56 protein-coding genes, 2 tRNA genes and 2 pseudogenes (1 of these 60 only partly in view) are annotated in these 57,671 nt (G+C 38.6%); 33 read left to right on the forward strand and 27 right to left on the reverse strand.

Annotation, left to right across the window (positions count from 1 at the left end; all coding sequences use genetic code 11):
* Positions 1 to 89: 89 nt before the first annotated feature.
* From RBH95_RS00245 to RBH95_RS00255, 3 genes and pseudogenes are all read right to left on the reverse strand, one after another.
* A complete protein-coding gene (locus RBH95_RS00245; protein WP_307900740.1) occupies positions 90 to 539 on the reverse strand; it encodes a hypothetical protein in 450 nt (149 codons plus the stop codon).
* Between the two features lie 145 nt (positions 540 to 684).
* Positions 685 to 1,062 (reverse strand): hypothetical protein, encoded by a 378-nt coding sequence (locus tag RBH95_RS00250; protein WP_307900741.1) that lies wholly within the window; start codon positions 1,060 to 1,062, stop codon positions 685 to 687.
* 676 nt (positions 1,063 to 1,738) lie between these two features.
* Positions 1,739 to 1,873 (reverse strand): annotated as a pseudogene (locus RBH95_RS00255) (recombinase); the annotation flags it as partial.
* Positions 1,874 to 2,084: 211 nt separating this feature from the next.
* Between RBH95_RS00255 and RBH95_RS00260 the strand changes: the two are divergent.
* The 4 genes from RBH95_RS00260 to RBH95_RS00275 all read left to right on the forward strand — a co-directional run bounded on the left by RBH95_RS00260 (position 2,085) and on the right by RBH95_RS00275 (position 4,064).
* Positions 2,085 to 2,360 (forward strand): hypothetical protein, encoded by a 276-nt coding sequence (locus tag RBH95_RS00260; RefSeq protein WP_307900742.1) that lies wholly within the window; start codon positions 2,085 to 2,087, stop codon positions 2,358 to 2,360.
* Positions 2,361 to 2,582: 222 nt separating this feature from the next.
* A complete protein-coding gene (locus RBH95_RS00265) occupies positions 2,583 to 3,194 on the forward strand; it encodes a hypothetical protein (RefSeq protein ID WP_307900743.1) in 612 nt (203 codons plus the stop codon).
* Positions 3,195 to 3,286: 92 nt separating this feature from the next.
* Positions 3,287 to 3,790, forward strand: coding sequence for a primase alpha helix C-terminal domain-containing protein (locus RBH95_RS00270; RefSeq protein ID WP_307900744.1), 504 nt, complete (start codon positions 3,287 to 3,289; stop codon positions 3,788 to 3,790).
* Between the two features lies 1 nt (position 3,791).
* Complete coding sequence (locus RBH95_RS00275) at positions 3,792 to 4,064, forward strand: helix-turn-helix domain-containing protein (RefSeq protein WP_307900745.1); 273 nt, start codon at positions 3,792 to 3,794, stop codon at positions 4,062 to 4,064.
* Positions 4,065 to 4,278: 214 nt separating this feature from the next.
* Here RBH95_RS00275 and RBH95_RS00280 read toward each other — a convergent pair.
* The 6 genes from RBH95_RS00280 to RBH95_RS00305 form a co-directional block, all read right to left on the reverse strand.
* Positions 4,279 to 4,355, reverse strand: a tRNA-Pro gene (locus tag RBH95_RS00280).
* 175 nt (positions 4,356 to 4,530) lie between these two features.
* Positions 4,531 to 5,301 (reverse strand): oxygenase MpaB family protein, encoded by a 771-nt coding sequence (locus RBH95_RS00285; RefSeq protein ID WP_307900746.1) that lies wholly within the window; start codon positions 5,299 to 5,301, stop codon positions 4,531 to 4,533.
* 193 nt (positions 5,302 to 5,494) lie between these two features.
* Positions 5,495 to 5,890 carry a DUF1398 domain-containing protein gene (locus RBH95_RS00290; protein WP_307900747.1) on the reverse strand — a complete coding sequence of 132 codons (396 nt, stop codon included), beginning with the start codon at positions 5,888 to 5,890 and terminating at the stop codon, positions 5,495 to 5,497.
* Between the two features lie 216 nt (positions 5,891 to 6,106).
* A tRNA-Asn gene (locus RBH95_RS00295) sits at positions 6,107 to 6,180 on the reverse strand.
* A 73-nt stretch (positions 6,181 to 6,253) separates the two neighbouring features.
* The gene (gene rseP, locus RBH95_RS00300; RefSeq protein WP_307900748.1) at positions 6,254 to 7,594 is read right to left on the reverse strand and encodes an RIP metalloprotease RseP; all 1,341 of its coding nucleotides are present in this window, start codon (positions 7,592 to 7,594) and stop codon (positions 6,254 to 6,256) included.
* Positions 7,595 to 7,665: 71 nt separating this feature from the next.
* Positions 7,666 to 9,603: a M1 family aminopeptidase gene (locus RBH95_RS00305; RefSeq protein ID WP_307900749.1), complete on the reverse strand. Its 1,938-nt coding sequence runs from the start codon at positions 9,601 to 9,603 to the stop codon at positions 7,666 to 7,668.
* Positions 9,604 to 9,757: 154 nt separating this feature from the next.
* Between RBH95_RS00305 and RBH95_RS00310 the strand changes: the two genes are divergently transcribed.
* The 9 genes from RBH95_RS00310 to RBH95_RS00350 all read left to right on the forward strand — a co-directional run bounded on the left by RBH95_RS00310 (position 9,758) and on the right by RBH95_RS00350 (position 18,493).
* Complete coding sequence (locus tag RBH95_RS00310; RefSeq protein WP_307902270.1) at positions 9,758 to 10,429, forward strand: SCO family protein; 672 nt, start codon at positions 9,758 to 9,760, stop codon at positions 10,427 to 10,429.
* A 73-nt stretch (positions 10,430 to 10,502) separates the two neighbouring features.
* Positions 10,503 to 10,736 (forward strand): FeoA family protein, encoded by a 234-nt coding sequence (locus RBH95_RS00315; protein ID WP_053990010.1) that lies wholly within the window; start codon positions 10,503 to 10,505, stop codon positions 10,734 to 10,736.
* Positions 10,729 to 12,828, forward strand: a complete 2,100-nt coding sequence (gene feoB / locus RBH95_RS00320; protein ID WP_307900750.1) for a ferrous iron transport protein B — start codon at positions 10,729 to 10,731, stop codon at positions 12,826 to 12,828. Before RBH95_RS00315 ends, feoB (RBH95_RS00320) begins: the two co-directional genes overlap by 8 nt.
* A 30-nt stretch (positions 12,829 to 12,858) precedes the next feature.
* Positions 12,859 to 12,993, forward strand: coding sequence for a FeoB-associated Cys-rich membrane protein (locus RBH95_RS00325; RefSeq protein ID WP_307900751.1), 135 nt, complete (start codon positions 12,859 to 12,861; stop codon positions 12,991 to 12,993).
* Between the two features lie 482 nt (positions 12,994 to 13,475).
* On the forward strand, positions 13,476 to 13,685 hold the full coding sequence (locus tag RBH95_RS00330; RefSeq protein WP_307900752.1) for a hypothetical protein: 210 nt from the start codon (positions 13,476 to 13,478) through the stop codon (positions 13,683 to 13,685).
* A 68-nt stretch (positions 13,686 to 13,753) separates the two neighbouring features.
* Positions 13,754 to 14,482 (forward strand): GLPGLI family protein, encoded by a 729-nt coding sequence (locus tag RBH95_RS00335; protein ID WP_307900753.1) that lies wholly within the window; start codon positions 13,754 to 13,756, stop codon positions 14,480 to 14,482.
* A gap of 369 nt (positions 14,483 to 14,851) precedes the next feature.
* On the forward strand, positions 14,852 to 15,076 hold the full coding sequence (locus RBH95_RS00340; RefSeq protein ID WP_307900754.1) for a hypothetical protein: 225 nt from the start codon (positions 14,852 to 14,854) through the stop codon (positions 15,074 to 15,076).
* On the forward strand, positions 15,060 to 15,806 hold the full coding sequence (locus RBH95_RS00345) for a GLPGLI family protein (protein ID WP_307900755.1): 747 nt from the start codon (positions 15,060 to 15,062) through the stop codon (positions 15,804 to 15,806). Before RBH95_RS00340 ends, RBH95_RS00345 begins: the two co-directional genes overlap by 17 nt.
* On the forward strand, positions 15,791 to 18,493 hold the full coding sequence (locus tag RBH95_RS00350; protein WP_307900756.1) for a carboxypeptidase-like regulatory domain-containing protein: 2,703 nt from the start codon (positions 15,791 to 15,793) through the stop codon (positions 18,491 to 18,493). Before RBH95_RS00345 ends, RBH95_RS00350 begins: the two co-directional genes overlap by 16 nt.
* Before the next feature lie 25 nt (positions 18,494 to 18,518).
* On the opposite strand, the pseudogene feoB (RBH95_RS00355) reads toward RBH95_RS00350, so the two are convergent.
* The 3 genes and pseudogenes from feoB (RBH95_RS00355) to RBH95_RS00365 form a co-directional block, all read right to left on the reverse strand.
* Positions 18,519 to 20,700: pseudogene (feoB, locus tag RBH95_RS00355) on the reverse strand (ferrous iron transport protein B).
* 22 nt (positions 20,701 to 20,722) lie between these two features.
* A complete protein-coding gene (locus RBH95_RS00360; protein WP_307900757.1) occupies positions 20,723 to 21,745 on the reverse strand; it encodes an iron dependent repressor, metal binding and dimerization domain protein in 1,023 nt (340 codons plus the stop codon).
* Positions 21,742 to 22,401 (reverse strand): metal-dependent transcriptional regulator, encoded by a 660-nt coding sequence (locus tag RBH95_RS00365; RefSeq protein WP_307900758.1) that lies wholly within the window; start codon positions 22,399 to 22,401, stop codon positions 21,742 to 21,744. The genes RBH95_RS00360 and RBH95_RS00365 overlap by 4 nt, the downstream gene beginning before the upstream one ends.
* A gap of 99 nt (positions 22,402 to 22,500) precedes the next feature.
* Between RBH95_RS00365 and RBH95_RS00370 the strand changes: the two genes are divergently transcribed.
* Complete coding sequence (locus RBH95_RS00370; RefSeq protein ID WP_307900759.1) at positions 22,501 to 24,753, forward strand: TonB-dependent receptor; 2,253 nt, start codon at positions 22,501 to 22,503, stop codon at positions 24,751 to 24,753.
* 10 nt (positions 24,754 to 24,763) lie between these two features.
* On the opposite strand, the gene RBH95_RS00375 is transcribed toward RBH95_RS00370, so the two are convergent.
* The 3 genes from RBH95_RS00375 to RBH95_RS00385 form a co-directional block, all read right to left on the reverse strand.
* Positions 24,764 to 26,890 (reverse strand): hypothetical protein, encoded by a 2,127-nt coding sequence (locus RBH95_RS00375; RefSeq protein WP_307900760.1) that lies wholly within the window; start codon positions 26,888 to 26,890, stop codon positions 24,764 to 24,766.
* Positions 26,891 to 26,901: 11 nt separating this feature from the next.
* Positions 26,902 to 27,444 carry an RNA polymerase sigma factor gene (locus tag RBH95_RS00380; protein WP_307900761.1) on the reverse strand — a complete coding sequence of 181 codons (543 nt, stop codon included), beginning with the start codon at positions 27,442 to 27,444 and terminating at the stop codon, positions 26,902 to 26,904.
* Between the two features lie 98 nt (positions 27,445 to 27,542).
* Positions 27,543 to 28,313, reverse strand: coding sequence for a molecular chaperone DjiA (locus RBH95_RS00385; RefSeq protein ID WP_307900762.1), 771 nt, complete (start codon positions 28,311 to 28,313; stop codon positions 27,543 to 27,545).
* Positions 28,314 to 28,434: 121 nt separating this feature from the next.
* Between RBH95_RS00385 and RBH95_RS00390 the strand changes: the two genes are divergently transcribed.
* From RBH95_RS00390 to RBH95_RS00410, 5 genes are all read left to right on the forward strand, one after another.
* On the forward strand, positions 28,435 to 28,842 hold the full coding sequence (locus RBH95_RS00390) for a hypothetical protein (RefSeq protein WP_307900763.1): 408 nt from the start codon (positions 28,435 to 28,437) through the stop codon (positions 28,840 to 28,842).
* 87 nt (positions 28,843 to 28,929) lie between these two features.
* Positions 28,930 to 29,340, forward strand: a complete 411-nt coding sequence (locus RBH95_RS00395) for a BrxA/BrxB family bacilliredoxin (RefSeq protein ID WP_053977081.1) — start codon at positions 28,930 to 28,932, stop codon at positions 29,338 to 29,340.
* Between the two features lie 91 nt (positions 29,341 to 29,431).
* Positions 29,432 to 30,166 (forward strand): 1-acyl-sn-glycerol-3-phosphate acyltransferase, encoded by a 735-nt coding sequence (locus RBH95_RS00400; protein WP_307900764.1) that lies wholly within the window; start codon positions 29,432 to 29,434, stop codon positions 30,164 to 30,166.
* A 25-nt stretch (positions 30,167 to 30,191) separates the two neighbouring features.
* Positions 30,192 to 31,181, forward strand: coding sequence for an acyl-ACP desaturase (locus RBH95_RS00405; protein ID WP_076662554.1), 990 nt, complete (start codon positions 30,192 to 30,194; stop codon positions 31,179 to 31,181).
* 66 nt (positions 31,182 to 31,247) lie between these two features.
* The gene (locus RBH95_RS00410) at positions 31,248 to 31,901 is read left to right on the forward strand and encodes an HD domain-containing protein (protein ID WP_307900765.1); all 654 of its coding nucleotides are present in this window, start codon (positions 31,248 to 31,250) and stop codon (positions 31,899 to 31,901) included.
* A gap of 3 nt (positions 31,902 to 31,904) precedes the next feature.
* Here RBH95_RS00410 and RBH95_RS00415 read toward each other — a convergent pair whose 3' ends face one another.
* Positions 31,905 to 32,777: an AraC family transcriptional regulator gene (locus tag RBH95_RS00415; protein WP_307900766.1), complete on the reverse strand. Its 873-nt coding sequence runs from the start codon at positions 32,775 to 32,777 to the stop codon at positions 31,905 to 31,907.
* 207 nt (positions 32,778 to 32,984) lie between these two features.
* Here RBH95_RS00415 and RBH95_RS00420 point away from each other — a divergent pair, with 207 nt between their 5' ends.
* Positions 32,985 to 33,593, forward strand: coding sequence for a hypothetical protein (locus RBH95_RS00420; RefSeq protein WP_307900767.1), 609 nt, complete (start codon positions 32,985 to 32,987; stop codon positions 33,591 to 33,593).
* A gap of 86 nt (positions 33,594 to 33,679) precedes the next feature.
* Here the strand turns inward: RBH95_RS00420 and RBH95_RS00425 are convergent, their stop codons facing one another.
* The 8 genes from RBH95_RS00425 to RBH95_RS00460 all read right to left on the reverse strand — a co-directional run bounded on the left by RBH95_RS00425 (position 33,680) and on the right by RBH95_RS00460 (position 41,764).
* Positions 33,680 to 34,753, reverse strand: coding sequence for a PA0069 family radical SAM protein (locus tag RBH95_RS00425; RefSeq protein WP_307900768.1), 1,074 nt, complete (start codon positions 34,751 to 34,753; stop codon positions 33,680 to 33,682).
* 170 nt (positions 34,754 to 34,923) lie between these two features.
* Positions 34,924 to 35,706 (reverse strand): enoyl-CoA hydratase/isomerase family protein, encoded by a 783-nt coding sequence (locus RBH95_RS00430; RefSeq protein ID WP_307900769.1) that lies wholly within the window; start codon positions 35,704 to 35,706, stop codon positions 34,924 to 34,926.
* Positions 35,707 to 35,763: 57 nt separating this feature from the next.
* Entirely contained in the window at positions 35,764 to 37,218 is a 1,455-nt protein-coding gene (locus tag RBH95_RS00435; RefSeq protein ID WP_307900770.1) for an ATP-binding protein, read from the reverse strand.
* Positions 37,219 to 37,272: 54 nt separating this feature from the next.
* On the reverse strand, positions 37,273 to 37,821 hold the full coding sequence (locus RBH95_RS00440; protein WP_307900771.1) for a CopD family protein: 549 nt from the start codon (positions 37,819 to 37,821) through the stop codon (positions 37,273 to 37,275).
* Positions 37,822 to 37,830: 9 nt separating this feature from the next.
* Positions 37,831 to 39,180, reverse strand: coding sequence for an MATE family efflux transporter (locus tag RBH95_RS00445; protein ID WP_307900772.1), 1,350 nt, complete (start codon positions 39,178 to 39,180; stop codon positions 37,831 to 37,833).
* A complete protein-coding gene (gene hemH / locus RBH95_RS00450) occupies positions 39,180 to 40,214 on the reverse strand; it encodes a ferrochelatase (RefSeq protein WP_307900773.1) in 1,035 nt (344 codons plus the stop codon). The genes RBH95_RS00445 and hemH overlap by 1 nt, the downstream gene beginning before the upstream one ends.
* A gap of 30 nt (positions 40,215 to 40,244) precedes the next feature.
* Positions 40,245 to 40,841: a hypothetical protein gene (locus RBH95_RS00455; RefSeq protein ID WP_307900774.1), complete on the reverse strand. Its 597-nt coding sequence runs from the start codon at positions 40,839 to 40,841 to the stop codon at positions 40,245 to 40,247.
* Positions 40,842 to 40,843: 2 nt separating this feature from the next.
* A complete protein-coding gene (locus RBH95_RS00460) occupies positions 40,844 to 41,764 on the reverse strand; it encodes a helix-turn-helix transcriptional regulator (RefSeq protein WP_307900775.1) in 921 nt (306 codons plus the stop codon).
* A 191-nt stretch (positions 41,765 to 41,955) separates the two neighbouring features.
* Between RBH95_RS00460 and hemA the strand changes: the two genes are divergently transcribed.
* The 13 genes from hemA to RBH95_RS00525 all read left to right on the forward strand — a co-directional run bounded on the left by hemA (position 41,956) and on the right by RBH95_RS00525 (position 55,608).
* Positions 41,956 to 43,218: a glutamyl-tRNA reductase gene (gene hemA / locus RBH95_RS00465; protein WP_307900776.1), complete on the forward strand. Its 1,263-nt coding sequence runs from the start codon at positions 41,956 to 41,958 to the stop codon at positions 43,216 to 43,218.
* Positions 43,211 to 44,788, forward strand: a complete 1,578-nt coding sequence (hemC, locus tag RBH95_RS00470) for a hydroxymethylbilane synthase (RefSeq protein WP_307900777.1) — start codon at positions 43,211 to 43,213, stop codon at positions 44,786 to 44,788. The genes hemA and hemC overlap by 8 nt, the downstream gene beginning before the upstream one ends.
* 59 nt (positions 44,789 to 44,847) lie before the next feature.
* Positions 44,848 to 45,873 (forward strand): uroporphyrinogen decarboxylase, encoded by a 1,026-nt coding sequence (gene hemE / locus RBH95_RS00475; protein WP_307900778.1) that lies wholly within the window; start codon positions 44,848 to 44,850, stop codon positions 45,871 to 45,873.
* 48 nt (positions 45,874 to 45,921) lie between these two features.
* Positions 45,922 to 46,680 (forward strand): EI24 domain-containing protein, encoded by a 759-nt coding sequence (locus RBH95_RS00480; RefSeq protein ID WP_307900779.1) that lies wholly within the window; start codon positions 45,922 to 45,924, stop codon positions 46,678 to 46,680.
* Positions 46,680 to 47,219: a GNAT family N-acetyltransferase gene (locus RBH95_RS00485; protein WP_307900780.1), complete on the forward strand. Its 540-nt coding sequence runs from the start codon at positions 46,680 to 46,682 to the stop codon at positions 47,217 to 47,219. Before RBH95_RS00480 ends, RBH95_RS00485 begins: the two co-directional genes overlap by 1 nt.
* Entirely contained in the window at positions 47,209 to 48,111 is a 903-nt protein-coding gene (hemF, locus tag RBH95_RS00490) for an oxygen-dependent coproporphyrinogen oxidase (protein WP_307900781.1), read from the forward strand. Before RBH95_RS00485 ends, hemF begins: the two co-directional genes overlap by 11 nt.
* Positions 48,102 to 49,160, forward strand: coding sequence for a DUF4421 family protein (locus tag RBH95_RS00495; RefSeq protein WP_307900782.1), 1,059 nt, complete (start codon positions 48,102 to 48,104; stop codon positions 49,158 to 49,160). The genes hemF and RBH95_RS00495 overlap by 10 nt, the downstream gene beginning before the upstream one ends.
* Positions 49,160 to 50,152, forward strand: coding sequence for a porphobilinogen synthase (gene hemB / locus RBH95_RS00500; RefSeq protein WP_307900783.1), 993 nt, complete (start codon positions 49,160 to 49,162; stop codon positions 50,150 to 50,152). Before RBH95_RS00495 ends, hemB begins: the two co-directional genes overlap by 1 nt.
* 311 nt (positions 50,153 to 50,463) lie before the next feature.
* A complete protein-coding gene (locus RBH95_RS00505) occupies positions 50,464 to 51,537 on the forward strand; it encodes a CNNM domain-containing protein (protein ID WP_307900784.1) in 1,074 nt (357 codons plus the stop codon).
* A gap of 5 nt (positions 51,538 to 51,542) precedes the next feature.
* Positions 51,543 to 52,016: a methylated-DNA--[protein]-cysteine S-methyltransferase gene (locus tag RBH95_RS00510; RefSeq protein WP_307900785.1), complete on the forward strand. Its 474-nt coding sequence runs from the start codon at positions 51,543 to 51,545 to the stop codon at positions 52,014 to 52,016.
* 36 nt (positions 52,017 to 52,052) lie between these two features.
* The gene (locus RBH95_RS00515) at positions 52,053 to 53,210 is read left to right on the forward strand and encodes a serine hydrolase (RefSeq protein ID WP_307900786.1); all 1,158 of its coding nucleotides are present in this window, start codon (positions 52,053 to 52,055) and stop codon (positions 53,208 to 53,210) included.
* The gene (locus RBH95_RS00520) at positions 53,200 to 53,913 is read left to right on the forward strand and encodes a 3'-5' exonuclease (RefSeq protein WP_307900787.1); all 714 of its coding nucleotides are present in this window, start codon (positions 53,200 to 53,202) and stop codon (positions 53,911 to 53,913) included. Before RBH95_RS00515 ends, RBH95_RS00520 begins: the two co-directional genes overlap by 11 nt.
* A gap of 3 nt (positions 53,914 to 53,916) precedes the next feature.
* On the forward strand, positions 53,917 to 55,608 hold the full coding sequence (locus RBH95_RS00525) for an ABC transporter ATP-binding protein (RefSeq protein ID WP_307900788.1): 1,692 nt from the start codon (positions 53,917 to 53,919) through the stop codon (positions 55,606 to 55,608).
* Between the two features lie 378 nt (positions 55,609 to 55,986).
* Here RBH95_RS00525 and RBH95_RS00530 read toward each other — a convergent pair whose 3' ends face one another.
* The 3 genes from RBH95_RS00530 to RBH95_RS00540 form a co-directional block, all read right to left on the reverse strand.
* Complete coding sequence (locus RBH95_RS00530; protein ID WP_307900789.1) at positions 55,987 to 56,640, reverse strand: 3-oxoacid CoA-transferase subunit B; 654 nt, start codon at positions 56,638 to 56,640, stop codon at positions 55,987 to 55,989.
* 2 nt (positions 56,641 to 56,642) lie between these two features.
* On the reverse strand, positions 56,643 to 57,344 hold the full coding sequence (locus RBH95_RS00535; protein WP_307900790.1) for a CoA transferase subunit A: 702 nt from the start codon (positions 57,342 to 57,344) through the stop codon (positions 56,643 to 56,645).
* Between the two features lie 151 nt (positions 57,345 to 57,495).
* Positions 57,496 to 57,671: the 3' portion of a penicillin-binding protein 1A gene (locus RBH95_RS00540; protein WP_307900791.1), read on the reverse strand. 2,158 nt of this gene lie beyond the right edge of the window; only the last 176 of its 2,334 coding nucleotides appear in the window; its start codon lies off the right edge, out of view; it ends in the stop codon at positions 57,496 to 57,498.

The following is a 57,671-nucleotide window of genomic DNA, read 5'->3' on the forward strand; positions in this document are numbered from 1 at the left end:
TGTTAAGAAACTAAGATAGCAAAGTTGCGAGGATTTTCCGCGAGGAAAATCGGAAGCAATGAATTATACACGATGTTGTAAAACGTTTTTTATTCATTTAATTTATCAGGTCGACCCCAGATGGCTTTGTTTTCCGAACCAATTACCCATTTGGTTTTATTTCCATTTATCAAAGTGTCCTTCACAAAATATATTGGATTCAATGAAGTACTATCAGTGGGATTTTTAGTTGGTTTAATTTTAAGTTTATCTCCAACATTAAAAGTTCTATTATCGCAATATGAAAGAACAGTAATTTTTTCGGGTATCGATTCCGATTTAGTTTTTCCAATGAGAAGAGCATAGGGAAGTCCATCAGTTCCGCAAAAGGCAGTATTGCGTTGAAATTTTATTAGCTCTATTTCAAAATCATCAACGACTTGAATATATTCAAATCCGAATCTAAATTTTAGTTGTTCTGTATATCCATTTTGCTTTTTTGATTTACAGCCCATTATTAGAATCAGAACTACTAATGATATGATTTTTGGTCTATTCAAAATGTTTTACAACGGTTTGTGTATAGTTTCGTTGCGTGAAAATCCGCAGGATTTTCGGGTTAAGAAACTAAGATAATAAAGTTGCGAGGATTTTCCGCGAGGAAAATCGGAAGCAATGAATTATACACGGTGTTGTGAACAGTTTTTATTTTATAATTTTTGTTTCTCGTAATAGTTTTTCAATTAATGATTTTGAGTATTTCTCATCAGGGGCAATATTTAAATCGTCAGATGGTCTTAGATATTCTCCAGCATCAAAGGCCTCATAACAGTCCGTAGCAATTTTACCAAATTCAAAATTTTTAAAGAAATACTCATTTGTAACCCAAAATGATTGCAAATTAGTCATGATGTAATCTCCTTGAACAAAGTCAATTTCACTATTCCAATATTGTTTTGCAGTTTCAATTGAAATTTTTTTAATTAAATCGGAAGGAAACTCTTTAGGACTTTCAAGTATTTCGCTGACCTCTTGTCCGCTTAAAATTTTTTTTGATATTTTTTTTAAGATTTCGTTCATCATTTAATTGTACACAACGGTGGGTATATGTTTAGCTTTAGCGTTGTTTTGCCGTCATAAATGTATGGATAATATTCCTACATCCCTATATTTATGAAAGGCAAAATGGAACATATACCGTGTTGTGAGCTTTAGTTTTAAACCACGTGCTGCTGAGCAATTTTTTTAAGTTTAAAAATCTCATTTCATTAATTTTTTTCGGACCAATGAAATGAGCTAAATGTCCGTAGGCCAGTTTCACACCCCTTGCTGAATTCCGATGTTTTTACAGGTCCAATGAATTATGTAACTGGCATGGATCGTTTGACCTGGGCGCTTTTTAATCTTTTAATTCTTTTAGTTCTGTAGGGCGTTGCGCTGGTCCGGCCAGGTACGGGATTTCACCCCTTTGGGGGATTGTTTCTGTGGTCGGAATCCAGTACCTTGGCATTCAAGTTTTGTACGACACCGCTCGTTTGAAAATACATTTTCACGGCGCTTCCCGCCGAAAACTTGGAAGCGGATGGGCCCCTGGCCATCCCCTTGGACCAACCCAACGCCAAGCTGTCCACTTCAATTAAAATCAAGCGCAAAAACATCGAATTGAAAATCAAAAGGTGAAGCTGGTCTATTGCTTACAACAGAGGAATAAACACCATGGTGTTTATCCCCATTATATTTATTCCATCAAATCTACATATTATTCGTACATATCCAGAGGATTTGTAATAGAATTAAACGTATTACTAGCTAAATGGGTGTAAATCTCGGTGGTTTTTGTGGAATTGTGTCGCAAAAGAAGTTGAATGTATCCTAGGTCGGTTCCTGCTTTAATAAAAATGAGTTATTAGTGCTATAGCTGACCATTTCTAAACCATTCTGGTAGGTTCATTATTAAGAAAAATTCTTAATATCTCTTGTCACGAGAGATTTTTTTTGGTTGTTTTGATTTAATAATTTTTCATTCGTCATGTTTTAAGATGACTTTTTGATTGGTTTAGACTATTTATTATTGAAGGCACCACTAAAGGTCCGAACCAATAGATATGAATACAAAACCAAAAGACAACGAATGGAAGCTCAACATCCCAATGGAAAAGCTTCCTATTAACCAAAGGAAAGACTCCCTAATACTCTTATTCTTCCTCAATCTACATGGAGAGGAAATAAGAGCTTTTACCGAGCTTAAATCCAAATGGATTGATAAGGTATATAAGTTGCCAGAAACCTCATCTGAGAGCTATAATTCGACTAAAAATGGTAGGTATATGACCATGAAGAGAATGAGGGAGATTTATAATAAGTACATGGTGAGACCTTAACCATAATGAAGGTCACAAAACTTGGATATGGTGCCATATTAAAATTAGAACAGTACCATACCCATGGTCCCAGAGTTATTGGGGCAAATAATAAGTCCTATTGATAACACAAGTTGTTGGAGCAACTTCAATAGGACATTAGGAATGCTTCTCTCCTATATAAATAGTTGAAAAAAAAAGCAAACACTATTGTTGGAGGCATTCGATTAAAACTATTTAACAATGTTAAATTATTTTAAAAGCGTTACTAGCTCAAGTAACGTACTTGGGGCAATCAGTCCTCAAGACTATCTGAGCAAAATCCAAAAAGGAGACAATAACTTAAATTCCATTCTAGAAGCTAGAGAAATCTACATTGAAGATGCGTTGAGATACACCACCATCAAAAGGAATCTTTTACCATGTTTTACATTGAATTTCAAATTCGATAGGATTCGCAGGGATAATCATATTATTGCTCCCACTGGATTCATGTATTTGGATATTGATGGAAACACCAATATTAACTTTAATCATCCTTTACTGTATGCATCATGGCTTTCGTTATCGGGTAAAGGAAGAGGAGCTTTGGTTAGGGTAAAAGGTCTAACTCAAGATAATTTTCAGTACAACTATAACCTCATCTCCAAAGAATTGGATATCAATAGTGATATTGGAGCTAGGAAGAAGGGCCAAGTTAATGTATTGTCATTCGACCCAAACATCTTTATAAATAATGATTCCGAATATTGGACTTGTGAAACTATAAGTACAAAATACCCCCATTACAGTAGTAATATTATACACAACCCTATTATACATACTGAAATGGGGAAAATACACTACAGGAAATAAGATACGATAATCTAGATGAGGTTCTACCTAAATTAAACTTTGATGGAGAGGCCATATATGACCTGCAAGGAAAGATTCACTATTGTAAAGTCATGATTCCTTTCACTCAGATAGCTAATGGTAATCGTAATAACAAGCTATCCAGTATAGCCTATCAAATTAGGGCATTAAATCCACACATTGAATACAATGTACTGCTGAGAATCATTCAAACCCTAAATATTAAAAGATGCCATGAACCATTACCCTATAGAGAAATTGAATCTATAATTAGTTCTGTCATGAAGGTGCCCTTGGAAGGGTTGAAGCCTATCATAAATGCTTCTAGACGATTTATCTATAATGATATATATGAATTGTCCACTCAAGAGAAAAGAAGCCTTACAATGGCTAAAATCACCTCTGATAAAGTCAAAAACAGTAAGCTGAAAATTGAGAATGCAATTGAGGATTGGGATTTCGATTCTGATAGTAAGATTACTCAGAAATCATTGGTTAGGAAAACCAAGATGAATAAAAAAACAATTGAGAAGTACTATCCCGAATACAAATCTGAAATTCAATTGTTGAATAAGAAATATTTAAAAAGCAAATAACATGAATATACCATATAATTTATTGAAAAGCCAAGACCTGACACCAACACAGAAGTTGATACTAGGTCTAATCTTAAATGAACCTCAAGTGATAATGACTGTTGGTGGAGGATATCTAAAGACCTGTGGTGATATTGGAGCTGAAATAGGTCTATCCAGAGTCAAGGTCAGGAAGGAACTGGATGAACTGGTTAATAAGGGATATGTTGTCACCGAGTATGACACTGCTTGGAGGAAAACCAATTTAACCGATAAGAGCAAAGAGTTTATCTAGAATTGGCAAATAAAAATAAACTCCTGATTGACCCAATATTTTCATATTACAAATAATCTGAGTCGCTTTACGATAAGTATATTTTCTCTATTTTCTTTAATCTAAATTGAGCATGTCATAAAAAGAAAAAATTCAAGGAAATCACAAAAAGATGTTCCTTTTGTGTTCCTTGAATTTCACAACATGCTTATTAATAGATACATATAAGCCTTATTGGTCGGGATGACTGGATTCGAACCAGCGACCCCTAGCACCCCATGCTAGTACGCTACCAGGCTGCGCTACATCCCGTTGTGACCTGTTGATTTTGAAATCAGCGACCAAAAATAAGCAACTGCCCCCTCTCTTCAAAACATAAAATCATCAAAATTTTGAGGTATTTTAAAGTCCCCCCATCTTAACATCATTGTGCGATTGCCTTTTAAAACACATTGCCTAGAAAAGGAATAAAGCTATCACAATACCCTCAAGCCACCCCTGCCCAAGTATCCATAGCCCTAATTTGTGCCTTATAGGCTTTAGGGAGTAATAGGCTTTTGATAAGTCCATCTAAATATAGATGTCTACTGAGTTGGTATATAGGCACTGCAGGCCCTAACCAAGCAATTCCCTTGAATCCCAATAACTGTTTCACGTGAGTAGGCACTACCAACTTTTGGGCTTCCAACAAAACTTGGTATCTGAAATTGCCCAAGTGTTTGCGATACTGCACAAACAGATCCTTGGTGTAGCTGCTTTGTTGAAGGTCATTCTTTAAATGGGACTCCCGTACGGGCAACCAAACCTTATAATTGGACGGCAGTTCCTTAAGTCCCATACACAGGCCTACCCTATAAAATACGTTATACACCTCTTCTTGCTCCTCGGGTGATAAGGGCCGCTCCAACAGTTCATAGGCCGCAATAGAATAATAGATGAGCATAAACAACACATCTCGATACGCCCAATCCGGAATAGTATCGCCACGGCTTTGCTCCACAGCTGTATGGATCTTCCGCATGGTATCAATAGCACGTTGCGCCTCAGGCGCTGAAGAAAACACAATGTTTCGGGCATAGGCCACCGTAGAAAACAACCGCCCCAAAGGATCCTGTGGCAACTTCCCCGTAAAGTACAGCCAATCCACTGCCTTGTTAAGGGCAAACTCAGCAGAGGCCCCAGCAAAAATAAACAGGATGGTATCGCTCTTGCCCCAGATACGGCGCACTACTGATGTTTTTGAAACGAAATACTCCATGGTCTTGTGTTGAAACTCTAAGATACAGAATATTGGATAGAGAATTGGAGAAGAAGAAAGTCAAAAGTGTTTTAAAACCTAAGTAGATAGCTCACTTAAATTATATAAGAGGTAAAAAATCAAGAACTAACGACACAGGATGCCCATGATTTCAAACACCTGAAAAGCACTTTCAATCTTAAACCCTGCAACGCTATGATACTTCAGGAATCTCTTCAACCACCAATAGGGAACCTTTGGTATCAAAATAGCGAACGTTCATGTCTATCATATGGGTAGTCCACTTATACACACCTGCAGCGGCCGCCTGCTCGCAAAAGGTAGAATAATCTGTTTGCCCCTGCTGATGGATCTTCAGTGCTTGTTTCAATACACCTGAAGAACTTTCTCCACTCACCGGTAACTCAGGATATTTGGAACCTGCATCAAGCATAAAATCCTGTAACCCGTAATATATGGTACGCCCATCGGCCACAAAATTATCATAGTGCGTCACCCCAATGGCCTTGAGGTCCTGCACAAACTGCGGGAAGTCGGCCCCACTTTTCACCTTCGCAAAGGCCTTATGAATTTGTTCTATTGTAAACATTACAGTATTTCATTAAATAGTATCAAGGAAACTCAATCTACCCCATACAATCATCCGCGGTTAAATACTCCTATAAGATGCTTAGGAAACGAAACAGTGAGTGAATTTTATACTAATTTAAGAAAATCGACTAGAAGAAAAGTTAAAAACAGACAAGTCTTTCAAAAGCATATAAAACAAAAAAGCCATCATTTCTGATGGCTTTCTCTAAGCTTGCTCCCCCTCTTGGGCTCGAACCAAGGACCCTTTGATTAACAGTCAAATGCTCTAACCAACTGAGCTAAGGAGGAGTGTTATTCGCTTTTGCGAGTGCAAATATAAGAGCTTTTTTTTGATTCGCACAAACTTTTTTTAAAAAAAATTTTATTTAAATATCGCTTTAAAAATATCGTTTCCGTTTGCGAATAAAACCAGCGCTATAAGTATAAAGAAACCAACCATTTGCGCACGCTCCAAGAATTTTTCGCTTGGCGCTCTTCCTGAAACCATTTCGTACAACAAAAACATAACATGCCCTCCATCCAAGGCTGGAATCGGTAATAAATTCAAAACTCCAAGCATGATGGATAGAAACGCCGTCAAGGCCCAAAAGTCCTGCCAGCTCCACGTACCTGGGAATACATCATAAATAGCTTTAAAGCCTCCCACTCCTTTATAGGCACCTGTTTTAGGATTAAAAATCTTCTTCAATTGCTCTCCATAACCATATATCTGGTCCTTAAACTTCACAAATCCTACAGCAAAGCTTTCTCCAAAACCATATTCTTTTTTGATGACATCGTAATATCCGGCCGCTTCAATATCGCTCAAATCTCCACCAGCCAAAATTTCCATCTTACCTTCAGGACTAATTTGTAATTGTTTGTTTATAGTTTTCCCATCGCGAAAAATCCCCACATTAACGGTTTGACCTTTAAACTGGGACGTAACCCCCTCTATTTGGTCATAATATTTTAAGGAGACACCATTAATTTGAGTAATGATATCCTTTGGCAACAATCCAGCTGATTTATTGATGGACGTATCTGGCACCTTGCCTACCACAAATGGAAAACGCAACCCGAAAAAGCTCTTGCTTTCACCATCACTTAACTTTCCTAAAAAGTCCTCTGGCAAAGCAATATCTTTCGTTTCATTTCCTCTTTCAATGGTTAAGGTTTCTGCCGAAATTACTTTACGTCGTATTTCAGACACGTAATTTATAGGCTCACCATTAATGGCCACCACTTTATCCCCCGTCTCAATACCCAAATCGGTCAAAATAGGATTGGTCACCACATAGCCATCTTGTACACTATGGGCATCGATATCCACATCGCCAAAAGCAAAGGACAAAAACACGTAAATAACATAGGCCAAAATAAAGTTAACCGTTACCCCTCCCAACATGATAATCAAACGTTGCCATGCTGGTTTACTTCGGAATTCCCAAGGTTGCGGTTCCTGGGCCATTTGATCGGTATCCATGCTTTCGTCAATCATACCGGCAATCTTCACATAACCACCTAAAGGCAACCAACCAATACCGTAGACGGTTTCACCTATTTTCTTTTTAAACAATGAAAATTTTATATCGAAGAAAAGGTAGAATTTCTCTACTCGGGTCTTGAATAATTTTGCGGGGATAAAATGCCCTAACTCATGCAGTACGATAAGAAGGGATAAACTCAATAAGAATTGAGAGATTTTGATGATAAATTCCATGTATCTCTATAAAAATTTAAGGAACAAAAATAGTCTTTTAGTGCTATTTAGAAAATTCAGTAGGGGTTTCACTAGTTTTTTAACACCGATTTATTAACGATGCCTTTATTAGTCGTTAGTTTCACAAAAAACATACCAACACTGAAAGGTGTCAGGTCTATGCTTGATGTGTCAGCACTTCTTAGAATCAATTGTCCTAACGGATCGTATACATCTACCGAGGTAACCGTAACATTATCAGGTTTTTCAATATATAAAATTAAATTAGTTGGGTTGGGATATAAACGCAATTCATTGGCCAATGCCAAATCGGCAACACCTAAGGTGACATTATTATTTTTACTAATAAGGTCAGACTCCGGATCAAACAATACTTCACTTACTACAAAGCTAACCGGTTGGGAAAATAATTGCCCATTACTTGTATTATCGAGCACCACGTCCAACACCTCCCCTTCCGTTCCAATCAAACGAACCGGTACCGGCGCTTCAAAAAAGCTCACGCTGGGATCACTTTGCTCTTGATATATTTCTATTTCGAATGTGGTCTCCGACGGCTGCGAACAATTTAAAGTATACGTTGGATAACCTTCATGATACACCCAATCATCAAAAAATTCAGTCAAATCATCGCCACTGGCGCTTTCCATAATCTGAACAAAATCCTCCGTTTTGGCATAGGCATAAGCATGGTTCTCATCGGCCAAATAATTATTTAACCCTTGATAAAAATCCGTATCACCCACTTTTTTTCGCAACATATGCAATACCATAGCCCCTTTATTATAGGAGAGACGGCTACTGAAAATTCGGCTCACATTTAAGGTATCTGCATCGGCGAGGTACACCGCTCCATTTGGCAAAGAGGTAATGGAATTTACACGTTGCGCCTTCCAGGTCACAAAATCTGAAGGTTCATCGAAATCCTCTATAACCAATCCCGACAAATAGGTCGCAAAGCCTTCATTTAACCAAATATCTTTCCAACTACCACAGGTAATCTTATTTCCAAACCATTGGTGGGCCAATTCATGGGCAATCAAATTCCTCCCGAAACTCCCCATAAAGGATACCGTGGTATGCTCCATACCGCCTCCCCATCCAAATTGGGCATGTCCATATTTTTCAAGAGCAAAAGGATATTCCTCAAATAACTCCGTAAACAGCTCCATAATATCTACAGTGATTTCTGTATTGACCTGTGCTGAGGCCAAATTTTCAGGATACACATAATTAACGATATCAAAAGGAGCGCCATTATTGTCTACCGTATGGCTATACACCTCATAATTGGTCACTGCCATTGCCACCAAATAAGCAGGAATAGGGTACCGGTGCTTAAAGTGGGTTGTTTTGGTGTCCGTATCTAAAACCTGACTTTGTTCCACCCCATTGGCAACAGCAATATAGGCTTCATTATCTGGATTGAATTTTGGCGTGGTTATAAATACATCCAAAGAATCGGCCTTATCATTTAGATCCTGCTTACAGGGCCACCAGCCCTTGGCTCCATAAGGTTCCGACAAGGTCCAAATGATAGGATCTCCACTATGGCTAGACTGTTCAAACGACCCAAAACCAGTACTGACTGGATTACCAGAATACGTAATCGTTAAGGAATCCAACACCCCTGCGTTGATGGTTTCCGACAAAGTGATCACCAATTCATCATTGGCCTCCTGGATAAAAGTTTGAGACACCCCATTCTTCAACACCTCAGTCACGACCATATCCTCCACTAAATCGAAATAAACTTGCGTCAGGGTTTCTTTCGCCTCAAAATAAGTAGTCACCTCCCCTTCTATAAAGGCCTCCTCGGGATCTACCGTAAATTCCAAACGGTGGTATTTCAAATCGTAGTTACCGGTATTAACACTGGAAACTGACATCATTTGAGTAAGGGCTGCCTTGGCTTCCGTGATACTAATCTCTTCCAAAGTAGTCTCAAAATCCTGAGCAAAGCCCATCAAGGAAGTCAGAAAACAGAACAGGGGTAAAACTTGTTTCATCCGCAATCGAATTTATGGTGTTATAACGCGCTGGTCATGAAGTGAAACTCACAACCTTAACTGGTTAATATTGCTGTTAAAAATAGTATTTTCTTATGATTGTGTCGTATTTTTGCACTCAAATCTTACGGTAACGCCCAAATACAACTTATTGATGTTATCCTTTTTGAAAGCCTATAAAAACTTTGGAATTGCACTTCTAGTGCTTTCCTTGATTATCATTTCCATATTTTATTCTATCCTAAAACCGAAACGGGTTTTACCCGTTTTTCAACCCGCCATGGTCAATTATGAAATGGTTGACAGCTCGATCCAACACCAAAAGAAATACCATACCATTGCCGATTTCAGCTTGACAAACCAAAACGGCCAGACGGTAACTCAGGAAGATTATAAGGACAAAATCTACGTGGCCGATTTCTTCTTTACCACCTGTCAAACCATATGTCCCATCATGACAGACCATATGGCGCAAATACAGGAAGCCACTAAGAATGATGAGGACATCATGCTCCTATCACATTCAGTAACCCCGCAAATAGACAGTGTGGACCAGTTGAAACGCTATGCCCTAAAAAAAGGTGTGAACGATGCCAAGTGGAATTTGGTTACAGGAGATAAAAAACAAATCTATGAACTGGCACGCAAAAGTTACCTTGCCGTAAAAACCGATGGCAATGGGGATGCCTACGACATGATCCATACAGAAAATTTTATGCTCATCGACAAAAAGCGGCAAATTCGTGGTTTTTACGACGGTACCAAACAGGAAGACATCCAGCGTTTGCTGGAAGACATCCAAACCCTTAAACAAGAATACCATTAGTTTTATAGGGCACAATTTTTCTACCCTGAATATTTGCCCTATTTTTGCTTCTTTAAAATAAATCTAAATAAGCTTGCAGGTTACTTTAGCACATTTAAAACGAGGACAAACAGGCATCATCAAAGATGTCTCTTCCATACATATTCCCTTAAAACTTCTCGAAATGGGTTGTTTACCAGGAAATATGGTTGAATTGGTACAAGTGGCCCCATTTTCAGACCCTTTGTATTTGAACATCAATGGGTCGCATTTGGCCATTAGAAAAGAAACTGCAGCACACATATTAATTGAAATCACCAATGGGTAAGCAGATCAATGTCGCTTTAATAGGAAACCCCAACACCGGTAAAACCTCCGTATTCAATGCCCTTACCGGACTAAACCAAAAGGTTGGAAACTACCCAGGTATTACTGTTGAAAAGAAAGAAGGCGTTTGCAAATTACCTCGAGGTGTCAAAGCTCATATCATTGATTTACCGGGAACCTACAGTTTGAACGCCTCCTCTCTGGATGAAAATGTGGTGATTGAGCTTCTCCTTAATAAAAACGACAAGGACTTTCCGGATGTCGCCGTAGTGGTGAGCGATGTGGAAAATCTAAAGCGCAACCTGCTATTGTTCACCCAAATCAAAGACCTCGAAATCCCTACCATATTGGTTATCAATATGGCCGACAGGATGGCATACAAGGGCATTTCTTTGGATATCGATGTTTTGGAAAAAGAACTGAATACCAAAATTGCCCTGGTTAGTACCCGTAAAAATATGGGTATTGACAAGCTCAAGGAACTTATCACCAATTTTAGGGAATTGTCTACCCAACCATGCCTCGATGCCAGTGATATTGACCACGATTATTTTTCGAGATTGAAATCGGCCTTTCCCAACCAGTTGCTATATAAACTTTGGTTGGTAATCACCCAGGATGTAAACTTTGGAAACGTTAGCAGAAAGGAAGTAGATGCTTTGGACGATTTTAAAACCAAAAGCAAAAACGACTTAAAACGCCTTCAACAAAAGGAAACCATAAAGCGTTACCAATTTATCAATAACGCTCTTAAAAAAGGACAAACCATAGATTTGGCTACTGCCAAGGATTTAAGAATAAAACTAGACCGCATTCTTACGCATAAAGTATGGGGCTATCTCATTTTCTTCCTGATCCTACTCACCATGTTTCAGGCAATTTATGATTGGTCAAGTATCCCTATGGATTTTATCGATGGCCTATTCGCCTCAATGAGCGAATGGACCAAAGACCATTTACCACAGGGACAATTCACTAATTTAATTGCCGAGGGAATCATTCCTGGACTGGGCGGCATCGTCATCTTTATTCCACAAATTGCCTTTTTATTCCTTTTTATTTCCATTTTAGAAGAAACAGGTTATATGAGTCGCGTGGTATTCCTTATGGACCGCATCATGCGTCGTTTTGGCCTTAGCGGCAAAAGCGTAGTCCCTCTTATTTCAGGAACCGCCTGTGCGATACCTGCTGTAATGGCCACCCGTAATATTGAAAGCTGGAAGGAACGCCTTATCACTATCCTGGTAACCCCTTTTACCACCTGTTCCGCAAGGCTTCCCGTATACCTCATCATCATCTCTTTGGTGATTCCAAAAGGACGGTTTTTAGGACTAGGATATCAAGCCATGACCCTAATGCTCCTATACCTTATCGGTTTTGGTGCGGCCATTGGTTCTGCCTATCTATTAAATAGAGTCTTAAAAATTAAGAGTCGTTCGTTTTTTGTGGTAGAAATGCCCAATTACAAATTACCTCTATTTAAGAATGTAGCCTTAACGGTGATTGAAAAAACCAAGAGCTTTGTATTTGGTGCCGGTAAAATTATTTTAGCCATTTCCATCATTTTATGGTTTTTGGCGTCCTACGGCCCTGGCGACGATTTTAATAATGCCGAGGCTATTGTAACCTCCCAATTCTCACAGGAACATTTGGAAGAAGAAGCCCTTCAACAACATATTGCCTCCTATAAACTAGAACACAGCTTTATTGGATTGGCGGGAAGAGCTATTGAACCTGTTATACAACCTTTGGGCTATGATTGGAAAATAGGCATCGCCATTTTGAGCTCCTTTGCTGCCAGAGAAGTATTTGTTGGCACCTTAGCGACTATTTACAGTGTGGGAAGTGATGAAGAAGAAACCATTAAAAATAGAATGGCTGGTGAAGTCAATCCTATTTTAGGGACACCATTGTTCAATTTTGCATCAGGGATTTCCTTATTGCTGTTCTACGCCTTTGCCATGCAATGTATGAGCACCTTAGCCGTGGTAAAACGCGAAACCAATAGTTGGAAGTGGCCATCCCTACAATTGGTGGTAATGAGTAGCTTTGCTTATGCAATAGCGCTTATTGCCTTTCAAGTGCTTAAGTAAGGAAGCTCCCAAAATAAAGACTAAAAATTTATGAATACCTTCATTCAAAACATCTTAGTAATTACCGCCTTAGTCTTGGCGGTTGCCTTCTTGGCCAAGAAGTTCTTTTGGACCAAAAAAGCACCTACTAAAGGTTGTGGTAAAGATGATTGCGGCTGTCATTAAAAAAACTTCTTTTACAATTCTATACAGACTCAAGACCGTTTCACTTTTAGACTAAAGACAAAAAACTTTTAGGAAGACAAAAGCACTTTCTTTATTCTAAAAAACTTCAAACTAGTACACAAAAACCAACTACGGTTTTTCCGTACTTCGTAACAATAGTGAGCTCTCTGAAAGCGTAACAAATTAACACCATAGCGCTTACAAATATTTTGTAGGATTTTTTTGCTGTTTTAGTTTTTTTTTTTTTTATGTTTGCCATGTCGACAGTAAAAACCTACAGTTTAGAAGTCTGGATGTTTTTACCAAGACAACAAGATCCATCGTAACTGGTACCAGTTTTTTTTAAGTTCTTTTCTGAACTAATAATTACCCACAAAACTTCTACACTTCTAAAAATTAAAACTTCTGGGCCTGCGGGCCACAAAAATGTTTTACTAACCAACCCATTATAAAAAACATATGGGTTTTAAATTTTAGAAATTATGAAAAGAGTAATTAAAGTAATGCTTATAACACTATTCTGCTTTACTAGTTCAGTTAGTAACAGTGCTCAAGCGGTAAACGATGACACTCCATGTGCGGATCTTGCATTAGAGACGGCTCAATATGTGTCAGTAGTTTATGGAATCAACTTCTATGAAGCATTTTTTTATGCAATGGATAAGTGTATAGAAGATAGATACCTTAATTAAAGAGAATTAAGTATTAATAAGGGAAGTGAATGGGTTTTACATTTCACTTGCCTTGTTTTTTTAAAAACATGAAAAAAATAATTTATCTATTAATTACTTTATTTGTAAACGTAAGCATTGCTCAGTCTAAATCTGGAGTGGTCACATATAAAGTAAAGAAAAACGAAGTTGAAAAATCAACTGAGTATACTAATGACAATAACAGTAAGATGATTGTTTTAATTGAACAAGAGCTTTCACAACTAGAATTTCAGCTAAGTTTTAATAAAAATGAGTCTGTTTTTGAAGGCATAGACGAATTAAGAGAGGACAATAAAAATTATTTTAAAGATATAGCTCTTTTAGCTGCACGAGGAAACAAATTATTCTATTCAAATAACTTAAAAGAAGAGATTATCGAATCATTTAACTTTATAGGTGAAACCATAAATATTAAGAAAAACTATCAAGATTTTGTTTGGACATTTTTAAACGAGACAAAAAAAATTGAAAATTACAATTGCTTTAAAGCGGTATGCGAAGTTGAGGTACTAACAGGATCAAATAACCAAAAATCAAAATATAAAATGACTGCATGGTATTGCCCTGAATTATCTTTTAATTTTGGACCTTTTGAAAGCGTTGGCTTACCAGGTTTGGTTTTGGAATTTTCTACAGATAGAATTATATATTATGCGCAGAAGATTAAATTCAGTGATAAAGACATAGTAATTAATCCACCGCAAAAAGGAAAATCAATGACTCAAGAAGAGTATAATACTTCTGCCAAAAAAGCTTTTGAAAACTCAGGACATTAAAATGGTAAAATTCAATTAAGGTTTTTCCGTACATCATAACAATAGTGTGCTCCCTGAAAGCACAACAAATTAACATCATGGCGTTTACAAATAATTTGTAGGATTTTTTTGCTGTTTTAGTTTTTTTTTTTTTTATGTTTGACATGTCAACAGTAAAAGCCTACAGTTTAGAAGTCTGTATGTTTTCACCAAGACAACAAGATCGATCGTAACTGGTACCAGTTTTTTTTAAGTTCTTTTCTGAACTAATAATTACCCACAAAACTTCTACACTTCTAAAAATTAAAACTTCTGGGCCTGCGGGCCACACAATTTGTTTTACTAACCAACCCATTATAAAAAACATATGGGTTTTAAATTTTAGAAATTATGAAAAAAATACTTTATTCAACAATGATAGGCTTCACTTTTATTAGCTCTGTAAACGCATCAGGTTATAATTATGAAGGCTGTGTAACTGTAGCTTTGGCAAATGAACATCTTGCTCTTAAATTGGGCTTCTCCGCATCTGAAGCATATGAAATGGGAAGTAATGCTTTTGACTACTGTGTTGACCAAAAAAATATTGCAGCCGCGAATGAGTTTAATCAATAATTATTTCAGCCTTGTACTACTATTTTTTAACTTATGCTGTTATTCCCAAAGTATTCAAGTTGAATATAATATTAAAGCCAAATTACCTAACATCTCTTCTTCTGCAAGAAAAGACGAAAGTATGAATCAGGCATTCAAATCAATTGAAGAAGCTTTTAAATACTTAAATTCAATGAAAATGAATTTAAAGGCCAACTCAAAACTTTCACACTTCTACGGGAACAACCAACTCGATAGTGACTATTCTCCAGAAGTTCATCAAATGGCCAAAATCATCTTAGGGAGTGAAAATCAATATTTCTGTAATTTAGATAAAGGCGTAGTTATAAAATGGTTTAATGCCTATGGCCAAAAGTTTATAATTCAAGATTCCATTAAAACTATTAAGTGGAAATTATCTAAAGAAACCAAAATAATTGGCAAATACACCTGTTATAAAGCGACTTCCTTTTATTTTACTAAAAACTCTAGCGGAGATTTTAAAAAAGAGGTTACAGCTTGGTATGCTCCTGAAATTCCTTTTCCTTTTGGTCCAAAAGGATTTTGTAATTTACCTGGATTAATATTGGAATTAACAGATGACAGAATTACTTATTATTCCAACAGCATAAAAATGGAAACTTCAAGTGTACAAATTCCTGAACTACCAAAAGGCAAATTGACAACTCAAGACGAATTGGATCAATTTGGCCAAAACGTTAGAGAAAATAGTCCTTGGCAAAAAAATTAAAAATTAAATACGTTTTTCTTAATTTAAAAATCCTGCTTTTACTGGCAGGATTTTCATTGCATGCCCAAACCGTAGTTGTTTCTGGAAAAGTAACCGATAGCCTACTACAACCTTTGGGCTATGCCAATATTTTGGCCATACCTGATGCCGACAATCAAGAGGTACGCTTTGCCATAAGCGAAGAGAATGGGCAGTACAAATTGGGGCTATCAAAAAATCAGGCCTATACCCTAACCGTGAGTTATTTGGGCTATACGCCAAATAAAATAGCACTTAATACCACTGAGCAAGATCTGCATAAGGATTTTATCCTCAAAGAAAGCCCCAACCAACTGGACGAAATCACCCTTAACTACACGCCTCCGGTTTCGGTAAAAAAAGACACCATCACCTACAAAGTTGATGCCTTTACAACAGGTGAAGAACGTAAACTGCGTGAAGTCCTCAAAAAATTACCCGGTGTAGAAGTAGATAAAGCTGGCAATGTGACCGTACAGGGTAAAAAAGTGACCAAAGTACTGGTAGAAAACAAAACCTTTTTTACAGGCAACAGCAAATTGGCCGTAAATAATATCCCTGCCGATGCCGTAGACAAAGTAGAAGTACTGGATAACTACAATGAGGTGGCCATGCTAAAAAACTTGGAAGACAGCGAGGACATGGCCATGAACATCAAACTCAAGGAGGATAAAAAAGAATTTGCCTTTGGCGATGTAGAAGTAGGAACCGGCATCAAAGAGCGCTACCTCTTGCACCCCAACCTATTTTATTATAGCCCCAATACCAATGTGAACCTGATAGGCGACCTGAACAACCAAGGCGTTAAAAGTTTTACCTTTAAGGATTTTCTCGACTTCGAGGGCGGATTTGGAAAACTACTAACGGATGCCACAGGGTATTTCAGTTTGTACAATAGCGACTTTGCACAGTACCTCAACAACCAAGATTACACGGCCAACACCAACCAATTTGGTGCCCTAAACATCCAACAAGCCCTAAGCCCAAAAACAAACCTCCACAGCTATGTTATAGGCTCCAAAAGCAAAACCGACACCAGAAGTGAAACGCTCAACGAATACCTCAATAATACAGACCCTTTTGTGGAACAGAGAACGGTTTCCAATAAACTGAACAATTTCTTTACCATTGGAAAACTTACGTTGGACTACGACCCCAGTTTTGAGGAAGATTTGGCCTATAATAGTTTTATAAAACTAACCAATAACGATAGTTATGGATTTATAAACACCAATAACCCTAGCCTAAACAATACCATTGCAACCACCACGGATATTAAAGGTTTGCAACTCAAACAGAATTTAAGCTACAGCAGAAAACTGTCAAAAGCCCATACAGCCACTTTAGAGGCCAATTACACTTTTCAAAACGACCAACCCTTCACCGAGTGGCTTACGAACCAACAAATATTACAAGAGCTCATTCCTTTGGAAACTGACACGGTTTATAACATCCTTCAAACCAAAAAATCCAACTCGCACAATGCCTCTGCCATTGCCAAAGATTATTGGGTGCTTAACAACTTCAATCACCTGTACACCAGTGTAGGAGTGAATTCTGCCTTTTCCAACTTTTACACCCAAGACGCACAACACCTTAGCAATGGCACGGTTAACAACTTTAATAACGCAGGATTTGGCAATGATTTTGACTATCATTTTATTGACACCTTTATAGGCCTAGAATACAAATTCCAAATAGGTAAGGCCATTTTCAAACCCATGCTCTACACGCATTTTTACTATTGGACAACCGCACAATACCATATGCGAGCAACGCATCAAAAAACATTGACGCTGCCACAGTTCACCAGTAAAGTTGAATTCAGTAACAGCGAAAAGCTCAATTTCCGTTACCGTTTGAACAGTCGTTTTCCAACCGTCAATCGATTGGCCAGCAATTATGTTTTGGGCAACTTCAACAGTGTTTATAAAGGAAATCCAACCTTAGAGAACCAACTCTATCACACGCTAAGCCTTAGCTATTATAAGTTCAGCCTCTTTAAACAGCTCAACTTAAACTTCAACAGTAGTTTCAACAAAAAATTAGAACACTTCAAAACCACTACTATTTTAGATGGTATAGACCAGTACAGCACCTATATCATGTTTGACCAACCGGAACACAATTGGAATGTGAGTGGTAAAATATCAAAGAAAATAAAACGCATACGCTATAGTTTCAGCAGCAGGTATAGTTATAACGATTTTTATCAAATATTAAATAGCAACACCAATCTGAACATTTCAAAAAACACTTCTGCAACTCTTAGCGCAGAGACTTTTTACAAAGCTTTTCCAAATATTGAAATTGGCTACACCAAAGATTTCAACACGTATCGCTCTTCTGGAATTCAAAACAATTTTGAAAATAACCGCTTCTTTTTCAATGTTGAATACGACTTTTTAAAGGACTTTATTTTTAAGGCAGACTACGCCTACGAGAATTATAAAAACAAAACTTCTAATAGCCACAATACCTTTGACATAGCCAACGCCTCACTCTTTTATCAAAAAGAAGATAGCCCTTGGGGATTTGAAATTGAAGCAACCAATATTTTTGATATTGGCTTTAAACAACAAAACAGTTTTAGCAATTTTTTAATCAGCGATAGCAAAACCTTTATCATGCCAAGAATTGTTATGTTTAAATTGATTTACAAACTGTAAGACACATTAGATAAAAACTTCTCTATCACATAAACAAACGCCAAACCTGAGCCACCAAAAAGGTTACCACAAAGCCCATAATTAAAGGCATCAAGGTGGCTACTGCCGTCCATTTTACACTATTGGTTTCCTTGTAAATGGTATAGATGGTCGTACTACAAGGGTTATGCAGCAAACTGAACAACATTAAATTAATGGCTGTCAACAAGGTCCAACCGCCTGCCTTTAATATATCCCCAGTAGCATTAGCTGAATCCAATTCAAACATGACCCCTGCACCTTCACCGGCCGCAAGGCCCGTTACCAATACTGTTAACATTAAAATAGTGGGGATCACGATTTCATTGGCTGGTATTGCAACGATATAAGCAACCAAAATCACACCATTTAAACCCAATAGCCAACCAAAGCCATCCAAGGAATCAATCATCCAAAACGCGATACTATGGTCACCAATATCAACATTGGAAATCAACCAAATGACTGCACCTGCGGGAGCAGCAAAGACTATAGCGCGCCATAACACAATCAAAGTTCTATCAATCAGAGACGTATAAAGGGTTTTCCAAAACCTGGGAGGCCTGTAAGGCGGCAATTCCAGATTAAACGTAGACACCTGTCCTTTCAAAACGGTTGTTGACAATAGCCAAGAACTCAAAAACATAAAGGCCATCCCCAAAACAGCAACCCCTATTACCGTAGCAACGGATGCAAATCCAGACAGTGACTTTGGAACTACAGCACCAACAAAAATGGTCGCAATTAAAATCTGTGTGGGCCACCTTCCATTACATAAGGAGAAGTTATTGGTAAGAATGGCAATTAAACGCTCCCTAGGACTATCGATAATCCTGGTAGCCACAACGCCTGCGGCATTACAGCCAAAGCCCATACTCATGGTTAAGGCCTGCTTGCCATGCGCTCCCGATTTTTTAAACAGATAATCCAAATTGAAAGCCACCCTTGGCAAATACCCAAAATCTTCCAAAAGGGTAAACAACGGAAAGAAAATAGCCATTGGAGGCAGCATTACGGCAATTACCCAAGCCAAGGCCAAATATACGCCATCTATTAAAAACCCACTCAACCACCATGGAAACTGCAAGCTTTCGGCTCCGCTTTTTAAGGCGGGATGGATTGTTTCCAGCAACAATTCGGCCAATAATGCCGAAGGATAATTAGCCCCCACTATGGTCAACCAAAGCACCACTGCCAAAATCAAAAACATGATTGGGAAACCCCATCGCTTACTAGTCACAATCTGATCGATTTTGACATCTAAAGGATGCCCTCCCTTTTTATCATTTTTACTAACAGTTTCGCTTACAATTTCCGAGGCATCGGCATAGATGCTTTCGGTGATATGATCGTGAAAATCACCTCCCAATTTCCAGCGAAGGTCATTGGATAACTCTATAATATTTTCAACAGACTTATTACTCATAACATCAATCTAATTCAAATTCCCGTTCTCTTAACGCTTCAATAACACGCTCATCACCTTCTAATAATCTAAAGGCAATCCAACGGCTATTGGGCAAAGACGGAAATTGCTTTTCAAGCTCAGCACTCAATGTTTCAACCGCTTCCTCAATCTTCTTTGGAACATTTTTAATACGGTGAGGACGACAATCTACCTTTCCGGTAGCCACTTGACTGACAACATCAATCAATTCAGGAATTCCCTCATTAAAACGCGCACTAGTGGCAACTACAGGAATCCCCAAACGTCTGGCCAGAGCTCTTGTATTTACTTCCACATGATTTCGTTTAGCCTCGTCCATAAGGTTTAAACACAATACGGCCTTGCCTGTAATTTCCAAAATTTGAAGAACCAAATTCAAATTTCGCTCCAAACGTCCAGCATCTACCACTATTACGGTAACATCTGGTTTTCCAAATAGGATAAAATTTCTCGCGACCTCTTCATCTTCTGAAGTAGACAACAAGGAGTAAGTTCCTGGCAAATCCACCAGTTTGTATTTTTTATCATTGTACTGATAACCACCTTCCGCTCTCGTTACCGTTTTTCCCGGCCAATTCCCTGTATGCTGTCGCAAGCCCGTTAAAGCATTAAAAACGGTACTCTTTCCTGTATTTGGATTACCAGCTAGAGCCACCACAAAATCCGTATTCTCAGCATTGACCCCCAACTTCTTAAGTCCTTTAGGATTATACTGAGGACACACCTCGCATGCACTGCTCACTATCGGTTTCTTTTCCTCCATCTCATTTCCTTTTAATCAATACCTTAGCTGCCTGGTCATCTCGCAACGCAATGGCAGACCCTTTAACAATATAGGCTTTAGGATTTCTCAATGGACTCTCCAAACCTATGTGAATGGATGCTCCTTTTACAAATCCTAAATCCAACAAACGACGGCGACTCTCACCTCTGCATTCTTTGGAAATCCCTAATATTTCAGCCGATTCTCCACTTTTTAATGCAGACAAACGTACCGCATCTTCCTCGATATATACATCTTCAGTAAAGACTTCAATAGTCAAATTTCTAGCCACTTCTGGAGCCAGAATAAACTCTTCTCCTTCGGAATAAAACACCACCCGCTTTTCATTGTTTTCAACAACACGAATATGTGACCCTATATGAATATTTTCAGCAAGAATTTGATGATATATAACAGCAGGCTCGTCTTCAATATGAACGATTTTTCCAACCGTATCTGCTTCTAGATCCACCAAATGCTTTCCATCGATATCGGTAACCTCCCCTAAATGCGACGGGATGGGATCACCATGCGGATCATAAATGGGATTACCAAGTTTGGTAGCTAAAACATTGGTCTCCTCATAGCTTAACTGATGCTCCATTTTTTCGGCTCTAGGATGCCATTCGGTTTTATCAAAACCTGTTTTCTCGGCAAGGTATTTTTCCCAAAGCCGATGCACCCTAACTATTTTTATGGCATATTCACGCCCCATGGGCAACAATGACATTTCTTTCCCCTCAAGTGCAATCAACCCAGAAACAGCCATGGCATCCATCACGTCTTCCAGGACACCATTACGGTACTTCAAGCCATTCATTAATTCCTCCTTAAAAATTGACTCACCCATGGTTTCCAGGGTATACATTTGTTTTAAAATGTCTTCTGTAATTATTTTTTGGTTGGTTTTGATACTATTTCGAATAATCCAAACCCAACCCTTCACTGGCCTAAACAAAAAGAAGAGCAAAGCGACCAGCAATACAAAGACTACAAGATTGACTATAGGGTTGCTAATACTCATTCGCTTAGTTTTACATACAAGTTATTAGACACCGTTTTGGAAATACTCAATGGCTTATCATTAACTTCTATTATCATAGATTCATCAAAAGATTCCTTTGACAACACCTTGAACGAGGTGCCCAATGCAATACGATGCTTATCCAAATACTTTAAAAAATCTTTAGAGGTATCCTTTACACCAATACACATACAAACTTCAGATTCCTGAATCTGAGCGAGCAATACTTTTTCAGTTTTTTTAATCTGTCCGTCCTTATCTGGAATAGGATCTCCATGGGGGTCATGGGTAGGAAATTCCAAAAAGGCATCCAATTGATTGATGAGTTTTTCGGATTTGATATGTTCCAACTGCTCAGCCACATCATGAACCTCATCCCAAGAGAAATTTAAATGTTCTACCAAAAACACCTCCCATAACCTATGCTTTCTCACTACCGAAGCGGCTATTTTACGCCCCTCATTAGTCAATTTGGCTCCTTGATACTTACGATAACTCACCAAATCCTTCTCAGATAGTTTTTTAATCATATCGGTAACCGATGATGCCTTGGTTTCCATTTGCTGAGCCACAGCACTCGTGCTCACCGAAACTGCACCAAATTTCCCCAAGTGGTAAATAGCTTTTAAGTAGTTTTCTTCTGAAAGCGATAACATGAACAAATTTTTATGCAAATATACAAACTTTACACAAACTTAAATTAATTTTTAGTCTTGCCTAAATATTTATTTACCTTTGCGCAAAATATTATTTACATGAGGCTACTCTTACCTGCTCTGATATTGTGTTTTAACACTGTTCTTGCTCAACAACACTTTCAAATAAAAGGAAATGTCTACAGCAATGGAGAAGTCTTGCCCTTTGCCAACGTCTATTTAAAACACACTTCTTTGGGCACCACTAGCGATGAACATGGAAGCTATGAGATAAACAATATTGCGCCAGGCAGGTATACAATAGTTGTCTCTTTCACCGGTTACACATCCCAACAAAAAACCATTCAATTAAAAAATGACAACCTCCATCTTTCGTTTGACCTTCAAGAATCGGAATCACTAGATGAAATAGTCATTACCGGTACCCTAAAACCTGTTAACCGATTGGAGAGCCCCGTACCTGTAGAAGTTTATTCCACCACTTTTCTCAAAAAAAACCCAACTCCAAACATCTTTGAAGCTTTACAAAATGTGAACGGTGTGCGACCTCAACTCAATTGCAATGTTTGTAACACCGGAGACATCCACATTAATGGCTTGGAAGGCCCTTACACTTTGGTGCTTATCGACGGGATGCCTATTGTAAGTGGTTTATCTACCGTGTATGGCCTATCCGGAATTCCAAATTCCTTGATTGAACAGGTTGAAATCATCAAAGGCCCCGCTTCATCCCTTTACGGAAGTGAAGCGGTTGGCGGACTTATCAATATTATCACCAAGCATCCAAGTACAGCCTCAACCATTGCCACCGATGGTTTTGTAACCAGTTGGGGAGAGTCTAATTTGGATTTGGGATTGAAATTAAATCTCGGCAAAAAGATATCGCTGCTCACTGGAGCGAACTATTACAATTACAGCAACCCCATTGATAACAACCGCGATAATTTTACCGATGTCACCCTGCAAGATCGGATTTCTGTTTTTCAAAAATGGCACTTTAAACGCAACAGCAACAAACAACTGTCTGTTGCAGGACGCTTTTTTTATGAAGACCGTTGGGGTGGTGAAATGCAATGGAATAAAAGTTACCGAGGAGGTAATGAAGTTTACGGAGAAAGCATCTACACCACGCGTTTTGAACTTTTAGGCAATTATCAATTGCCAACCACCGAATTGCTCAACCTACAGTTTTCTTATGCCGATCACGACCAAAATTCAGTGTATGGGAACTCTCCCTACCTTGCACAGCAACGCATTGGTTTCTCCCAATTGGTTTGGGACAAACCGCTTAACAAGCATAACTTATTATTTGGTGTTGCGGCTCGTTATAATTTCTACAACGACAACACGCCCGCCACCACTACAGCAGACGAAGTGCTGATTCCTTCTGTATTTGCACAAGATGAAATTCAAATTACCACAAAACAAAAACTATTGTTGGGCCTACGCTACGATTACGACCATCGACACGGTTCCATCCTTACGCCTAGATTAGCCTACAAATTCAACCCTACAAACACTGATATCCTTCGCTTAAATGCAGGCACAGGCTTTAGGGTCGTCAACTTATTTACTGAGGAACACGCTGCCCTTACGGGATCTCGAGAGGTCATTATTGAAGAAACCCTCAAACCCGAACGTTCCTTCAATATCAATTTGAATTATCTCAAAAAACTCTACACCAATAACGGTATGATGTTCAACTTCGATACCTCCATTTGGTACACTTATTTTACCAATGCCATTATACCAGATTACGACAGTAATCCCAATCAGATTATTTATAAAAACTTGGACGGCTATGCCACTTCAAAAGGAATTAGCCTAAATATAGACGCCACTTTTGCCAGTGGCTTAAAAGCCCTCTTAGGAGCCACCTTTCAAGATGTTTCCCAGCAGCGCGACGGTCAAAAAATCGAACAAATCCTAACCGAAAAATTCTCAGGCACCTGGGCGCTTACCTACAAAAATTACCCCACCAATCTCAGTTTGGATTATACCGGAAACCTCTATGGCCCCATGCGGCTCCCATTATTGGGCGACCTGGACCCGAGAAGTGCATACTCTCCCGTATGGAGCATTCAAAATATTCAACTTACCTATGACGGGTTGACTAATTTTGAATTTTATACCGGTATCAAAAACCTTCTCAATTGGACACCAAACAAAGGCAATCCGTTTATTATCGCTAGAGCCCATGATCCGTTTGATGAAAACGTAGAATTTGATAACAATGGGAATGTTGTCCCAACTGCAGACAACCCATACGCCCTAACTTTTGATCCTTCCTATGTCTTTGCACCTAATCAAGGCAGACGTTTCTTTTTAGGCATTAGGTTTCATGTGAATTAAAGAAATACGTTTAAAATGCCAAAGAAATATCCTCAAAATAGGCTTTAAGCTCTGCAATACTCACCTCTTTAAAGTCCAATATAATGTTGTTCGTTTCAGAGGTATTGGTTTCTATCGCATCAAAATAGAGTTTCCCTCCGTCTCGTTTAATCGCCACAATAGTAATATCCTCGTTTTTGGATACGGTACCAAAGTCAATTTCATCATTAGCTTTCCAACCTGGCAACACCGAATTATAATCATTAAAAACCATATTTACATTGGCTTCTTCAGAATTTTTGATCTTAAGTTTAAATTTGACTTTTGCACCTCGACTCTTTACAAACCTATCGCAATTGATCCAACCCAAATTAGCAGTCCTCAACACATAATAACTCACATCTTTAGAAGTCACTTTATCATCTGTACTATCGTCAACTCTCTTTTCAAACACTTCGGCACTTACCTTATCCCCGCCAATATACCCAATGGCTTTGGGCACTAATTCCATTTCTACCGTTTGTGATGGCACCTCCGCACTATCCAAAGGAATCCTAATAACATGCCCTCCACGCGTAATGGAATCATTCTCAAGAATCTTAAATCGGCTTCCCCGCATTTCAAACAATGGTTTTCTCAACATAACTTTTCTGGTACTTGCCCAACCAAACTCACGAATCAATTTCTCCTCTTCATATCGTCGCCATTCTTTCACAAAAGCAGAATCCACCACAAAATCCTTGTCCTTCATGATCTCCCTAATCTTCTCGGTAACCCCTCTTACTTTTGTATAAATGGTATCCGCAGGAAACAAACCTCTACGTAACATCTCGGTAGTCACCAATGCTGTGTCCCTAACCCCAAATCCTTCAACCTTTTCATTATCCACACTAAATAATATTGGAAACGAATAGGGTACTGCAACCGCTCTTCCTCTCTGCTTGCCCGGGATCATTTTAGGCAAAAGCCCAATTACCCTATTGGCTTCTTCCTCCAATAATGGATGGGCCCCACTAGATTGAACAAACTGCACCTCCCCATGCTTGCTAATTTTAAATATGCTCATGATTCGTTGTCTCCCGGTAATACCAAGACCAGCAGCAATATCAGTGTTAAAATACCTTTGAACATGTTTCTTTATTGCCGCATGAAAACATTCCCGACGCAATTGATCATCACCCTTAGTTTCACAACCAGGAAATATGGGCGCCTGTTCTATTACCGAAAATGGCACTTCAATATCAACTTCCTCCACTTCTTCAACAGATACTATTTCCTCTATTACAGGCTGAACTTCCCAATTGACATAATCACCTTGCACTTTCCCGGAAAACAATTGCATGCCATCCTTTTGACCCTTTTTAGGAAACCCTATTTCAATGGCAACTCCATTTTTTAACTCTAGAGCTTTGCCATTTTGAAAAGCTTCCAGATGTAACATACCTCCTGTTTCCAACTGCTCATCATGACTTCGAGTGGTTAAATTTGCCAACAACATATCTGCAAGCTCATAATATTCAGATACTTTTAAATTGACATTTCCATTGACGATACGTCCTGAATTTTTATAAACAAATGAATTGGCTTTGATCCGCAACCTTGTGCCTTCCCTGCAAACTATAACCGTATCTTTGGCCGTATTCACGACTATGATTTCAGCCTCTTTCAAAATTAGCTTATACGTCTGCTTTGAGGTTTTAGTGACTATCTCAACCTGCACAGAATCTTTCACCAAACCTACATTGGAAGCTTTTTCCACTTGGATGGAATCCAAAGCAATTACAACTTTCTCTTTAGGATATTCTTCCTCAGTAATTGGATCAATGATGGACTTTGTTGTATCCGACTTGGGAGTTTCTTCTCTCTCACCAGACTTTGATAATACTACAAACAAGACTGTAGAAACAATTGCTACAAATACCGAAACCGCAACAACCTTAAGCCATTTACCTAGCTTATAGGCTTGGTATCCCTTAGCCATTTCGGCCCTTAAAGCCACACGATCCATACCACCCAGCATCACCAAATGCTCTTGGTACAAACTATTAAAATCTCCATCGTATTGCAATCGCTCTTCAAAGCTAGCCAACGCTTCACTAGACAACAATCCGTTTACATATTGGTCGATTAATTCTATGTTATTTATATAGTTTTCCATGAGGTTTTGAATTAGGATTGAACAGATTGAAAGGTGTTTTGAAAAATGTCTTTGGCCTTAGCCAAGCATTTATACTTCTGGTTTTTCGCAATTTTTTCAGACTTAAACTGCATCACTTTGGCAATGTCTCTAAAGGACATTTTTTTGTGATAAAACATAAGCAACAATTGCTGACATCGTTCTCCTAATTCAGAAAAAGCACGCTCTGCAAAGCGGTACTTTTTTTCCTCCTGAACTTGGCTGGAAATATCTTCTAAATTCTCATTAAGATCACTTTTAGAAAGTTTGTTGAGATTATTTTGGGTATCACTCCAAATATACCGTGACACGGCATATAGATAGGTGTAAATTGAAGAAGTAAGTTGAAAATTGGGCTTTTGGAGATTGCGGTACAGCACAATCAAAGCCTCTTGGAATACGTCCTTGGCGTCTTGCTTTTTCCCACCTTTAGAAAGTATCATTCTTTCAATTTTTGGGTACAGCTTATACAGTTGCCTGAACGCCTTTTCTCGATGACCAGATTTGAAAAGTGCCACTATTTTTTGATCGCTCATAAATTGTCTTTATTACTTTATGGTCATTTTCAAAAAAGGTCTCCTATAGTTTTAAAATTATTTTTTTTATTGAACAATATCTATCGCACCGACTTACATTAAAACCCCTTCTCCTTTTGAAGTTGTTCATAGGCTTCCTGCACCTGTCGGAACTTTTCTTCTGCTCCCTTTCGGTGTTCTTCACCCAGGTGAATCACTCTATCTGGGTGGTACTTTTTGGCCATTTTACGATACGCAGCCTTAATCTCTTCTACTGAAGCCGACTGCTCAATTTCCAAGATTTTATAGGCATTATCGATACTATTATAGAACATGGCCTTGATACTTTCAAAGTCGCGGGCACTAATACCCAAATACCCCGAAATGGTATAGATTTGCGTGACTTCCGCTTCGGTAACATGCCCATCAGCCTTGGCGATTCCGAAGAGAAAATGCAACAACTGCAAACGTGATGGATGATCCATCATTCTGTAAATCTGTCCGCAGACCTGTCGTGTAGAAATATTCTGTTTGCTGATGCCCTTAAAAAGTTTGAAAGCATGATTGGCACGCTCTTTTCCATACATATTGGCAAACTGCTGGCGCACAAAATCCAATTCTCGTTGGTCCTGTTTGCCATCAGCCTTAATGACCACTGAGGCCAACACCAGCAAACTCACTTCAAAATCTCCCGATTGCGTTTGTGGCCTTGTATGTGTTTCTGTTGAATATTGAGGTCTTTTGCGCCCCTTGCCCTCTCCCAATAAGGTATCTCTATTTTCATTAACCGCAGCGTCCACCATACTGCCAAGTGCCAAACCAATAATAGCTCCTATTGGGCCACCAATAGACCACCCCAAGGAAGCCCCAATCCATTTTGAAAAACTCATCTGTATATTTTTGAATTCCAAAGATACTATTTTGCAATTTTTCATTGAGGCTTTTTACTTTGGAATACGCAACCTTTAGACATTTTCATCATCTATAAATCACAACACACAACCACACTTTATGAAAACTCAACTTTTAATTGCTCTCCTATTCTTCAGCAGTTTATACTCCTGTTGCAATTCGGACGATGACAATGCCAACACCAATAATTTAGAAGGCTCTTGGAACTTAGTAAGGGTTACCGGTGGCTTTGCTGGTGTAGATGACGAATTTGAACCGGGTCTCATTATTTGGGATTTCAATACATCCAACACCACCATAACTGTTACCAACAACCATACAGAGAACACTATTTATGACGGACTACCCACTGGCACGTACAATTATAACCTAAGCACCACTGAAGAAGGAGAATATATCACTGTTGAAAACATGCTGAATGGACAGCTCAACATCTCTGGCAACCAAATGACTCTAGATGACAATGTTACCGCCGATGGGTTTCTCCTTAGCTTTAACAAAGATTAACACGAACATATATTTGCCAAGCCTTTTTTGCCCTATTTTTGATTAACTTTGCATCAAATGAATTTTTAACAAAAAAAACTTAAACATATGTATCCAGCAGAATTAGTAAAACCAATGCGCGAAGATTTAACCAAAGTTGGTTTTGAAGAACTACACACCGTAGAAGCTGTAGACGCTGCAATTGCAAAAGAAGGAACCACCCTTGTGGTAGTAAATTCTGTATGCGGATGTGCCGCAGCCAATGCAAGACCTGGAGCAAGACAAAGTTTGCAAAATGCAAAACGCCCAGACCACTTGGTAACTGTTTTTGCAGGTGTAGATAAAGAAGCAACGGACAAAGCCCGTTCATATATGATTCCATTTCCTCCAAGCTCCCCTTCTATGGCGCTATTTAAAAATGGAGAATTGGTACACATGCTAGAGCGTCACCACATTGAAGGACGTCCGGCCGAAATGATTGCCGAAAACCTTGTGGACGCCTACAACGAGTTTTGCTAAACAACTTTTTCCAAATATTGCAAACCACGCTTTTTGCGTGGTTTTTTTATGTGTAATTTTGGACCTTAATTTAAAACCTATTAGCTACTAAATGAAAATCCTAGCATATCCTCTTACGGTTCTTTACTTTATTGCCTTTGGATTGACACTCTTGATATTCCACCCCATCCTATGGATCAGCCACCGTGTTTTTGGTTACCACACCCTTGAAAAAACTGTCAACATCCTTCAATTTTGCTTGTTGCGCTGTTTAAACATACTTGGCACCCGCTTTACCTATAACAACCCTTACAATATCGATACCGATGCGCCCGTTATCATTGTGGCCAACCATCAGAGCATGTATGATATTTCGCCAATAATGTGGTATATGAGAAAACACCACCCTAAGTTTATTAGTAAGATTGAATTAGGGAAAGGTATCCCAAGCGTATCCTACAATTTGCGCCATGGAGGTTCAGCATTGATTGATCGCAAAAACCCTAGACAGTCCATTAAAGCCATTAGTGACTTTTCGAAATTCATCAACGAAACCAACTATGCAGCAGTCATTTTCCCAGAAGGAACACGCAGTAAGGACGGACACCCAAAACCATTTCAAAAAAGAGGGCTACAAACTTTAATAAAAAATATTCCAACGGCTACCGTGGTTCCACTAACCATAAACAACTCTTGGAAAACTTTGCGTTACGGCAAATTCCCCATGGGATTGGGGGCAAATATTACCTTGACTGTGCATAAGCCTCTTAAAATCGCTACCTTTGCAAATACCGATGAGCTTATTGACAGTGTAGAACACACAATTACCTCACACATTCAACAATAACATCAAACAATTAATACATATTATTATGTCTTTAAAAAATGTACGATTGGAAGTCATGAAGTTTTTGGAAAAAGACGTTGATTCCTTAATAGATAAGTACCTTCTCCCAATAGAAACCATTTGGCAACCCACAGACTTTTTGCCAGATTCAGAATCTGATACTTTTTTCTCGGAAGTGGAGGAAATCCGTGAATTATCCAAAGAACTTCCTTATGATTTTTGGGTAGTTTTAGTGGGCGATATGATAACCGAAGAAGCCTTGCCAACCTACGAATCCTGGTTAATGGACGTAGAAGGTGTAGACCAAGTAGGTCGTAATGGCTGGGGCAAATGGGTGCGCCATTGGACCGCCGAAGAAAACCGCCACGGAGATGTGCTTAACAAATATCTTTACCTTTCTGGTCGTGTAAACATGAAAGAAATTGAAAAAACCACACAATACTTAATTGCCGATGGTTTTGATATTGGTACCGATAGAGATCCTTACAAAAACTTTTTGTACACCAGTTTCCAGGAATTGGCCACTTACATTTCGCATAACCGCGTAGCGAAGATCGCCAAAGACAAAGGCAACAAGCAACTATCCAAAATGTGTAAAATCATTTCTGGAGACGAAATGCGCCACCACCACGCTTACTGTGATTTTGTGGATCGTATTTTCAAGGTAGATCCTAGCCAAATGATGATGGCTTTTCAATACATGATGAAGAAAAAAATCACCATGCCAGCACATTTCCTAAGAGAATCTGGCGATAAAATTTCTACGGCTTTTGAAGAGTTTTCAAACACAGCACAACGTATCGGGGTTTACACCTCTACGGATTATGTGGAAATTTTGGAAAAGCTCATAAAACGTTGGGAAATCGACAAGATTACCAATCTTAATGATGAAGCAGAAAAAGCAAGAGATTACTTGATGAAGCTACCAGCAAGATTAACCCGTTTATCTGAACGTATGAGAGTTCCAGAAAACTCATACCAATTTAAATGGGTAGAGCCAGCAGCATTGAAATAATAAATTGAGTCAACTCCATATAAATTCCTTTTAGTTTTCTAGAAGGAATTTTTAGTTTTACAGCATATGAACACAGAACAGATTATTGCCAATACCAAAACCTTTGTCCAAGCCCAACTTTCCAAAGCCGAAGGCGGACACGATTGGTTTCATATTTTAAGAGTTTACAACAATGCCGCGCATATTGGCAAAACCGAACCTGTCGATTTATTTGTAGTACAATTAGGAGCACTATTACACGATATTGCAGATAGTAAGTTTCATGACGGCGATGAAACCGTTGGCCCTAAAATTGCCAGAGAATTTCTGTTCAATCAAAATGTAGATTCTGCCGTTATTGAACATGTCGTAAATATCATTTCCCACATTTCATTTAAAGGGGGGAATGAAATACAAACCTTTAAATCACCAGAACTGGGTGTCGTGCAAGATGCCGACAGACTGGATGCCATTGGCGCCATAGGAATTGCCCGATGCTTTAATTATGGAGGTTTCAAAAACCGTAAGCTGTTCGATCCTGAAATTAAACCCAACCTCAACATGAGCAAGGAGGAGTACAAAGCTTCCACAGCGCCTTCCATCAATCATTTTTACGAAAAGCTATTACTGCTAAAAGATCGCATGAACACTCAAACAGGCAGACAAATTGCAGAGCAACGTCATGCCTTTATGGAGCAATACCTTCAGCAATTCTATGCAGAATGGGATGGCGAAAAATAACTACTAATACTGAATAACGTGCTTGATTTCGGCACGGTATTTTGAGGCACTTTTACCAGTTATCTCCTTAAAAGTTTTATTGAAATGTGAGAAGTTGTTGAAACCGCTTTCAAAACAAATATCGGCAATACTCAATTGACTTTCGTTCAATAATTTTGTGGCGTGTACCACACGGTATTCATTGACCAACCTAGTGAACGTCTTTCCGGTAGCTTTTTTTAAATACCTACAAAAAGCAGGCACCGTCATACTTACCCTATCGGCTATATCTTCCAAAGGAATAGGTGCCATAAAGTGGTTGTTGATATATTTAAAAATAACGTTGAGCTTATCGCTGTCTTTTGGCTCAGTTTCAAAAGCAAAACCATCTACATTTAATAAAGTATAATCTTTAGACAACCCCAAATCGTTTAAAATTTCCAAGAGCTTCATAATTCTATTGAAGCCTTCATATTCAATCAAACTTTCAATTTTAGGCCCCACTATTCTTTTTGTTTCAGGTTTAAAAAGGATACCACTTTTAGCACGCTCCAAGAGTTGACCAATAGCAGCCATTTCCGGCTTCTGAAAAAATAAATCCCCCAAAAAATCAGGCATAAAATGAATAATCGTTTCGGAGCCCTTACTGGTTAAACGATCGGTAAAACCATAATGAGGCAAATTGGACCCCAACAAAATCAATTGGCTGTTGTTAAAATAAGACAAGTGATTGCCTATATGACGTTTCCCTTGACCTTTATTTACATATACCAATTCAATTTCAGGATGGAAGTGCCATTTACCATTATTGTTGGTCACGGCTTCAGTGTGTTGGCTTACGAGAATGGAGTTACCAAAACTAGGGCTTACCTTTTCGTATGTAGGCTTAATTTTCATTGGAACAGCAATTTAAATTCAAAATTAATATTAATAGAAATCTAACGTATATGCCATTTTAACTATTATCTATGCTAAATTAACTTAATAATTTCTTAACACAAGCATTAATGTTAATTAAACATATAAATTGGAAAAAATTGTTGTTTTTATCGCCCGAAATTGCCCCTAATTTTGGAATATCAAATAACTTAAAAAATATGTGTCATGAAAAGAGCAATTAAAAACAGTATCCTTATGGTAGCATTAATTGCAGCCATGAGCAGTTATGCAAACACGAACATTTCTTCCATAGAAATGAAGGCGGCAAAAAGAACAATGTTGACTTTGGAAGACGTTAAACAGGGACAAAAATTAATGATTAGAGACCTAAATGGTATGGTATTGTACAAAGAGACCATTTCAAACTCAGGAACCTATTCCAATCTATTTGATCTTACAGAACTTCCAAACGGCAACTATTTCTTTGAAATCGACAAAGACGTTGCTATTGAAATCATTCCATTTAAAGTACAAGCACACGAAGTGGAATTTAGCAAGCAAAAAGAAACCAAGTTCTACAAGCCTATTTTTAGGGTAGAAAACAACAAAATTATGTTCTCTAAGCTTGATTTGGAATTAGCCCCTATTGAAGTAGACATCTACTACGACGATTCCTACGATCACGATGACAAATTTGAAACTATCCACTCCGAAACCATTAAAAATGAAAAAGTGGTAGAGCGTATTTACAAATTGGACAACAGCAGAAAAGGAGATTATAAAATTGTGGTTTCCACCCAAGGAAGAGAATTTACCCATTCCATGAAAATATAACCTATTTTATATTAGTTTGATTATTAGATAATGTTAGAATGTTAGTTAGTAAGGGAGCAGCTGTAGGGCTGCTCTTTTCGTTTGTTCTAAAATAATTTTAATTGCCCGTCCTTATATTGCTCGTGAAGATCATGGTTCAATCTTGGCATTACTTTGTCCTTGAAGTACTTTTGTTTAGCCAACTTTATGAGCATATTAATTTGTTCGGCTATTTTACCTTCTCCCCTCATGCGGGTACCATATCTACTGTCGTTTAACGACCCTCCATGACAATCCTCTATTTGATGCAACACTTTATCAGCTCTGTCTGGCAAGGCTTTCTTAATCCAATCGGTGAAAATCGCTCCAATAGCACCATTCAACCTTACAATGGTATGCCCAATAGACAAAGCTCCTGCGTCTGCCGCAGCCTTGGCCAAAGGCAATATTTCATGACTATTGATAGCAGGAATGATTGGAGCAATCATAACATTAACGGGGATACCATGCTCGCTCAAAATTTTTACCGTTTCCAAACGCTTTTTTATGGTTGTAGTCCTTGGTTCCAAAATACGCCTGGTCTGTTCAGAAAGTGATGTAATGGAAATATTGACAGCAACTAAGTTATCTTTAGCCAATTCCTTCAACAAGTCCAAATCTCGTAACACCAAAGCATTTTTAGTAATAATACCAACTGGATGCCTATACTTTAGGAATACCTCCAAGCACTTTCTTGTAATTTGAAATTCTTGTTCGGCGGGTTGGTAACAATCTGTATTGCCGGACATCACAATGGTATGGGCCTTCCAACTTTTCTTTTTTATGACGGCTTCCAATAATTTTGCAGCCTCTTTCTTTACTAAAATCTGTCGCTCAAAATCCAATCCGGCACTATAGCCCCAGTATTCATGACTATTTCTGGCATAACAATAAATACAGCCATGCTCACAACCTTGATACATGTTCATAGAATAGCCCATACCAACATCTGGACTGTCTACTTTGTTGACAATGCTTTTGGGAAACACCTCCAAATACTTGGTTTTATTAGTATCGAGGACATCACCCTCCTTAGTACAGTACTCCAAAAAATCATCTCGAAGCTCATGACTAAGGTCAAAAAAGCGATTAGATACATTCATTTGTGCCCCTCTTCCTTTAAAAAAAGCCTTAGAATCCATGAGTTTAATTTAACGGGTAAAAATTCGAGATTTTTAAAATTACGAAGATTGCTCAGTTAAAACTGTTAAATAAAAAATGGGTTTTCAACAAACCCATTTTTTATAACCTATTTCGGCACTTATTTTAGTGTTCAAAAGGAAGCTTCATTAGCCAACCAAACGTTGCCTACTTAGTTTCCGGGAAAATCAGCCTTGCGTTTTTCCAAAAATGCAGTAGTCCCTTCTTTAAAATCCTCGGTTCCAAAAGACTCTCCAAATTTCAAGATCTCTTGATCAAAACCATTTACACCATCTTCGTAGTTGGCATTTACAGCTGCAATAGCCGCACTAATTGCTACTGAAGAGTTTTTCATAATCTTTGCAGCCAGACTTCCCGCCAAATCCAATAATTCTTCCTGAGCTGTTACGTGATTTACCAATCCAAATGACAATGCCGTTTGGGCATCAATCATTCCTGCGGTCATGATCATTTCCATAGCACGTCCTTTACCCACCAATTGTGGCAGTCTTTGAGTGCCACCGTAACCGGGAATTACCCCTAAAGACACTTCTGGCAATCCCATTTTAGCATTATTACTGGCAATTCTAAAGTGTGCTGCCATGGCCAATTCCAATCCGCCACCAAGCGCAAAACCATTTACAGCAGCAATTACCGGAGTTGATAAATTTGCCACAAAATCAAATAGCAATTCTTGACCTTTAGCCGCCAACTCCTGTCCTTGAGCCACGCTAAAATCTGCAAACTCACTAATATCAGCACCCGCTACAAAGGCCTTTTCTCCTGAGCCCGTAACAATAATTACCTTCACTCCTTTGTCTTCATCGGCTTCCTTAAAAGCGGTATGCAATTCTTGTATCGTAGCTTTATTTAAAGCATTTAACTTACTTGGTCGGTTTATAGTAATAGTGGCAACACCATTATTTACTTCAGAAATAATATTATCGTAATTCATTGTAAAGAAGATTAAAAAAGGCCCAAATATTCAACAACTCTTATAGGCCTAGAGGGATTATACTTTTGGGAAAGTTACCTTAAATACGGTCCCTTTTCCCTTTTCCGATGTAAAGGTAATACTTCCATCATAAGTTTCCACAATATTTTTTACCATGGCCAGCCCTAAGCCCATACCACTAGACTTTGTAGTAAATTTAGGTTCGAATATTTTTTGTTTGTTAGCCTCTGCGATTCCTTGCCCATTATCGGCAACGGTTATGATTACCTTACAATCATCATCCAAAACTGCCACTACAATTTTCTTCTCTTCCTGATCATCTGGAATAGCCTGGATACCATTTTTCACCAAATTGGTAATCACCCTTATAAGTTGGGTTCTGTCAAATTTAGCCATGATTTCATCCTTCTCAGAAGTAAAAATGATATAGTCCTCGCTGAAAATATCCAAGCCAAGTTTTACAATTTTAACCACATTGAGCGTTTCCTTTTCCTGAGCGGGCATTTTAGCAAAATTTGAGAACGCCGATGCAATGGAGCTCATGGTATCGATTTGTTGAATCAAAGTTTTTGAATATTCGTTAACTTTTTTAAAGATATCGGGATCCTGTGGATCAAATTTTCTTTGGAAACTCTGCACACTCAAACGCATTGGCGTTAAAGGGTTTTTAATCTCGTGCGCCACCTGTTTTGCCATTTCCCTCCAGGCTTGTTCCCGTTCACTGGTAGCCAACTTTACAGCACTTTCCTCTAACTGATCAATCATAGTATTATAGGAATTGACCAAGGTCAATATTTCCTCACTAGAGGATTCTATCTCAATTTTCTTATTTCGCTTTTCTAGTCGTGTTTCATGAATTTTGTCACTAATGGTCTTTAAAGACTTGGTTATGTACTTTGATAGTAAATAGGCCAAGGCCACAGCAATCAACATCATAAACAGATAAGCATAAGCCAAACGCTCCAAGAAATCATTTAGCTCCTTATCCATGAATTTATCATCTTCCATATATGGCAAATTCAGGATGCCCAAAGGTTTGAACTTTTGATCGGTAATATAGGTATAGGAAGATTGAATGATCTTACCGTTCTTAGTGTACTTTGTTACAAACCTATGTTCCGCTGTATTGGCCAAGATATTTAACACTTCAGCATCGATACATTTTACAATGGTATCGCTAGAAATACTTTGACGGGAACTTTTAAGCAACCCACCCTCCAAATCATACAGGTTTACCTGAAGTTTATGAATGGCGGCAATTTCATAAATCTTGTCCTTAAAAATTTTGGGGATATTTTCGGTTGTAACAGGATAGGTAGTTTCCTTGATGGTAAAATCGATACTACTCTTGATATTCTCTTCCTTTCTATCAAGCCTGTCCCTGTGATAGTCTAAAGCCTCTTCGTTGTATTGATACACAGTAACCGCCACAATAAGAATGGAAGCAATCAACACCAACAAAATCATGGCCAAGAATATGCGAACGCGAAGGGAAAGCTTTTTTAATTTCATTTGAAATTTTCTATTGCACTAAATATAACAATAATCGCACCAAACAGACTTTGTTTAAGCGTTTGGATTTTTCGCCCTGATATTCTTATATATTTTATAACCCAACATGATCAATATTCCCAAAACAACAATCCCTACAACCCCAAAAATCCAATTCATGGCATTTTTCAGGATGACCAAAAACACAACGGCGAACAAAATGAAGGTTGCACCCTCATTCCATAAACGCATATAACTGGATGTTTTTTTAACCTCATCACGCTGCAACTGTTTATAATATTGATGTGTTTTAAGATGATAAATAATTAGCAACACTACAAAAGCCAATTTTACATGCATCCAACTTTGCTGCAACCAACTTGGCATTAAAACAATTAACCAAACAGCAAATACCGTAGCCAAAATAGCCGAAGGCCAAGTAATAATGTTCCAAAGTCGTTTGGCCATAAGTTTTAATTGAAACCCAAGAATTTCCTTTTCAGGGGACGGCTTATGAAAGGCCTCTATTTGATACACAAACAATCTTGGGATATAGAACAATCCCGCAAACCAGGTAATCACAAAAATAAGATGCAGTGCCTTGATGTAATTGTAGAATTCCATAACAGCTATTTAAGTTTCGCTAATAAGCGTTTTTTTGACTTCCATATGTAAAAAATAGGCGGTCACTATGGTTGATAAGACATCCGAAATAGGAAAGGACATCCAAACCCCAAGTTCGCCAAAAAAATTAGGCAATATCAAGATAAGAGGAATAAAAAAGAACCCCTGTCTTGTCAAGGTCAACAACAATGCCGGCGTAGCTTTGCCTATAGCCTGAAAATACGCAGCTCCAATTAATTGGATAGCAATAATTGGCGTGGCAGCAAACACCCAGCGCATATCGCTTGGGGTTTCCTTTAAAACCTCGGCATCATCAGTAAACAATCTAGTAATTGCCTCTGGGAAAATCATTAAAGCAATGAATATGATGGTTGCCAATAGAATGGCGTATTTAATAGCTGTATTGATAGTTTCTCTAACCCTATCAAACTGGGAAGCCCCATAATTAAATCCTGCAATGGGCAAAAACCCTTGGGTAATTCCAAAAACAGGAAACAAGGCGAACATAAGCATTCTGCCCACAATAGCGTAAGCTGTTACCGAAACTTCCCCTCCAAGATTATACAGAATATTATTCATAAACAGGTAGGTAATACTAACAACTGCTTGTCTAGCCAATGTAACAAACCCCAAAGATCCTATTTCCGATACAATTTTAGAATTGAGCCCAAACTGCGAAAGCCCTATTTTAAGCTCTGAGTTTTTGGACATGAAGAACCAAATAATAAACACAAAACAAAGCATGTAGGATCCCGTAGTAGCCCAAGCCGCTCCTTCCATTCCTAAATCCATAAGATGGATAAATACATAGTCCAGAATTAAATTTCCAACGGAAGGAATCATCATGGCATACATGGCAAATTTAGGCTTCCCCTCTGCCCTTATTACCGTATTCCCCATCATACACAGTGCCAAAAAAGGGACTCCATACAACACAATAACATAGTACACTTTGGCGGGATCAAAAATGGCTCCCTTTCCCCCAAAGGCCGGAATAATACCATCCACAAATGTTAACCCAAGGACAACAAGCGTAATGGTAAACAATAACGTAAGGGTTATTTGATTGCCAAATGTTTTAAGCGCCTTTTCATGGTCATTAGCCCCAAGAGCCCTCGATATAATGGAAGACCCTCCAACACCAATACTCATTCCCAATGCAGCAATAAAAAAGGACACCGGTAAGACAACATTGATAGCAGCAATAGCCGTTGGACCAATCCAATTTCCAACAAAAATGGTATCCACAAGAATGTTCAAGGACATCACCAAAATACCAATAGAAGCAGGAACTGCCTGTTTTATTAATAGTTTCCCTATAGGCTGCGACCCCAATTCTTTGGCAGAAATTCTTGCCATTATGCCTTAACTGTTTCTAAAGTTAACCAATCATTCATCCATTTAGACAACAAATCAACCCATTCCTTATCATCATTTAAACAAGGAACTGTAGTAAAGTGCTCTCCTCCCATTTCTTCAAAAATTTCCTTTCCTTCCATGGCTATTTCCTCCAAAGTTTCCAAGCAATCGCTAACAAATGCAGGTGTCACAATGGCCATCCTCTTTAGACCCTTTTTACCTAAAGCCTCTATGGTTCTATCGGTATAAGGCTGCAACCATGGGTCAAACCCTAGCCTTGATTGGAAGGACGTAGAATAGGTACCTTCTTCAAGACACAATTTTTCAGCAACCAACCGCGTCACTTCCAAACACTGGTGTCTGTAGCAAAACTCATGAGCCTTGGAAGGCGTAGCACAACAACTACCGTCTATTTTACAGTGAGACTTGGTCACATCTCTTTTTCTAATATGTCTTTCTGGTACCCCGTGGTATGAAAACAACAAATGATCAAATGGTTTTCCTTCCAAATGTTTGGCAATACTATTGGAAAGCACTTCAATATAATCGGGACGGTTGTAGAACGCTTTTAAATCGGAAAACTTCAAATTTGGAAAATGCTCTTTTCGAATCTCTTCTGCCAGCACCAAAATGGTTTCTGTAGTAGCCATAGCAAATTGCGGATATAAAGGCACTATAAACACCTCTTCCACTCCTTGATCCACCAATTCTTGAAGCCCCTTTTTTATGCTCATACTTCCATAGCGCATGGCCAAAGCCACTGGCGCCTCTACTTGTTTTTGTATTCCCGCCTTTAAACGTTCAGAAATTACAATTAATGGAGAGCCTTCTTCCCACCAAATTTTCGAGTAGGCTTCAGCAGAAGCTTTTGGGCGAGTATTTAAAATAATTCCCTTCACCAAAAGGTTTCTTGCCCACAGCGGAACGTCGATGACACGTTCGTCCATTAAAAATTCACCAAGATATTTTTTGACATCCTTAGGATCTGGACTGTCTGGCGACCCTAAATTAACAAGTAATATTCCCTTTTTCATAACATCTCATAAAGACCGTAATGGCCAAATTTAGTTTTGATTTGCTAGTTCATTTCTCACCTCGGCAGGTATAATATCATTTACCACCGATACCATATTAGGGTCGTTGGCTAAGAACTTCCACCCTTTAAAAGACGTATTGTATACCGCATAAATGGCGCTTTCCACATGTATTATTAAGGAGGCGGTTTCTGGATCGGCCTTTACATTTCCTTTTCCAAACTGCTGCTCCATAGTTGGGACCATGAAATCCACAAAGGTTTGCTTTTCTTCCTTAGACTTCCCTACCTCCGACAAAAATGTCATTCTCATTTCGTTGGAATAATCAATAAGGCTATACTGACTATCATCAAAAGGAACCACATTGGAAATATGACTTATTTCCGTACTCAGGAATTCAATTTTCATCTGTTCATTTTGAAGCATTTGCTCCATTCCCGCCTTCATTTGATCTTTGGAAATAGTCTCAAAAACCTTTGGGTGAATGTAACCAATGACCCCATCAGCATTGTTAGATTCTACAAAATCGAAATATTTTAGTAACTCAACCTTAATGGCCTCCTTACCCGATTGTGATTGCACATTAAAGCTTATAAATACTATGAGTAATGCAAAAAGATGTTTCATGTTTATGATATTGATTGTATATATTTTTTTGGGGTTGTTCCGTATTTCTTTTTGAAGGCCGAAATAAAATGGCTCGCCGTACTATACCCCACACGAAGCCCAACCTCGTTGACATTATGGTTTCCAGATTCCAACAATTTCCTAGCCACCTCCATTTTGTAGTCAAATAGAAAACTATAAACAGAATCTCCATAAATTTCCTTAAACCCTTCCTTTAATTTTTTTAAACTCAATTGGATTTCCTCCGCTAGTTCCTGTAAAGTTGGAGGTTCTGTCATTCGCGAAATAATGATATCCTTTGCCTTTCTAATCTTAATGACATTGGATTCGTCTACCAAAAACGGACATTGCTCCACATTGGCATCTTCACTCCTGTTAAAGTACAAACTCAATAGCTCATAAGCCTTTCCCTTGAAGTAAAGATTCTTTATAGAGTTATTAAGATTGAAATTGACGAGCTGCGTTAACACAATAGCCATTGATGGCGTAATCTTACCATCATCATAGTATTTCTTATCCTTATTGTCTTCACTTAAAAAGGTGATATAATCAGCTTCTTGGGAAAACAATCCATGAAATTTTTTAATGGAAATGATTACCGACACCAACCAAGATTGCGGCTGGCAATCCATATGTAGTGGCAGATCGCGCTGCGGATTGTAAAGCAAAAGCGAATTTTCATCTTCAATGTCTAGAGCATAACGCCCATTATTGAAAATAAATTTACTTGCCCCCTTCAAACAAAAATGAAACTGTATAAAACTACTGTCAATCTCTCTTTCAAGGGTCACTACTTTATCGCTTTCATTTTGATAAGTCAACACGTAGAAATCCTTTTCTATCTCTACTTCATTAAAAGAATCTATCGTTGAATTCTCAGAACCTATGGCGATATTTTTTTCAGCATCAAAACTCGAATCCATCACAAAGCTATTTAGACCTGTTCTAAACAAACAACACGAAACACGTTGTTTATTCCGCAAAAGTATGATATTATTTACATTAATTGGAAAAACAACCCAAAAAAACCACAAGCGATACTTATTGTTCCTTTAGCGTTATTTTTTTAATTTGCATACATATATTTTTGTTGCCGAATTTCCAACGTTATTTAATGGAATACAACACTAAGTCGAAAACAACATATTTTTACGCCATTGGCTTAAGTTACAAAAAAGCCGATGCAGATATTAGAGGCCACTTTAGCTTGGATAATGATGGCAAGCAATTGCTATATACCCAAGCCAAGGCAAATGGCATTGACAGCCTTATTGTAACCTCTACCTGTAACCGTACTGAACTTTACGGTTTTGCCGAGCATCCTTACCAGCTTATCAAGTTACTTTGCGAGAATACCAAAGGAACTGTTGAGGAGTTTCAGGAAGTTGCCTACATCTACAAAAACAAAGAGGCTATTGCTCACATGTTTAAAGTAGGTTCTGGTTTGGACAGTCAAATTCTTGGTGACTTTGAAATTATCAGTCAATTAAAGTCTAGCGCCAAGGATTCTAAAAAAGCAGGTTTACTGAATTCCTACTTGGAACGCTTGATCAATGCTGTGATCCAAGCTAGTAAACGCATCAAAACAGAAACCGACATTTCCTCGGGAGCGGCTTCGGTGTCTTTTGCTTCGGTACATTACATCTTGAACAATATTGAAGATATTTCCAACCGAAATATTCTACTCTTCGGAACTGGAAAAATAGGGCGCAACACTTGTGAAAATTTAGTGAAGCACACTAAAAATGAGCACATCACCCTTATCAACAGAACCAAAACCAAGGCACAGGAAATTGCAGGAAAGTTTAACTTGTTGGTAAAGGACTATGCCAATTTACAGGAAGAAATCAACGCGTCCGACGTTATGATTGTAGCCACTGGAGCTCAAAATCCGACCGTCGACAAATTTTTGATTCAAACCAAAAAGCCGTTGTTGATTTTGGATTTGTCTATTCCTAGAAACGTGAACCATAACGTTACCGAATTGGACAATGTCACTTTAATTCACTTGGACGACCTTTCTCAAATCACCGATGAAACTTTAGAAAAGAGAAAAGCACACATCCCAATAGCAGAGGCCATTCTTGAAGAAGTAAAAGCAGAATTCAACACTTGGTTGGAAACCCGAAAATTTGCTCCTACCATTAAGGCCTTAAAACTAAAACTGACCGATTTTAAAAATGCAGAATTGGACACGCAACGTAAAAAGCTGTCTGATTTCAATGAAGAACAGGCCGAATTGATCAGTAACAATATCATTCAAAAGATTACCAATCACTTTGCGCATCATTTAAGAGAGGATGGCATTTCTACTGATGAAAGCCTGGAATTAATTAAGAAGGTGTTTCAATTAGAAGAATCCACAAAACATGTCTAAAATTATACGCATTGGCACACGCGATAGCCAATTGGCGCTATGGCAAGCCAAAACTGTACAACATCAATTGGAACATTTGGGCCATAAAACCGTCCTTGTTCCCGTAAAATCAACTGGTGACTTGGTGTTGGACAAACCTCTCTATGAGTTGGGAATTACTGGAGTTTTCACCAAAACATTGGACATCGCCATGTTAAATGGCGATATCGATATTGCGGTACATTCCCTAAAAGATGTCCCTACAGCTTTACCAAATGGGATTGTTCAAGCCGCGGTTTTAAAGCGTGGCAACAACAAGGACATGTTGGTGTTTAAACATAATGAAGAATTCCTATCGCAGAGAGAAGGTATTATTGCCACTGGAAGTTTACGCCGAAGAGCACAATGGCTCAACCGCTACCCCACACACACTGTAGTTGGATTAAGAGGTAATGTGAATTTACGCCTTCAAAAACTGGAAGACAACGAAGATTGGAACGGTGCCATTTTTGCGGCAGCAGGCTTAGGCCGTTTACAAATTCGTCCTGAAAACGCCATCAATTTAGATTGGATGATTCCTGCCCCTGCTCAGGGAGCCGTGATGGTAACTGCTTTGGAAAAAGATGAAGATATTCTGGAAATCTGTCGTGAAATCAACCACGAAGAAACAGAAATCTGCACCTCTATAGAGCGTAATTTCTTAAGAGTTTTGGAAGGCGGTTGCTCTGCCCCTATTGGCGCCTTAGCAACTATCAAAAATGAAGAAATCAGTTTTACTGGAGTTTTATTAAGTCCTGACGGAACCAAAAAGATTGAAGTTTCTCGTTCCGTAAAATTAGGACGACATCAAGATTTAGCGCAGCAATGTGCCGAAAATGTTATTGAACGTGGCGGCAAACGCTTAATGGATGGCATTAAACATTCAGGGAAGCAAACCAATATTTATTCTACAAAATCCTTAACCGAAGATCAGCAATTTCTGTTAAACGACCGTTTGGTTGTAAAGAGCAATGATGCCATCAAAACCAACCCTAACAGAATTCCGGTAAGCAAACTCAAAACACCTATTAAAAATGTGGTGATTACGAGTCAAAATGCGGTAGATGCCATTCTTACCAATTGCCCTTCCGAAGACTTAAATTTTAAAAATATTTATTGTGTTGGCCGTCGTACCAAACGCCTTATTGAACAAAAAATAGGCCCTGTAGCACATGCTGCCAAAAATGCAAAAACCTTGGCCGAATATTTAGTTGATTATATTGACGGTACAGAGGTTACTTATTTCTGTAGCAATTTGAGATTGGACGATTTGCCTACCATTTTAAAGGACAACCACATCAAAGTAGAGGAAATTGAAGCCTACCAAACCCGTTACGATGCGGAAAAAGTGGAGGACAATATTGAAGGTATTATGTTTTACAGCCCTTCAACCGTCGAAAGTTTTATCCAACAAAATAAACCCAACGGTATTGCTTTCTGTATAGGAGAAACCACTGCCAAGGAAGCCCAAAAATATTTCAAGGATGTTCGTATTGCCAAAGTTCCTACTGTAGAAAGTGTCATCGAACTGGTAAATGAACATTATGCCTAATCTTTAGGTTTAAACTAACAAAGTTGAATTAAACAGAGTCGCTTTTCAGCGGAATAAACATGATAAAAAACGATTTATTTTTAAGAGCCCTAAAAGGAGAAACTGTTGAACGCCCACCAGTGTGGATGATGCGTCAAGCAGGTCGCTATTTACCAGAATTTATGGCAATTCGTGAAAAATACGATTTCTTTACACGTTGCCGTACTCCTGAATTGGCCAGTGAAATTACCGTTCAACCTATTCGTCGCTACGGTATGGATGCCGCCATCTTGTTTTCTGACATCTTGGTGATTCCACAAGCTATGAACATCGAGGTACAAATGAAGCCAAATTTCGGTCCCTACTTACCTAACCCTGTTCGCACCCAAAAAGATGTGGACAATGTAATTGTGCCAAATGTAACGGAAGCATTGGATTATGTTTACCAAGCTATAAAAGCCACCAAAGAATTGTTGAATGACGAAATTCCTCTTATTGGATTTGCAGGATCCCCTTGGACCATTTTGTGCTACTGTGTACAAGGCCAAGGCAGCAAAAACTTTGACAAAGCCAAGGAATTTTGTTTTACCAATCCTATTGCAGCCCACCAATTATTGCAAAAAATCACCGATACCACTATTGCTTACTTAAAGGAAAAAGTAAAAGCTGGTGTTAACGCAGTTCAAGTGTTTGATTCTTGGGGAGGTATGTTATCTCCAACCGATTACCATGAATTTTCATGGCAGTATATCAATCAAATTATTGAAGCCTTGAAAGATGATGCTCCAGTAATCGCCTTCGGAAAAGGTTGTTGGTTCGCCCTTCATGAAATGGCACAATCCAATGCCTCTGCCCTTGGAGTGGATTGGACCTGTTCTCCTAAAAATGCCCGTTATTTAACTGGTGGACAAATTACCCTTCAAGGGAACTTCGACCCAGCAAGACTATTATCGCCTCCAGACGTCATCAAAAAGATGGTTCACCAAATGATTGATGAATTTGGAAAGGACAAATACATTGTCAATCTAGGGCACGGTATTTTGCCAAATATCCCATTAGACAATGCCAAGGCATTTATTGATGCTGTAAAGGAATACAAAGCATAGATCTTTAAAAACCTTGCCAATTCAATTGGCACAGGAACCAACTTATAAATGCTAAAAAATATTTTCAAAGCCATACAAGCCTATTTTGGAGCCTTTGGTTTGATTTCAAAACTTGGGCTTTGGAAATATTTTGTCATACCAATAGTAATTAGCTTTTTCACTGCAACAAGTATTGGCTTGATGGCTTATGGCTTTTCAGATAATATTTTCGACTACATCCTGAGCATTTTCCCTAGTTGGAATTCCTCTTCATGGTTACGAAATTTGTCCGAAATCTTCATTGGGTTGGCCATAATTGCCATTGGACTCCTGCTCTACAAACATATTGTCATGGCCCTTTCGGCACCCTTCATGAGTCCGGTTTCCGAACGGATTGAAGCCCATTTAGCCAATAACCTCTTACCAAGGAATACCAAAAGCACCTTCAGTTCGCAATTATCGCGAGGAATTAAAATCAACTTGCGTAACCTTTTTAAAGAACTCACCTTAACTATTCCTGTGCTATTGTTAGGTTTTATTCCTGTTATTGGTATTGCATCCTCTGTGTTACTCTTTTTAATTCAAGCGTATTATGCCGGTTTTGGGAATATGGACTACACCTTGGAACGCCACCTCAATTACCACGACAGCATTCAATTTGTAAAAAAGAATAAAGGCACCGCAATTGGTAACGGAATTGTGTTTTTAGTTTGCCTTTTAATTCCTATTTTAGGCTTAATGATTGTGCTACCACTTTCAGTAACAGCAGCTTCCAAAGAAACTGTTAGATTATTACAACTAAAACACACCAAAGCAATTAAACACTAATGGTATTGTCAAAAGACACATTCGAGCTGGCTACGCTACAACACGAAGATGCTCCTAGTCTTAGCCAATTGATGATTACCAACGGGAGGCGTTTTCAGTTGTACCTACCAAAAACCTTAGCGCAGAATATTTCGGAAGAAGCTTCCGTAAACTACATTGCTCAACAGCGAGAAGCCATTATTGAGCAAACAGAATACACCTTTGCCATAAAGGATTTAGAAACGTCCAAAGTGGCAGGTCTCGTCATTTTAAAAAACCTTAACTGGAACCAAAATCAAGGAGAATTTGCTTATTGCCTGGGAAACAATTATACAGGCAATGGCTGGATGGTAAAGGCCCTAAAAACCAGCATTCAATTTGCATTTAACGACCTAGCCCTCCAAACTCTGAATATATTAGTACACAAAACCAACACCCCTAGTGTTAATGTCGCCAAAAGATGCGGATTTTCATGGGTTAAAACATTAGAAAACGATTACATATCCTCTGCCAAAGGCCCTTTGGATATGGAATTATACCAATTACATAATGAAAGATAAGTTTTATTCATACATACAAAATTTACAAGATACCATTACCTCAACTTTGGAAAGCATTGATGGCAAAGCCACGTTTCGTCAAGATCTTTGGGAACGTCCCGAAGGCGGCGGCGGCAGAACCCGAGTGATCGAAAACGGTAAGGTATTTGAAAAAGGCGGCGTTAATATTTCTGCGGTTCACGGCAAACTTCCGGAGAGCATGCAAACCTATTTTGGCGTGAAGGATGCCAACTTTTTTGCCTGTGGCCTTAGTTTGGTATTGCATCCTAAAAGCCCCATGGTGCCAACCGTACATGCCAATTGGCGCTATTTTGAAATGTACAATGAACAAGGTGAGATTGTTGACCAATGGTTTGGAGGCGGACAAGATTTAACGCCATATTATTTATTTGAAGAAGATGCGATCCACTTCCATAACACCTGTAAAACAGCCTGCGACAAACACCATCCAGACTTCTACCAAGAATATAAAACAAAATGCGACAAGTATTTCTGGAACAGCCATCGCAATGAAGCCAGAGGTCTTGGCGGTTTATTCTTTGACTACTGCAAAGCCACTGATGAGATGAGCATGGAAGATTGGTACAATTTTGTCACCGAAGTAGGCAACAGCTTTTTGGAAGCCTATGTACCAATTGTTGAAAAACGCAAAAACCTTCCGTATACGGAAGCCAATAGAACATGGCAAGAAATACGCCGTGGGCGTTACGTAGAATTTAATTTGGTACATGACAAAGGCACTTTGTTTGGCTTGCGAACCAACGGCCGTATAGAAAGTATTTTGATGAGTTTACCTCCTCATGTACAATGGGTATATGACCACCATCCAGAAGAGGGCAGCCCGGAAGCAGCATTGCTCTCCGTTTTAAAACAACCAAAAACATGGGTTTAAAATTAGGTATACTTAACCTTTTAACAGTCCTTTCAGGCACCTCTGTTTGGGCCCAAATTACTCCTGAAGAAATTGTTCAGGACACCACGACCACAAACATTATTTACAAAGAGGCCTCGGAATACAAGGCGTCCTACCCCAATAGGATTACAGCCCGTGCGTTTTATGTAAACACTTCCAACGACTTAAAAATCAAAGATCGTAACTCGGATGATTTCTTCAATCTCCAACCCAACAAACAAAACAGGATTGGAGCTTCTGTTTCCTTTCGAGGTATTTCAGGCTCCTACTCTTTTGCGCCCGATTTTATGGGAACCAATAAGGACAATGAAGACTCCAAACTGTTCACCTTAAGTTTTAGAACCTTTTTTGGAGATCATTTCATGCAAACCTTCGAATTGTTTAAAGAGAAAGGGTTCTACCTGAAGTTTAATAATAGTGACGATATATCCGTCTATTTACCACATTCCAAAAACTTTAAAATTGGAGGGGCCACATCCTATATATGGAATGAGAATTTTTCGTTTAGAGCCATCACCTCACAGGACGAAAAACAATTGAAAAGTACCGGAAGCTTTATTCCTAGAATTATCTATTATTATTCAAAATTCAATTTGGAAGGCAATAGCACTGAAACTGGGGATTACATTGATTTCAGTTACTATTCCTTTGATATTGCTTTTGCCCCTTCCTATTATTACAATTATGTTCCCACAAATAACCTTCTTCTGTCTGGTGGTGTGTCTGCCGGGATTGGATTGAACCACTCAAAATCGGAAGGAGAAGATGCCTTAAACTCTTTATTGACCGAATTGAACTTCAGGGCCGCCGCCACCTACGATATTGACAACTTATATTTAGGCGCTCATTATAGTTACTTAATTCTGAACCATTCTGCCGATAGGTCATCCCGCGCAGCAGACAATATTCCTTATTTTCAAATATTTGTAGGTTATCGCTTTAAAGCACCCAAATCTCTAGTAGGATTTGCAGATGATATGCAGAATAAGATGAACAATAAAATTGACAATTTAAAACACAAATCATAATGTACCCATTAAGACGAAATAGAAGACTACGCACCAATGAAGCCATACGCTCTTTGGTTCGTGAAACCATAATCACCCCCAACGATTTTCTAGTGCCATTGTTTGTCGTGGAAGGCAAAAACGTAAAAGAAGAAATCCCATCAATGCCCAACTATTTTAGATACAGCTTGGACCTTTTGGAAAAAGAAGTGAAAGAGTTATGGAAGCTCGGGTTAAAATCGGTGTTGTTGTTTGTAAAAGTGCCTGACAATCTAAAAGACAATAAAGGTACGGAAGCTATCAACCCTAACGGACTGATGCAACGTGCCGTAAAAACTGTAAAAAATGCCTGTCCGGACATGTTGGTGATGACCGATGTAGCTTTGGATCCCTATTCTTCTTTTGGGCATGACGGTATTGTTGAAAACGGATTGATTCTGAATGATGACACGGTAGAGATCCTAACAGAAATGAGCCTTTCGCATGCTGAAGCTGGCGCCAACTTTGTGGCACCAAGTGATATGATGGACGGTAGGATCCTTTCCATCAGGGAAGCTTTGGAAGACGAAGGCTATTTCAATACTGGTATCATGAGCTATTCAGCGAAATATGCCTCGGCCTTTTATGGACCTTTTAGAGATGCCCTAGATTCTGCTCCAGTGGACATGATCGATATTCCAAAGGACAAAAAATCTTACCAAATGGATTACGCCAACCGCTTTGAAGCCATTCGAGAAACCGAAATGGACATCGATGAAGGTGCCGATATCGTGATGGTAAAACCAGGCTTATGCTATTTGGACATTGTTCGCGAGATTAAAAATGAAGTGGATGTGCCTGTGGCTGTATACCAAGTTTCTGGAGAATATGCCATGGTAAAGGCCGCTGCCGAAAAAGGATGGCTAGACCACGATGCCGTTATGATGGAACAGGTAACAGCCATTAAACGGGCCGGGGCCGACATAATCGCCTCCTATTTTGCAAAGGATGTGGTAAAACTTTTAAATAGTTAACCCATTTAAATCAAATAGAAGCATCTCGAAAGCATTGCATCACCTTTAGCAAAGCTGGTTTTATAGAAATACACAAAAGCCTTATTCCATTGTTTAACAAAGAATAAGGCTTCTTTAAATATATTAGTTTTCAATCAACAAAAACTTTCAACAACATTCAAATTGATAAATTATGCGGTTAACTCGTTGGATTTCGTAAATTAGTAAACTACCTCGAAACATGTATCGAGGAATTGATAAACAAAATTTGTATTCCGGACTTGTCTCGGAGTATTTTTATCTCGATAATCGAGGAAAACGAAAACCACTATATGAGCGCATTAATTTTTTGGGCTACCATTTCAATATTCTTCTCTTTTTTATGTTCCATCTTGGAAGCCGTCCTGTTGAGCGTTACCCCAACCTTTATCAACATTAAAAAACAGGAAGGGAAACACTATGCAGAAACACTGGAGAATTTAAAAAAGGACGTCGACAAACCCCTTATTGCCATCTTGACACTCAACACCATTGCCCATACTTTAGGAGCGATGATGGTAGGGATTCAAGCTGAAAAATTGCCTTATAAAATTGAACTTTTTGGCGTAAATACGGTAGGAGTCGTTTCCGCTATCATGACGTTTCTGATTCTAGTCGTTTCGGAGATTATCCCGAAAACTATAGGTGCTACCTATTGGAAACAATTGGCCAATTTTACAGCAAAGGCCCTTACCGCTTTAATTTTTCCATTGAAATGGACTGGCCTTTTATGGCTACTGCAACTTACTACCAAACTTATTGGAGGGAAAGGGCATCATGGAAGCGTTCTTAGCCGCGAAGATTTTCATGCCATGACCAATTTAGCAGAGGAGGAAGGAGTGTTTTTGGAATCTGAAAGTAAGGTTATCAAAAACCTGTTAACCTTTAAGGATGTTCAGGCCAAAGATATCATGACCCCGCGGACTGTGATGAAAATTGAAAATGAAAGCGAAACCATTGCCGAATTCTTTGAGAGAAACTCCAATATTCGGTTTTCCAGAATCCCAGTCTATTCAGGCGAATCAGATAATATTACAGGCTTGGTATTGAAGGACGAAGCGTTTAGGGAAATGGCATTTGGTCACGGAAAAAAAATTCTATCAGAAATCAAACGAGATATCATCATTATCAACAGGAACATGCCTATTCCTAAACTTTTTGAACTCTTGGTGGAAAGCAAAAACCATATGGCTTTAGTTGTAGATGAGTATGGCTCCATCAGTGGCTTGGTTACTATGGAAGATGTAATTGAAACCCTTTTGGGCCTTGAAATTATGGACGAAAGCGACAACATTGCAGATTTACAAATGCTCGCTAGAAAAAGTTGGGAAGATAGAGCCAAACGCCTTGGTCTTATCGAAGATTAACCCCTATGGACACCTGCATTATCAATACACCTTTAGGGTATACTAAAATTTCTGGCAATCAAGATGGCATTACATCAGTTACCGTTTTAGATACCAAAGAAACACCTACGGATGTTATTCCTGAAGTTTTAGAAGATTGCGCGTATCAACTCCATGAGTATTTCGAGGGCAAACGCCAACAATTCAACCTCCAATTAAACCCTGAAGGCACCGAATTTCAAAAAACAGTCTGGAAGCAGCTAGCAACCATTCCCTACGGAACAACCACCTCGTATTTAGAACTCTCGAAACAATTGGGAGACATCAAGGCCATAAGAGCGGTGGCGAATGCCAATGGCAAAAACCCCATTTGGATCATTGTTCCATGCCACAGAGTTATAGGAAGCGATGGCAGTCTCACTGGTTATGCAGGAGGATTACACCGCAAACAATGGCTTTTGGAACACGAAAGCCCGTACAAACAACAACGCCTCTTTTAAAAATTTCTGCTATATTTAGTTATTAAATCAACTTAGATGAAGCTCGTCAAAAAACTCCTTACATGGACAATACTCCTATGCGGCATCATTGTCATTGCATTGTACGCCACAGACACCGATTATTTAATTAAAGCGGTGCGCACCATTTATCTAAATGGGCATACTACCGCCTACCTCAACGATTACAAAAAATTTGATAATAGGCCTATTGCCCCTGGTTTGCCACAGCCTTGGCCAAATCACAAAGACTACAATACGGTAAAAGCCACAGCACTTTTAAGTAACATCCATAAAGAAAACGGCAGTGTAGCCTATGTCATCATAAAAAACGACAGTATTTGGTTTGAAGATTATTTTGATGGATTTAATAGCACCTCCCAAAGTAATTCCTTTTCCATGGCCAAAAGTTACGTGTCGGCTATGTTAGGAAAGGCCATAATGGAAGGCCATATCAAAAGTTTAGAGCAACCGGTCTGCGACTTTATCCCGGAATTTTGTGATGGTTTGGCAGCAAAAACAACCGTAGGAGATTTATCCAGTATGGCTTCAGGAACTAATTGGGATGAAGCCTACTATTCCCCATTCTCCATTACCACTCGCGCCTATTTTGATGATGACCTTGAGAAAGTAATCACCAGCCTTAAAGTGGTAGACCAGCCTGGAAAGGCCTTTAAATATGCTAGTGGAGACACCCAATTATTGGCACTGGTTATAGAAAGAGCTACTAACAAAAAGCTATACGACTATCTTACCGAAAGCTTTTGGAAACCTTTGGGTTGTGAAAACGAAGCCCTTTGGCAAGTAGATAGCGATGAAGAAAATTTGGTTAAAGCTTACTGTTGTATAGCTTCCAATGCCAAAGATTTTGCAAGAATGGGGAAACTCTATAAAGACCATGGCAAATGGAACGGCCAGCAAATATTGGATTCAGCCTTTATCGCAAAATCTATTACTCCTCGATTTCCCGCTAGTCCAGAATACGGCTATGGTTGGTGGCTAAAAGATGTTGGAGACAAGCACTTTTTTATGATGCGTGGGCATCTTGGGCAATATGTGATTGTAGAACCCGAAGACAATATCATCATTGTGCGCTTAGGACACTCAAAAGGTAATGGATCGGCTGTGGCCACTTTTACCGATGACATTTCAATCTATATAGAAGAAGCCTATAATATGTTAGGATATGATCTCTAAACTGCCACTGGAAAACATATTATTTTTAGACATTGAAACCGTTCCGGAAACAGAACATTTTTCTGATTTGGATACCACCAAACAATATTTATGGGATGCCAAATCGCAATACCAAAGACGGGACGAATATACCGCAGAAGAATTCTATGAACGTGCCGGTATTTGGGCCGAATTCGGGAAAATTGTCTGTATTTCCGTTGGCTACTTTAGTTTTCAGGGAGACATGAGACAGTTTCGGGTCACCTCCTTTTTTGGAGATGAAATTAAAATTCTTCAGGACTTCAAAAACCTATTGACCACTCATTTTGGACAGCCCAAACATGTATTGTGCGCTCATAACGGGAAGGAATTTGATTTTCCATACATAGCGCGACGCATGATCATCCACAACATCGAATTGCCTTACAAACTCAATCTTTTTGGCAAAAAGCCTTGGGAAGTACCCCATTTAGACACTTTGGAACTATGGAAATTTGGAGACTACAAACATTTTACCTCGCTTAAGCTGCTTACCAATGTTCTCGGCATTCCATCGCCAAAAGACGATATTGATGGCAGCGAAGTAAGAAGAGTATATTACGAAGAAAATGATATTGACAGAATTGTCACCTATTGCGAAAAAGATACAGTGGCCGTAGCCCAAATATTTTTAAGACTGCGAGGCGACGAACTGTTACATGACAATGAAATTATTAGTGTTTAGCACATGGCCACACCACCCCTTTTATCTGTAAAAGAGCTTAGCATTTCCTTTATATCCAATAAATCCGAAAAGGAAATCATACATCATATCAGTTATGATTTATTTGAGAATGAAATTTTAGGAATCGTAGGAGAATCAGGATCTGGAAAGTCTGTTTCCTCATTGGCCCTTATGGGATTATTGCCTCCGAAGATTTCAAAAATCACCAAGGGACACATCTTATTTCAAGGTCAAGATCTAACAACCCTACCGGTAAAACAATTTCAGAATATAAGAGGGAATGACATTGCCATGATTTTCCAGGAACCTATGAGTTCCTTAAATCCATCCATGAAATGTGGCAAACAGGTTCAGGAAATTTTATTGCAGCACACCTCTCTTTCAAAAGCCGAAGCCAAAACTGAAACCTTATCACTGTTTGAGAAAGTGAAATTACCGCTTCCAGAACGGATTTATGATGCCTATCCTCATGAAATCTCAGGTGGACAAAAGCAACGTGTAATGATTGCCATGGCCATTGCCTGCAAACCCAAAATTTTAATTGCAGATGAGCCTACGACCGCCTTGGACGTGACAGTCCAAAAGGAGATCATTCTCTTGTTGAAACAACTTCAGCAGGAAGAACAAATGAGTATTATTTTCATTTCTCATGACCTATCCTTAGTTTCCGAAATTGCCGATAGACTTTTGGTGATGTACCAAGGAAATATTGTAGAACAAGGTAATGCAAGTAAAGTATTTAAAGCTCCGAAGGACACTTATACCAAGGCTCTGTTGCAATCCAAGCCATCTTTGGATGTTCGGCTTAAAAGGTTGCCAACTATTAAGGATGTCATCAATGATTCAATAGACAACACTATCATTTCTTCGGAAGACCGTAAAGCATTTCATAAAGAACTTTACTCCAAAACGCCCTTATTGGAAGTGAAGAACCTTAATAAAACCTATGTTTCGAAATCGGGTTGGTTTTCAAAACCAGAAGCCTTTAAAGCGGTCAACAATGTAAGCTTTCAACTTTACGAAGGAGAAACCCTTGGCCTAGTTGGCGAATCCGGCTGCGGAAAATCGACTTTGAGCAAGGCCATTTTATTATTGGACAAAGCCTCTTCGGGAGAAATATTCTACAGAGGAACGGACATCAACAAACTATCTAAAACACAGGTTAGAGTCCTTAGAAAAGACATACAGATTATTTTCCAGGATCCATTTGCTTCACTCAATCCCAGAATGCCTATTGGAAAGGCCATCATGGAGCCTATGACAGTACATAACATTGGAAATTCCGACAAGGAAAGAAAGCAACTTGTTTTGGAAATTTTGGAAAAAGTAGGTCTCACCGAAGAATCTTTTTATAAATACCCTCATGAATTTTCTGGGGGCCAACGTCAACGTGTGGGGATTGCCAGAGCCATTGCTTTACAACCCAAATTGATTGTTTGTGACGAATCGGTTTCTGCCTTGGATATTTCGGTGCAAGCGCAAGTACTAAATTTACTTAACGAACTGAAGTCCAATTATAACTTTACCTATATATTCATTTCTCATGATCTTGCTGTGGTAAAATATATGTCTGATCAGTTATTGGTGATGAACAAAGGACAAATTGAAGAATTGGATGACGCCGATATAATTTACAACAATCCAAAAAGGGAATACACCAAAAAATTAATTCATGCCATCCCGAAGGGGTTATAGCATGAATAATTTTTTAATTAGGGCAAAAATATTCTTAAGTAGGTTTACAGTATTTTGAATTACAGGAAGGATCCTGTTTTCAAAATAAGTAGGTTTTGGCAGATTTGGGGCAACATTTTCCATAAGCATAAATTCATGATAAATTTGGGGCAAATCATAAATTAAGTTTATGATAGACTTGGTAAATTACCTTGTCTCGATTTGGTTTAGCTAATATGAAACATTTTTTTTAAAAATCAGTTTAAATACATTATAAATCGATAAAATGCATTAATTTTTAACATTTACATCTAAAACAAAATACTTTTCTTACAAATTTTATGTATCTACCAAAAAAAAGCTACTTAATAAAGTAGCTCTCCTAAATAGCTATAAGTGTTATAATTGCATCTCCGGAATCTCTCCTTCTACAATTAAATGCCCTTCGGTTGCTTTTTGAATTTCTTCCACCGAAATTCCCGGTGCACGTTCCAATAACTTAAAACCTTTATCCGTAACTTCTATAACAGCGAGGTTGGTTACAATTTTCTTAACACACCCAACACCGGTAAGCGGTAAACTACACTCCTTAAGCAATTTGGATTCCCCCGCTTTATTGGTATGCATCATGGCGACAATAATATTTTCGGCACTGGCTACCAAATCCATAGCACCTCCCATACCTTTTACCATTTTACCCGGAATTTTCCAATTGGCGATATCTCCATTTTCAGCAACCTCCATGGCTCCCAAAATAGTTAAGTCTACGTGTTGGCCACGGATCATTGAAAAACTCATAGAGGAGTCAAAAAAACTAGCGCCTGGCAATGTTGTGATTGTTTGCTTACCCGCATTGATTATATCGGCATCTTCTTCACCTTCGTAGGGAAAAGGCCCCATGCCCAACACTCCGTTTTCACTTTGAAATTCTACTTGAATGTCATTACGCACATAATTAGCCACCAACGTTGGAATCCCTATTCCAAGATTCACGTAATAACCATCTTTAACTTCTTTGGCAATTCGTTTTGCTATTCCTGTTTTATCTAACATAATTAATCTCTTTGTCTAACGGTTCGTTGTTCAATTCTCTTTTCGTAAATATCCCCTTGGAAAATGCGTTGTACAAAAATTCCTGGAATATGTATTTCATTGGGGTCTAAAGTTCCGACAGGGACTAACTCTTCAACCTCAGCTACCGTAATATTTGCAGCACCACACATAGCAGGATTAAAATTACGCGCTGTGCCCTTAAAGATTAAGTTTCCAGCCTCGTCCCCCTTCCATGCCTTAACAAACGAGAAATCTGCTTTAAAAGCATTCTCCAATACATGCATCTTCCCATTGAAATCACGGGTTTCTTTTCCTTCGGCTACTTCTGTCCCGTAGCCCGCAGGTGTAAAAAAAGCAGGAATACCAGCCTGTGCCGCTCTACAACGTTCTGCAAGCGTTCCTTGAGGGATTAACTCTACCTCTAGTTCTCCACTTAACATCTGACGCTCGAACTCGTCATTTTCACCCACGTATGAGGACACCATTTTTTTGATTTGTTTTTTTTGAAGAAGAAGGCCTAGGCCAAAATCATCAACTCCTGCATTATTGGAAATACACGTAAGCCCTTTGACTCCAAGGTCCACTAACTTTGCAATGGCATTCTCAGGAATACCACAAAGCCCAAAACCTCCAAGCATAAAGGTCATATCATTCGAAACCCCCTCAAGCGCTTCCGACACATTTGCTACTTTTTTATTAATCATTTGCTAAGAATTTTATAGGGGTAAAATACAAAAAACCGAAGCGATTCTAAAAACAATCACTTCGGTTTTTTTTGATAAGAATAAAATTTATCCCTTAATATTTTCTAATCAACAATAATTCAATTGTTTTAATATAAATTACCCAAAAAATCTAAAATCCTATATTAACATCCTCTTCTTCTTCCATAAGCATTTGGGCTTCCTCATCTTCATCACTGGCATTACAATCTACACGAATGGAAAGTTCTTCTGGTTTTTCGAAATCTTCCTTAGAAATTCCCAGCTCTTCATCAGCATAACAGCTCTTCATGTACAGCCCCCAAATTG

The organism is Mangrovimonas sp. YM274 (genome assembly GCF_030908385.1).
GTDB lineage: Bacteria > Bacteroidota > Bacteroidia > Flavobacteriales > Flavobacteriaceae > Mangrovimonas_A.

Bases quoted from the DNA above. Each gene is read 5' to 3' on its own strand.
- RBH95_RS00250 (WP_307900741.1), bottom strand. From the start codon at position 1,062: ATGATGAACGAAATCTTAAAAAAAATATCAAAAAAAATTTTAAGCGGA.
- RBH95_RS00260 (WP_307900742.1), top strand. From the start codon at position 2,085: ATGAATACAAAACCAAAAGACAACGAATGGAAGCTCAACATCCCAATG.
- RBH95_RS00265 (WP_307900743.1), top strand. From the start codon at position 2,583: ATGTTAAATTATTTTAAAAGCGTTACTAGCTCAAGTAACGTACTTGGG.
- RBH95_RS00270 (WP_307900744.1), top strand. From the start codon at position 3,287: ATGATTCCTTTCACTCAGATAGCTAATGGTAATCGTAATAACAAGCTA.
- RBH95_RS00275 (WP_307900745.1), top strand. From the start codon at position 3,792: ATGAATATACCATATAATTTATTGAAAAGCCAAGACCTGACACCAACA.
- RBH95_RS00285 (WP_307900746.1), bottom strand. From the start codon at position 5,301: ATGGAGTATTTCGTTTCAAAAACATCAGTAGTGCGCCGTATCTGGGGC.
- RBH95_RS00290 (WP_307900747.1), bottom strand. From the start codon at position 5,890: ATGTTTACAATAGAACAAATTCATAAGGCCTTTGCGAAGGTGAAAAGT.
- rseP (WP_307900748.1), bottom strand. From the start codon at position 7,594: ATGGAATTTATCATCAAAATCTCTCAATTCTTATTGAGTTTATCCCTT.
- RBH95_RS00305 (WP_307900749.1), bottom strand. From the start codon at position 9,603: ATGAAACAAGTTTTACCCCTGTTCTGTTTTCTGACTTCCTTGATGGGC.
- RBH95_RS00310 (WP_307902270.1), top strand. From the start codon at position 9,758: ATGTTATCCTTTTTGAAAGCCTATAAAAACTTTGGAATTGCACTTCTA.
- feoB (WP_307900750.1), top strand. From the start codon at position 10,729: ATGGGTAAGCAGATCAATGTCGCTTTAATAGGAAACCCCAACACCGGT.
- RBH95_RS00325 (WP_307900751.1), top strand. From the start codon at position 12,859: ATGAATACCTTCATTCAAAACATCTTAGTAATTACCGCCTTAGTCTTG.
- RBH95_RS00330 (WP_307900752.1), top strand. From the start codon at position 13,476: ATGAAAAGAGTAATTAAAGTAATGCTTATAACACTATTCTGCTTTACT.
- RBH95_RS00335 (WP_307900753.1), top strand. From the start codon at position 13,754: ATGAAAAAAATAATTTATCTATTAATTACTTTATTTGTAAACGTAAGC.
- RBH95_RS00340 (WP_307900754.1), top strand. From the start codon at position 14,852: ATGAAAAAAATACTTTATTCAACAATGATAGGCTTCACTTTTATTAGC.
- RBH95_RS00345 (WP_307900755.1), top strand. From the start codon at position 15,060: ATGAGTTTAATCAATAATTATTTCAGCCTTGTACTACTATTTTTTAAC.
- RBH95_RS00360 (WP_307900757.1), bottom strand. From the start codon at position 21,745: ATGAGTATTAGCAACCCTATAGTCAATCTTGTAGTCTTTGTATTGCTG.
- RBH95_RS00365 (WP_307900758.1), bottom strand. From the start codon at position 22,401: ATGTTATCGCTTTCAGAAGAAAACTACTTAAAAGCTATTTACCACTTG.
- RBH95_RS00370 (WP_307900759.1), top strand. From the start codon at position 22,501: ATGAGGCTACTCTTACCTGCTCTGATATTGTGTTTTAACACTGTTCTT.
- RBH95_RS00375 (WP_307900760.1), bottom strand. From the start codon at position 26,890: ATGGAAAACTATATAAATAACATAGAATTAATCGACCAATATGTAAAC.
- RBH95_RS00380 (WP_307900761.1), bottom strand. From the start codon at position 27,444: ATGAGCGATCAAAAAATAGTGGCACTTTTCAAATCTGGTCATCGAGAA.
- RBH95_RS00385 (WP_307900762.1), bottom strand. From the start codon at position 28,313: ATGAGTTTTTCAAAATGGATTGGGGCTTCCTTGGGGTGGTCTATTGGT.
- RBH95_RS00390 (WP_307900763.1), top strand. From the start codon at position 28,435: ATGAAAACTCAACTTTTAATTGCTCTCCTATTCTTCAGCAGTTTATAC.
- RBH95_RS00395 (WP_053977081.1), top strand. From the start codon at position 28,930: ATGTATCCAGCAGAATTAGTAAAACCAATGCGCGAAGATTTAACCAAA.
- RBH95_RS00400 (WP_307900764.1), top strand. From the start codon at position 29,432: ATGAAAATCCTAGCATATCCTCTTACGGTTCTTTACTTTATTGCCTTT.
- RBH95_RS00405 (WP_076662554.1), top strand. From the start codon at position 30,192: ATGTCTTTAAAAAATGTACGATTGGAAGTCATGAAGTTTTTGGAAAAA.
- RBH95_RS00410 (WP_307900765.1), top strand. From the start codon at position 31,248: ATGAACACAGAACAGATTATTGCCAATACCAAAACCTTTGTCCAAGCC.
- RBH95_RS00415 (WP_307900766.1), bottom strand. From the start codon at position 32,777: ATGAAAATTAAGCCTACATACGAAAAGGTAAGCCCTAGTTTTGGTAAC.
- RBH95_RS00420 (WP_307900767.1), top strand. From the start codon at position 32,985: ATGAAAAGAGCAATTAAAAACAGTATCCTTATGGTAGCATTAATTGCA.
- RBH95_RS00425 (WP_307900768.1), bottom strand. From the start codon at position 34,753: ATGGATTCTAAGGCTTTTTTTAAAGGAAGAGGGGCACAAATGAATGTA.
- RBH95_RS00430 (WP_307900769.1), bottom strand. From the start codon at position 35,706: ATGAATTACGATAATATTATTTCTGAAGTAAATAATGGTGTTGCCACT.
- RBH95_RS00435 (WP_307900770.1), bottom strand. From the start codon at position 37,218: ATGAAATTAAAAAAGCTTTCCCTTCGCGTTCGCATATTCTTGGCCATG.
- RBH95_RS00440 (WP_307900771.1), bottom strand. From the start codon at position 37,821: ATGGAATTCTACAATTACATCAAGGCACTGCATCTTATTTTTGTGATT.
- RBH95_RS00445 (WP_307900772.1), bottom strand. From the start codon at position 39,180: ATGGCAAGAATTTCTGCCAAAGAATTGGGGTCGCAGCCTATAGGGAAA.
- hemH (WP_307900773.1), bottom strand. From the start codon at position 40,214: ATGAAAAAGGGAATATTACTTGTTAATTTAGGGTCGCCAGACAGTCCA.
- RBH95_RS00455 (WP_307900774.1), bottom strand. From the start codon at position 40,841: ATGAAACATCTTTTTGCATTACTCATAGTATTTATAAGCTTTAATGTG.
- RBH95_RS00460 (WP_307900775.1), bottom strand. From the start codon at position 41,764: ATGGATTCGAGTTTTGATGCTGAAAAAAATATCGCCATAGGTTCTGAG.
- hemA (WP_307900776.1), top strand. From the start codon at position 41,956: ATGGAATACAACACTAAGTCGAAAACAACATATTTTTACGCCATTGGC.
- hemC (WP_307900777.1), top strand. From the start codon at position 43,211: ATGTCTAAAATTATACGCATTGGCACACGCGATAGCCAATTGGCGCTA.
- hemE (WP_307900778.1), top strand. From the start codon at position 44,848: ATGATAAAAAACGATTTATTTTTAAGAGCCCTAAAAGGAGAAACTGTT.
- RBH95_RS00480 (WP_307900779.1), top strand. From the start codon at position 45,922: ATGCTAAAAAATATTTTCAAAGCCATACAAGCCTATTTTGGAGCCTTT.
- RBH95_RS00485 (WP_307900780.1), top strand. From the start codon at position 46,680: ATGGTATTGTCAAAAGACACATTCGAGCTGGCTACGCTACAACACGAA.
- hemF (WP_307900781.1), top strand. From the start codon at position 47,209: ATGAAAGATAAGTTTTATTCATACATACAAAATTTACAAGATACCATT.
- RBH95_RS00495 (WP_307900782.1), top strand. From the start codon at position 48,102: ATGGGTTTAAAATTAGGTATACTTAACCTTTTAACAGTCCTTTCAGGC.
- hemB (WP_307900783.1), top strand. From the start codon at position 49,160: ATGTACCCATTAAGACGAAATAGAAGACTACGCACCAATGAAGCCATA.
- RBH95_RS00505 (WP_307900784.1), top strand. From the start codon at position 50,464: ATGAGCGCATTAATTTTTTGGGCTACCATTTCAATATTCTTCTCTTTT.
- RBH95_RS00510 (WP_307900785.1), top strand. From the start codon at position 51,543: ATGGACACCTGCATTATCAATACACCTTTAGGGTATACTAAAATTTCT.
- RBH95_RS00515 (WP_307900786.1), top strand. From the start codon at position 52,053: ATGAAGCTCGTCAAAAAACTCCTTACATGGACAATACTCCTATGCGGC.
- RBH95_RS00520 (WP_307900787.1), top strand. From the start codon at position 53,200: ATGATCTCTAAACTGCCACTGGAAAACATATTATTTTTAGACATTGAA.
- RBH95_RS00525 (WP_307900788.1), top strand. From the start codon at position 53,917: ATGGCCACACCACCCCTTTTATCTGTAAAAGAGCTTAGCATTTCCTTT.
- RBH95_RS00530 (WP_307900789.1), bottom strand. From the start codon at position 56,640: ATGTTAGATAAAACAGGAATAGCAAAACGAATTGCCAAAGAAGTTAAA.
- RBH95_RS00535 (WP_307900790.1), bottom strand. From the start codon at position 57,344: ATGATTAATAAAAAAGTAGCAAATGTGTCGGAAGCGCTTGAGGGGGTT.